A 56310-nucleotide genomic window follows, 5' to 3' on the forward strand; every position below is an offset into this window, starting at 1 on the left:
CGGGTCGGCGCTGGCGCCGACCCGAGCCTGACGTCGTCCCGCCACCTACGGGACGATCCGCGGTCAGGACATCAGGCGGTCAGGACGATGGGGTCACCCTCGGTGATCGCGACGGTGTGCTCGCTGTGGGCGCCGCGGGAGCCGTCCGCGCTGCGCAGGGTCCAGCCGTCGGGGTCGGTCCGGATCTCGTCGGTCGTGGCGAGGAACCACGGCTCGATGGCGATGACCAGGCCGGGACGAAGGGGGATGCCCCGTCCCGCGCGGCCGTCGTTGGCGACGTGCGGGTCGCCGTGCATCTCACGGCCCACGCCGTGCCCGCCGAAGTCGGTGTTGATCGAGTACCCCTCGGCGCGGGCGACCCCGGCGATGGCCGCGCTGATGTCACCGATCTTGTTCCCCGGGCGGGCGACCTCGATCGCGGCGGCGAGCGCGCGTTCGGTCGTGTCGATCAGCCGCAGGTCCTCCGGGTCGGGGGTGCCGACGACGAAGGAGCGGGCCGCGTCGCACACCCAGCCGTCGACCTTGACGGCGAAGTCGACGGACAGCAGGTCCCCGTCGCGCAGCCGGTAGTCGTGCGGCAGGCCGTGCAGGACCGCGTCGTTGACCGAGGTGCACAGCACCTTGCCGAAGGGGCTGGCCCCGAACGAGGGGTGGTAGTCGATGTAGCAGGAGGTGCCGCCGGCGTCGCGGATCATCTGGTGCGCGAGCGCATCCAGGTCGAGCAGGTTGGTGCCGACCTCGGCGACCTCGGTGAGCCGCTGCAGCACGTCGTGGACGAGCCGGCCGGCCGGGCGCATCTCCTCGACCTCCCGCGGGGTCTTCAGCTCGATCACGCCTGCTCCTGCCCGCTCGCCTGTGCGCTGGCGATCCGCTCGTGGTGGTGGATGACCTCGGCGATGACGAAGTTGAGGAACTTCTCCGCGAACACCGGGTCCAGCCCGGCGGTGTCGGCGAGGTCGCGCAGGCGGGCGATCTGCCGCTCCTCGCGGGCCGGGTCGGCCGGCGGCAGGTCGATGCGCGCCTTGAGCTCCCCGACGCTCTGGGTCGCCTTGAACCGCTCGGCGAGCAGGTGGATCAGGGCCGCGTCGATGTTGTCGATGGACTGGCGCAGCCGCAGCAGCTCGGGGTGTGTCTCGCTCACCCGGTCAAGGCTAGGTCACCGCCCGGGCCCGCCTCGATCCGATCTCACTTCTCGACGAAGCCCGCGGCGACCCCCTTCGCCATGCCGTCCTGCCGCACGACGGAGGTGACGGCGCCGGGCCGGCGCGTGGTCGAGGGTTGCTCGCGGAGCAGCTCCTCGAGCGTCGCGAGGGACGAAGGGGGTCCCTCGGCGACGACCTCGACCCTCCCGTCGTCCATGTTGCGGGCGTGGCCGACCAGCCCCAGCTCGAGGGCCCGCGAGCGGGTCCACCAGCGGAAACCCACCCCCTGGACCCGCCCCCGGACGAAGAAGGTCGCGCGCGCCGTGCTGCTCATGCCCGCGAAACTACCGGCCCCGACGGTGCGCCTCCCCCACCCCAGTCCCTCGAGTGCCTAGCGTCGACCTCGTGGGTCAGCCAACCGCCACCGCCGACGTCCCGGCCGCCGCGACGTCCGCGCCCGCCTCCCACCAGCCGGAGGTCACCGCCACCGGACGCCCCCGGCGCGGACACCTCGCGGGCCTCGACGGGCTGCGCGCCGTCGCGATCGTCTCCGTCGTCGTCTTCCACCTCGACCCCTCGTGGCTGCCGGGCGGGTTCCTCGGGGTCGACGTCTTCTTCGTCATCTCCGGATTCCTCATCACGACGCTGCTCGTGCAGGAGCGGCGCAGCACGGGCGGGGTCGACCTGCGCGGCTTCTGGACCCGCCGCGCCCGCCGGCTGCTGCCCGCCCTCGCCGTCGTCGTGCCCGCCTCGATCCTCATCGCCCGCACCGTCGAGGCCGACCTGCTCGTCGGCATCCGGCGCCAGGCCCTGGGGGCCCTGACCTTCTCGACCAACTGGCTCGAGATCGGGCAGGGCAGCAACTACTTCGCGGCGACCTCGCCCCAGCTGTTCATGAACTTCTGGAGTCTCGCGGTCGAGGAGCAGTTCTACCTCTTCTGGCCGCTCGTGATGATCGGCCTGCTCGCGCTGCACCGCCGCTTCGCGCTCACCGAGGGCGTGCTCGCCGTCCTCGTGCTCGGCGTGGGACTGGCCTCGGCGGTCGGCATGGCCCTGACCTACGACGCGAGCAACCCGACGCGCGCCTACTACGGCACCGACACCCACCTCTTCGGCCTGATGCTCGGCGCGGCCCTCGCGATCGTCTGGACCGGCCCCCTTCGCGCGTACACGACCTCGCGTCTGTGGTGCGCGCACCGTCGGTGGTTCGTCGGCGCTGCCCTCGCGACGATCGCAGCCCTCTTCGTCCTCGCCGGCGAGGAGCAGGCGTGGACCTTCGCCCTCGGCATCCCGCTCGTCTCGATCGCGACCGCGGTCCTGATGCTTGCAGCGGTCGAGCGCCCCGGCGCGCTGCGCTCCGTCCTCGAGCTGCCGCCGCTGGCGTGGATCGGGCAGCGCTCGTACGGCATCTACCTGTGGCACTGGCCGGTCATCCTCATCGTCGCCCAGGACATCCCGACGACGGCGGGCACCTCCGCCTTCGTCTGGACTCGCGTGTGGGCGGTCGTCGTCACGCTGGCGCTGGCCGACCTGTCGTTCCGTTTCGTCGAGACGCCCGTGCGCCGCCTCGGGTTCCGCGAGACCGGTCGTCGCATCCTGCGGGCCTTCGCCCTGCTGCGCTCGGTGCGCGCCCGTCGCATCGTCCTCGGCGGCGTCGTCGCCTCGGCCCTCGTCCTCGGCATTGTCATGGTCACCGCGCCGGACACGTCGACGACACAACGCACCATCGAGGACAACCAGGCCCGCGCCGCGGCCCCGCGCGAGACCGAGCCCGCCCCGACCTTCTCCGGCACCAAGAGCTTCACGATGCCGAAGGGGGACGAGATCGACGTCTTCGGCGACTCGATGGTCGTCGGCTCGGTCCCGGCGCTCGAGTACTACTTCCCCGGTATCCAGATCGATGCCCGGTCCAACCGGCGGTGGAGTGACGGCCTGACGGCCATCGAGTCGGCCGGCTCGTCGCTGCGTCGCGCGGTCGTCCTCGCCTTCGGCACCAACGCCGGCACCGACCCCGAGACCGTCGAAAAGATCCTCGACGAGATCGGCGAGGACCACATGGTCGTCATCGTCAACCTCCACGCCGACCGGCTCTCGCGCATCGACGGCGACAACGAGGCGCTGCGCGAGATCGCGGCGAAGCACCCCAATGTCGCCCTCGCCGACTGGGACGGCGCCGTCACCGGTGAGGACCTGCAGGCCGACGGCATCCACCCCTCGCTCGGCGGCGCGCACACCTACGCCGCGACGATCCGTCAGGCCCTGGCCGACCTCTCCGAGAAGCACACCGGCAAGCCGGTCGAGCTCAAGGAGCTCCCCCGCCCCTGACCCGACGGTCGACAGACGCGCATTTCCCCGGGCAGATGCGCGGGTTCGCGCCCGTGAGCGCGCATTTCCCCGGGCAGATGCGCGGCGACGGACTTCTGGACGAAGGGGTCAGCGCGGCAGTCCGCGCGGGCGCACCTGGCAACGCGGGCAGGACGTCGAGCTGCGGTTCATGAACTGCTCCCGCCGCATCGTCGCCCCGCACCGCGGGCACGGGCGGCCCTCCTGCCCGTAGGCCGACAGCGACCGGTCGAAGTACCCCGAGGCGCCGTTGACGTTGACGTACAGCGCGTCGAAGCTCGTGCCGCCCTGCGCCAGTGCCTCGGCCATGACGTCCCGCGCGTGGTCGAGCAACCGACCGATGGCCGGCTTGGTCAGGGTCGACGCGAGCCGCTCACCGTGGATGCCGGCCCGCCACAGCGCCTCGTCGGCGTAGATGTTGCCGATGCCGGAGACGACGGTCTGGTTGAGCAGCACCCGCTTGATGCCGCTGCGGCGTCGCTTGATGTCGAGCACCGCTGCCGCGTGGTCGTACTCGGGGTCGAAGGGGTCGCGCCCGATGTGCGCGACGCTCTCCGGCACCCCGTCGACGAGGTCGGCCAGGGCGAAGCCGCCGAAGGTGCGCTGGTCGACGAAGCGCAGCTCGCTCCCTTCGTCGGTGAACCGCACCCGGCCGTGCGTGTGCTTGGCCACGGGATCGGCCGGGTCCGTGACGAGCATCTGGCCGCTCATGCCGAGGTGGACGATCAGGCCCTCGTCGGGGACGGCGTCGGGTCCGCCGGCAAGGGCGAGCCACAGGTACTTGCCGCGGCGGTGGGCGCCGGTCACGGTCCGCCCGGAGAGTCGGTCCTCGAGGTCGCGGGGACCGGGCACGTGGCGGCGGGCGACCCGCTCGCCGGTCAGCGTGACGGCGGCGATCGTCCGACCGCTCACGTGGTCAGCGAGACCACGGCGGACGACCTCGACCTCGGGCAGCTCAGGCACGGGTCACGTCAGGAGGCCGCCTGGTCGGCGGTGAGGGTCCGGTAGGCGTCGGCAGCGGCCTCCTGCTCGGCCACCTTCTTGGTGCGCCCGGTGCCTCGACCGCGCACGATCTCGCCGATCAGTGCCTCAGCGGAGAAGGTCTTGTCGTGGTCCGGTCCCTCGTCGCTCGTGCGGTAGTGCACCGAGCCGAGGCCTTGGGCGGCAGCGACCTCCTGCAGCGAGGTCTTCCAGTCCAGGGCGGCGCCGAGGCGGGCCGAGCTCTCCATGAGCGGTCCGATGAGGGAGTGCACGAGCACGCTCGCCGCCTCGAGCCCCTGCGGCTTGGGCGTGGAGAGGTAGACCGCCCCGATGACCGCCTCGACGGTGTCGGCGAGGATCGAGCTCTTGTCACGCCCGCCGGTGGTCTCCTCGCCGCGTCCGAGCGCGACGAAGTCGCCCAGGCCGATGGTGCGGGCGACGTCGGCGAGGGCGCGCATGTTGACCACGGCAGCACGCAGCTTCGCCAGCTCACCCTCACTGAGGTCGGGGTGCGTGGCATGCAGGTGGTCGGTGACGACGAGGCCGAGCACCGAGTCCCCGAGGAACTCGAGGCGCTCGTTGTGCGGCAGTCCGCCGTGCTCGTACGAGTACGAGCGGTGTGTCAGGGCACGCGTGAGCAGCGGCTCGTCGACGGGCTCTCCGGTGACCTCGGTGAGGTACCGGGCGAGCTCCTCGACGGGCCGCTGCTGCGATGAGGTCCTGTCGCTCATTGCGACAGGAGACTCAGGCCTGGTGCTCGGTGCGGTCCGCGGTCGCGTAGTAGCGACCCTTGTAGGTACCGCAGGACGGGCAGGCCTGGTGGGCCGGCGCCGGGGCCTTGCACTGCGGGCAGGTCGACAGCGCCGTGGGCGTCGCCTTCCAGTTCGCGCGGCGGCTACGGGTGTTGGAGCGCGACATCTTCCGCTTCGGGACAGCCACGTCAGTTCCTCTTCTCTTCGTTGTCCTCGGTCCCCGCGTCGGAGGCGAGAGGCGCCAGCGCCTCGAGTGCCGCCCATCGCGGGTCAATCTGCTCGTGGTGGTGCTCCGGGTCGTCCGCGAGCCTGGCTCCGCACTCGGAGCACAGGCCGGGGCAGTCGTCCCGGCACACCGGTTGGAACGGGAGGTTCGGCAGCACCGCGTCCCTGAGCACCGGCTCGAGGTCGATCCGGTCGTCCTCGATCTGGTGCTCGTCCTGCTCGTCGGCCTCAGCGTCCACCTCGCGGTGGTGCTTCGCCCGATCGGGCCAGACGAACAGCTCCTGGAAACGCGTGTCGACCGGCAGGTCGAGATCGTCCAGGCACCGCACGCAGGCGCCGACCGCCGTGGCAGAGACCGTCCCCGTCACCAGCACACCCTCGTGCACGGACTCCATCCGCACCTGCAGGCCCATGCTCTGGCCCTGCGGGACGGACAGCACCTCCGTGCCGAAGTCGGCCGGTGCCTCGGCCTGGAGGTCCACCTCGTGCATCGACCCGGGTCGGCGGCCCACGTCCTTGGCATCAAGCACCAAGGTCGAGGCGGGGGCGTTGCGGTCCATGGCTCCAGTCTCCGAAAGAACGGTCCACGACACGACGACGTAGACCGACGCACCAGACTACCGGCGATCCCCCCTTCGTCCCAAACCGGCGAAGGGGGCCGGCTCAGGACCGCGGCAACCGCTCCAGCAGGGCGGTCCGGACGGCCTTGGGGACGAGACCGGTGATGTCGCCGCCGAAGCGGGCGACCTCCTTGACCAGCGAGCTCGAGATGTGCTCGTGGCGCGGGTCGCCGGGCAGGAAGATCGTCTCGACCCGGGTCAGGTGCCGGTTCATCAGCGCCATCGGCCACTCGTAGGAGAAGTCGGTCTCGCTGCGCAGCCCCTTGATCATCACCTGGGCGTCGAGGTCGGCGCACACGTCGACGACGAGCCGGTTGGCGAAGGCCTCCACGCGCACGTTGCCGAGGTCGGCGACCTCGTCACGGATGAGCGACACCCGCTCCTCGGCGGTGAAGGTGCCCTGCTTGGCGGGGTTGTGCAGGATGGCGACGACCACCTCGTCGAAGAGGGCAGCGGCCCGACGGAAGACGTCGAGGTGCCCCACGGTGACGGGGTCGTAGGAGCCGGGAGCGACGACACGGGTCATGCGATCACCCTGCCACGCTCACTCCGGCTGGTCGTCGTTGGGCAGCAACCCGTCGTCGTACGCCTGCTGGACGATCTGCTCGACCCGCTCGATCGAGCCGGCGCCTTCCTCGAGCAGCGCGTTGCGCTTGGCGAGCCACCGCTCCCCCAGCTGCCGCCGCAGGTCCTCCGCGGCGTCCTCGCGGGCGGGGTTGAGGATGCTCAGCTCCTCCTCGCCGATGTGGTGGTTGAGCACCTCGGCGACGGCCTCGAGGGCGTCCTCGAACTTCTGCGTGTCGGTGCCCTTGGCCTGCAGCAGGTGCAGCAGCGCCTCGTTGGTCGCCGCGTGCTCCTCCTCGCCGTGCTCCTCCTCCTCGCCGTCGATGACCTTCTTCGACTTGAGCCGGGGGTAGACGATCTCCTCCTCTGCCTCGCTGTGCGCGACGAGCAGGTCGGAGAAGGCGACCCGGGCCGACTCGCGGTCGGCGCTCTCGTCGCGCATCGCGCGCATGAGGTCCTCGAGGAGGCGGTGGTCGTCGGTGATCAGGTCGACGATGTCACCGGAGGTGGGCGCAGGGATCTCGTAGTCGCTCATGGCCCATGTCTACCCGCTGCGCAGCGCGCCGAACAGACTGCCGTCGCAGGCTCAGATCTGGTAGTCGGGCGCCACGCGGGTGGCGAACCACAGCACCGTCTCGCCGTAGGTGCGCGAGTCCTCGGCAACGATCCCGTCGGGCCACGTCGGCTCGGGCGAGCGCGCGGAGCGCTCGATGACGATGACCGGCTCGGGCGTGAGCCACTGGTGGGCCAGCAGCATCTCGAGGACCTCGGTGATCGACTCCTCGGTGACGTCGTAGGGCGGGTCGGCCAGCACGAGGTCGTAGCGCAGGGAGGCGGGCCGGTTGAGCGCCTGCTCGACCGAGCAGGACTGCAGCCGCGCACCGGCGACGCCGAGGTCGGAGATGTTGGCGCGGATCGTCGCGGACGCGCCGCGGTCGGACTCGACGAGCAGCACGCTCGCGGCCCCGCGACTCGCGGCCTCGAGACCGAGGGCACCGGACCCGGCGTAGAGGTCCATGACGTGGGCGCCGTCGATGACGTCGCGCGACTCGAGCGCGGAGAACAGTGCCTCGCGCACGCGGTCGGTCGTGGGCCGGGTGCCGTCGCCCGTGGGCGTGCGCAGTCGCCGTCCGCCGGCCTCGCCGCTGATGATCCTCGTCACGCGTTACATGATGCGCCATCCGGGCGGTCGCGACGCAACCGGGACACGTCGGTCCCGGCCAGCGGCACCTCGACGACGGCACCACGGGGGCGAAGGGGGCGTCAGCCCTTCTCGAGGTAGGCGGCCTGCTCCGCGTCGAGCCAGTCGTCGATCGTGGCCCGCAGGTCGGGGTGCTCGGTGAGCTCGGGGTCGTCGGCCAGGAGGGCCTGGGCGTCCTCGCGGGCGTCCTCGATGAGCCGCTCGTCGCGCAGCACCGACAGGTGCTGCAGCTGACTGCGCACGCCGTGCTGCGCGGTGCCCAGGACGTCGCCCTCGCGGCGCTGCTGGAGGTCCAGGCGCGCCAGGTCGAAGCCGTCGGTGGAGCCGGCCACGGCCGTCAGCCGCTCGGCCGCGGTCTCGCTCTCGGTGGCCGTCATGAGCAGGCAGACCCCCGGGTCGCTGCCCCGCCCGACGCGGCCGCGCAGCTGGTGCAGCTGCGAGACGCCGAAGCGGTCGGCGTCGAGGATGACCATCGTCGAGGCGTTGGGCACGTCGACCCCGACCTCGATGACCGTGGTGGAGACGAGGACGTCGATCTCGCCGGCGTGGAACCGCGCCATCACCGCGTCCTTGTCCTCCGGTGCCATCCGCCCGTGGAGGACCTCGATGGTCAGGCCGTGCAGCGCGGGGTGCTCCCGCAGGGTGACCACGACCTCCTCGACGGCCGAGAGTGGCCGCTCGGGTCGCTCGTCCTCGAGGCGCTCACCGTCGTCCTGCTCGTCGTCGGTCGGGCCGTCCTCGGCCACGAGGTCGACGCCGTCGAGGTCGTCGTCGTCACCGCCGATGCGCGGGCAGACGACATAGGCCTGCCGGCCGGCGCTCACCTCCTCGGCGACCCGCTGCCACGTGCGGTCGACCCAGCCCGGTCGCTGCACCGGCACGATGTGCGTCGTGATCGGCTGCCGCCCACGCGGCAGCTCGCGCAGGGTCGAGGTCTCCATGTCGCCGAAGACGGTCATCGCGACCGTGCGCGGGATCGGCGTGGCCGTCATGACGAGCAGGTGCGGTGGCGTGGTGCCCTTGGCGCGCAGGGCATCGCGCTGCTCGACGCCGAACCGGTGCTGCTCGTCGACGACGACGAGGGCCAGGTCGGCGAAGCTGACCCGGTCCTCGAGCAGCGCGTGGGTGCCGATGACGATGCCGGCGTCACCGGAGGCGATCTCGAGCATCGCCGCCTTGCGTCGGGCGGTCGACATCGACCCGGTGAGCAGCGCGACGCGGGTGGCGTGCTCGTCGCCACCGAGCATGCCCCCTTCGGCCAGGTCACCGAGCATGGAGCGGATCGACGCGGCGTGCTGGCCCGCGAGCACCTCGGTCGGCGCGAGCAGCACCGCCTGCCCGCCCGCGTCGACGGCGGCGAGCATCGCCCGCAGCGCCACGATCGTCTTGCCGGAGCCGACCTCACCCTGGAGCAGGCGGTGCATCGGCGTGGGGCGCGCCATCTCGTCGAGGATCTCGCGCGAGACCTGCTGCTGACCGGCGGTCAACTCGAAGGGCAGGCGCTCGTCGAAGGCGGCGAGCAGACCGCCCTCACGCGGAGTACGTCCCTGCGTCACGACGGCCGCGGCCGCGAGGCGTCGCTGGCCGAGGATGCACTGCAGCACGAGCGCCTCCTCGTAGCGCAGCCGCTGCCGACCGGCGTGCACCTCGCGCTGGTCGCGGGGCGCGTGGATGGCGCGAAGGGCGGCGCCCCGGTCGAGCAGGCCCCGCCGGGTGCGCACGGCCGGGGGCACGACGTCGGCGACCTCGTCGAGCTGGCCGAGGACGAGGCGCACGCAGCGGGTGATCGTCCACGGGTGGACTCCCGGCACGTGCCGGTAGATCGGGATGAGGCCGGTGTGGTCGGCGTCGCCGAGCTCGCCGAGTGCCGCGGCCTCCTCGAGCGTCGCGTAGCCGGGGTGCGCCAGCTGGCGGTTGCCGCGGAACTCCGAGACGGTCCCGGCGAAGAGGAACTCGCGCCCCGCCACGAGCTTGTGCTCATGGCCCCGCGCGTCGAAGAAGGTCACCCGCATCCGCGAGCGACCGTCGGTGATGACGACCTCGAGCATCCGCCCGCGGCGCTTGGCCATGGTGCGGGTGCTGGCCGTCTCGACCCGGGCGACCGCGACGAGGAAGTCGCCGACGCGGGGGTTGCCCAGGTCGGCCTCTGCGGTGCGGTAGCGGCGCGGCCAGAAGTCGAGCAGGTCGCCGACGGTCTCGATGCCGCGGTGCTTGGCGAGCTTGCTCGCCGCCTGCCCACCGAGCAGACCCTTGAGCCGGGTGGACTCCCCTGCCACTACTCGGCCCCGACGAGCAGCATGTAGTGCGGCTGGCCGCCGTCGACGATCTCGACCTCGATGCCGGCGCGGCGGGAGCCGATCCAGTCGGTGATCGCCTCGACGAGGCCGTCGGGGACCCCTTCGCCGGAGACGAGGGTGACCAGCTCGGTGCCGGTCGTGACGATGCCGTCGAGCACCTCGCGGGTGACCTGCTCGGCGTCGGAGCCGACGATCGTGATGTCACCGCTCACGACGCCCAGCACGTCGCCGACCTCACACAGCCCACCACTGGTCAGGCCGGCCTTGACCGCCACCGTCACGGCGCCGTGGCGGGTCGCCGCGGCCGAGCGGGTCATCGTCATCACATTGTGCTGGGTGGTCTCGCCGGGCTCGAAGACGGCGAGCGCGGCGAGCCCCTGGACGGCCGTGGCCGAGGGGATGACGTGGACGGTCTGGCCCTCCTGCTCGGCGGCGCGGGCCGCCGCGTCGGCGGCCATCCGAGTGTCACGGTCGTTGGGCAGGAGGATGACCTCCTCGGTGCCCGCGGCGCGGACGGCGGCGACGATCTCCCCGGCGGAGGCGCGGTGCCCCGGACCGGAGGACACCGTCGTCGCGCCCGCCTCCTCCAGGAGCGCGGCGATGCCCGGCCCGGCCGCGCAGGCGACGATCGAGACCCCGACGCGCGGGCGGGCGACCACCGTCTCGAGCAGGGTCACGGCGACCCGCTGCGGCGCGGCGTGGGCGAGGCCGGCCTCGAGGGCGGCGCCGATGTCGTCGGTGTGCACGTGCACGTGGCAGACGTCCTCGGCGGTGGAGACGACGACGCTGTCGCCGATCTCGTCGAGGCGCTGCCGCAGGGCGGCCACGCCCCCTTCGTCCACGTCGTGCAGCAGGTACATGACCTCGTAGGCCGGCCCCTCGTGCACCTGGGGCGACCCCTGCTCGGCCTGCGCCCGCGACCAGTCCGCGCGGCGCTCGAGCGAGGTGTTGAGGGTGAACTCGTCGACGGCGAACTGGGAGGGCAGTCCCAGCTCGTGCACGACCTGGTCGAGTGCCTCGACGAAGAGCAGGTACCCCGCGCCTCCGGCGTCGACGACACCCGCGTCGGCGAGGACCCGCAGCTGCTCGGGCGTGCGGGTGAGCGCGGTCCGCGCGGCGTCGACGGCGGCCCGGGTCAGGTCGCCGAGACAACCGCCCTCGGCGCGCACGGCGGCCATCCGCTCGGCCGTGGCGTCGGCGACGCTGAGGATCGTGCCCTCCTGCGGCCGCACGACGCTCTCGCGGGCGCGCCGCGCGCCCTGCTGCACGGCCCGGACCACCGCGTCGGCGTCGACCGCCTCGAGCCCATCCGCGGAGACGACCTCGCTGACGCCGCGGATCATCTGGCTGAGGATGACCCCGGAGTTGCCGCGAGCCGACATCAGTGCCGCCCTGGACAGGGCGGCCGCCTCGACCGGGAGGGGCACGAGGCCGAAGACGCCCAGCCGCTCATGCTCGGTGCGTGCGGTGTCGAGGGCCTGGTCGAGCGTGAGGTACATGTTGGTGCCCGTGTCGCCGTCGGGGACGGGGTAGACGTTGAGCGCGTCGATCTCGGCCCGTCGCGCGGCCAGGGCCGCCCGCGTGACGACCACCCACCGACGGACCGACTCTGCGTCGAGGACCTCCAGCACGCGGTCAGGTTAGTGGACCGCGGCGACACCGCGGGCCCCGCGACCGCGACGAGACGGGCGAAGGGGGCCTCCCCGGCACCGTTTTGGCCCCCGGCACCGACCTCCGCTACTCTGTACCGGTTGCCCGGTGACGTGTCCCCCCCCTTCGGCGGACCGCCCGAGCACATCACTCACGTTACTGACGAACACAGGAGAAACCCGTGGCTGCCAACTGCGACGTCTGCGGCAAGGGACCGTCCTTCGGACACTCCATCTCGCACTCGCACCGCCGCACCAAGCGTCGCTGGAACCCGAACATCCAGCGCGTTCGGGCCAAGGTGGGCGACGCCGGGGTGACCCCGAAGCGTCTCAATGTCTGCACTTCGTGCCTCAAGGCCGGCAAGGTCAAGCGCTGACCCGAGCCTGACGAAGACGCCGCCGCTCCCCGATGGGGACGGCGGCTTTTTCGTGCGCCCGGACCGCGCAGGCGCCCGGGCGGATGCGCGCCCACCCGCGCAGGCCCCGGGCGGATGCGCGCGAAGGGGGTCAGCCGGCGAAGTGGTCCCAGCCGGTGACCTCCGGGACCTGCCCGTCGACGAGCACCGCCGGCTCACCGGCGACGCACTCCCCGAGCACCTGCCACCCCTGCGGCACCGCCCCGGGTGCGAAGGTCGCCGCGAGCGAGTGCTCCTCACCGCCCGAGAGCACCTGGCGCAGTGCGTCCGCGGCGCCCAGCGCCTCGGTGAGGGGCCCGGCTGCCTGCTGCGCGAGGGCGCTGCCCGACAGCTCGATCCGCAGGCCGCTGGCCCGGGCCACCCGGCCCAGGTCACGCACGAGGCCATCCGAGACATCGATCATCGACGTCGCGCCGGCATCCGCCGCGCGCGGACCCTCCTCCCACGGTGGCCGCCCGGCCGTGCGGTGCACGCGGCACAGCTCGTCGACGGCGCGCTCCCCCGGGCCCGCCTCCCCGTCGAGGTGGGTGCGGCCACGTCCGGCGAGCAACAGCTGCAGCCCACCCCCGGAGCGACCGAGGTGACCGCGCACGGCGACCAGGTCCCCGGGCCGAGCACCGTCCCGGCGCACCGGAGGCCGGCCGCCGAGGTCACCGGTCGCGGTGATGGCGACGACGACCGTGCCCTCCTCCGCCGACGACAGGTCGCCGCCGAGGACGGGCGCGCCGGCGTCCTGCGCCGCAGCAGCGATGCCGGCGGCCAGGTCGAGCACCCACTCGAGCTCCGTGTGCGGGTCGGCGGCGAGCGCGACGAGCAGGCCCGTCGGCACGGCCCCCATGGCGGCGACGTCGGCCACATTCTGCGCCACGACCTTGCGGCCGACCTCGTGGCCGGAGGACCACTCGTCGAGCCAGTCGCGGCCGCGCACCATCGAGTCGGTCGTGAGGACCACCCCGCCCGAGGGCGCCGCGAGGACGGCGGCGTCGTCGCCCGGGCCGAGGAGGACGGGGGCGGCCCCCTTCGTCCCCGCGAAGAGCGGGAAGAGGTGCCCGAGCACCTCCCCCTCGGGCAGGTCGGACAGGCGTCGGGGGGCCATCGGTCACGCTCCAGTCGGACGAAGGGGGGTCAGGACGGCACGGTAGCCTCCCGGCCGTGAGTTCGTCCGCCGGCCGTCACGGCCTCCTGTCCGCCGTCGCCCTGCTGCTGGGCACCGTGGCCGCCGGCGTGGTGGGTGTCCTGGTCCTGGTCGACGGACCGACCGAGGTGGCCATGCCGCCCGCCGCGGACCACCCGTCGTGCACCGCCGCGGCCGAGCACTGGCCGGACGAGCTGCAGGGCCTGGCGCCCCGCGAGACCGAGCCGAGCCACCCCTCGATCCGCGCCTGGGGCGACCCCGCGGTCGTCGCCCGGTGCGGGATGCCCGCGATGCCGCCGACGGAGGACCAGTGCGTCGTCGTCGACGAGATCGGGTGGGTCGCCGAGGACCTCGGTGGCGCGACCCGGCTGACGAGCTTCGGGCGCGACCCGGCGATCGAGGTCATCGTGCCGGGTGAGCAGGGGCCGGGGCCGCTGCTGCTGCCCGCCTTCTCCGACGCGGTCGAGCAGCTGCCGACCAACGACTACACGTGCAGCTGAGCGCGCATCTCCCGGGGAGATGCGCGCTCGTGCTCAGCGCAGGCCCACGGGCCGCTCGAGCGCGAGCTGGATCAGCTCGTCGACGAGCTCGGGGTAGGTGACCCCGCTCGCCTCCCACATCCGCGGGTACATCGACGACGGGGTGAACCCGGGCATCGTGTTGATCTCGTTGATGACCACGGCGCCGCCGTCGGTGACGAAGCAGTCGACCCGCGCCAGCCCCTCGCAGGAGAGCGACTCGAAGGCCGCGGCGGCCAGGCGCCGCACCTCGTCGCTCACCGCCTGCGGGAGGTCGGCCGGGCAGGAGAGGACGACGGAGGACTCGTCGAGGTACTTCGCCTCGAAGTCGTAGAAGTCGTGGCCGTGCCCCTCCTCGACGACGATCTCGCCGGGCATCGAGGTGCGCGGCGCATCGAGGCCACGCCCCTGCAGGACGGCGCACTCGATCTCGCGGCCGACGATGCCGGACTCGACGACGACCTTGAGGTCGTGCTCGCGCGCGGCCTCGATCGCGGCCTCGAGGCCCTCGGGGGTGTCGACCTTGGACACGCCCATCGACGACCCGGCCCGGCAGGGCTTGACGAAGACGGGGAAGGTCAGCGCGTTGACCGCGTCCATCGCCGCGGCCCGGTCGCGGCGCCACTGGGCGTCGGTGATGACGGTGTAGGGCCCGACGGGCAGGCCGGCGCCGGCGAAGACGACCTTCATGTAGTGCTTGTCCATGCCCGCCGCGGACGCGAGCACCCCGGAGCCGACGTAGCGGATGTCGGTGAGCTCGAGCATGCCCTGCAGGGTGCCGTCCTCGCCGTAGGGACCGTGGAGCAGCGGGAAGACGACGTCGACCTCACCGAGGGCCTCGAGCGCCTGCCCGGGACGGTGCACCGTGAGGGAGGACTCGCCGACCCTCGTGGGCAGGATCACCTCGGTGCCGGTGTCGGTGACCTCGGGCGTGCGCTCCGGGGTCAGGGCGAGCGCGTCGGGGTCGTCGGCGGCGAGCACCCAGGCTCCCTGCTGCGTGATGCCGACCGGCACGACGTCGTAGGCGTCCCGGTCGATCGCCCGCAGCACGCCGGCTGCGGTGGCGCACGAGACGGCGTGCTCGGAGGACCGGCCGCCGAAGACGACGGCGACGCGGGGCTTGCGGCTGGGACGGCTGCTCATCGGGGAGAGACTAACGTCTAGCCTCGGCGGCATGGAGCAGCACGAGCACGACGCGCAGGCCGACCTGTCCCCCCGCACCAAGGTCGTGGCCCTCGGCCGACCGGAGCGCTCCCCCGGCGCCTCGCTCAACCCGCCGGTGACCTTCACCTCCACCTACATCCAGGACGGACCGGTCAACTACGCCCGCGTCGACAACCCGACGTGGACCCCCTTCGAGGAGGCCGTCGGCGAGCTCGAAGGGGGCGCAGCGCTCCTCTTCTCGTCCGGCATGGCCGCGGTGCACGCGGCGCTGGCCCTCGTGCCCACCGGCGGCACCGTCGTCGCCCCGGCGGCCGCGTACAACGGCGTCGTCGTCTCCCTGACGGAGGCGCAGGCCGACGGCCGGGTCACCGTGCGCTGGGTCGACGTCACCGACGCCGACGCCGTGTGCGAGGCCCTGCCCGGCGCCGACCTGCTGTGGCTGGAGTCGCCGTCCAACCCGCTGCTCGAGGTCGCCGACATCGCCGGCCTGACCACCGCGGCCCACGAGGCCGGCGCGCTGGTCGTCGTCGACAACACCTTCGCGACGCCGCTGCTCCAGCGGCCCCTCGAGGACGGCGTCGACGTCGTCGTGCACTCGGCGACGAAGTACCTGTCCGGGCACTCCGACGTCATCCTCGGCCTCGTCGTGACGTGCGACGACGAGCTGCGCGCGCGGCTGGCCCGCCACCGCACCCTCGCCGGCGCGATCGCCGGACCGATGGAGGCCTGGCTCGCCCTGCGCGGGCTGCGCACGCTCTCCCTTCGCCTGGAGCGCGCGTGCGCCAACGCCGCCGACCTCGCGGGGCGTCTGGCCGACCACCCGCGGATCGCCCGCGTGCGCTACCCCGGATGGGGGGCGATCGTCTCGATCGAGGTGGACGGCGACGGCGACGGGAGCGCCGCCGCGGAGGCGCTGACGGCCGGCACCCGGATCTGGTCGGCGTCGACGAGCCTCGGCGGGGTCGAGTCGCAGCTCGAGCGCCGCCGGCGCCAGCCGGGTGAGCCCGAGGCCGTGCCGGTCAACCTCGTGCGCCTGTCGGTCGGGGTCGAGGACGTCGACGACCTGTGGGCCGACCTGCGACAGGCGCTCGACGCGCTGGAGTGACTACTCCGTCTCGCGCTTGCGCGCGCGGGAGAGCAGCACCTGCACCATGTCCTTGGGCGAGACGCCCTCGTGCACGACACGGGCCACCTGCTCGGTGATCGGCACGTCGACGCCGTGCGCGCGGGCGAGGTCGAGGATCGAGGCGCAGGACTTCACGCCCTCGGCAGTCTGCTTGGTCTGCTCGGTGACCTCAGCGACGGACATGCCCTCGCCGAGCCGGACGCCGAAGGAGTGGTTGCGCGACAACGGCGACATGCACGTGGCGATGAGGTCGCCGACGCCGGCGAGGCCGGCCATCGTGCGCGGGTCGGCGCCGAGGGCCGTCGCCAGGCGCGTCGTCTCGGCCAGCCCACGGGTGATGATCGTCGCCTTGGTGTTGTCGCCGAAGCCCAGGCCCGCCGCCATGCCGACGGCGAGCGCGATGACGTTCTTCACCGCGCCACCCAGCTCGGCGCCGACGACGTCGGGCGAGGTGTAGGGGCGGAAGAACGAGGTCGAGCAGGCGGCCGCGACCCGGTTCGCCGCCTCCACGTCGGGGCAGGCCACGACGCTGGCCGCCGGCTGCTGCTGGACGATCTCGCGGGCGAGGTTCGGCCCGCTGACGACGCCGATGCGCTCGACGGGCACCCCGGCCGCCTCGTGGATGACCTCGCTCATCCGCTTGGTCGTGCCGAGCTCGATGCCCTTCATCAGGGAGACCACGAGCGGCCCGTCGGCGATGAGGTGGCCCCAGTCGGCGAGGTTGGCACGCAGGGACTGCGAGGGCACCGAGAGGATGACGATGTCGGCACCGTCCGTCACCTCGGCCGGGTCGGTGGACGCGGTGATCCCGGCAGGGAGGCGCACTCCCGGCAGGTAGTCCTCGTTGACCCCCGAGTTGATCTGGTCGACGAGCTCCTGGCGGCGGCCCCACACCCGCACGTCGTTGCCGCCGTGGGCGAGGATCGTGCTGAAGGCGGTGCCCCAGCTGCCGGCTCCGAACACTGCGATGTGGCTCATCGGTCATCTCCTGGTCCGTAGTTGCCCGTGACCCGCAGTCCGTGGGCCTTCGGGTCGAATCGTGTTGCGGGAGCGCGCTGCCCGCGCAGCTCCTCGAGCTCTTGGGTGATGGCGGCCATGATGCGGTCCGTCGCTGTGGCGACCAGCGGACCGGTGATCGACCGACCCTGCAGGTCGGCGAGGTCGACCGGTGGGCCGAAGCGGATCCGCATCGTCGTGCGCCGTCGCGAGAGGCGGGGGCGCTTGGCGTAGCGGGGCAGCAGGTCCTGCGGCCCCCACTGGGCGATGGGGATGACGGGGGCTCCGGAGAGCAGGGCCAGCCGCGCGGCGCCGGTCTTGCCGCGCATGGGCCACAGGTCCGGGTCGCGGGTCAGGGACCCCTCCGGGTAGACGACGACGCACTCCCCCGCCTCGAGCGCCCGCACGGCGTGGCCCAGGGCGTCACTGGCGCGCGCGGTCTCCCGGTCGACGCGCACCTGCTTGGCGTGGCGCAGCACCCACCCGACGACCGGGGTGTCGAAGAGCGTGCTCTTGGCGAGGAAGACCGGGCTGATGCCGCGGTTGTACAGCACGTGCGCCCAGGGGAAGGGGTCGATGTGCGACACGTGGTTGGGGGTGACGATGAAGCCACCGGCGTCGGGCACGTGCTCCAGGCCGGTGACCTCGTAGCGGGAGGTCGCCCACATGCCCGCACGCAGGAGACCGGCTGCCACCCGGTAGATCACCGGGGTGTGCGTGCGGTGGACGACCATGTCACCTCTCTGCGTTCGACCGGCCGGCAAGCCAGCCACCTCCGTGGGCCGACTTCACCTTAGGCCACGGATACCCTCGGTCCTGTGCAAGCGACCGTCTTCTCCCACGACCCTGACACGACCACCGTCGTCACCGACGACGGTCGACGCCTGCACGTTGCTCCGGAGGTCTTCGCCGCCAGCGCGTTGCGCTTCGTGCGCCCAGGTCAGCGGGTGAGCATCACCGTCGAGGGTACGAGGGTGACGCGGCTGTGGATCGTCGGCATCGGCGACGGCGAGACGATCCGCTGACGACGGCGGAGAGCCGACGACCGTGTCGGTCGCCGGCCCTCGTCACACCCCTCAGCTGCCGCTGGAGGTGGCCTTCTTCGCCGTGGTCTTCTTGGCCGCGCTCTTCGCCGGGGTGGCCTTCTTCGCCGACGACGTCTTCTTCGTCGTCGTCGCCTTCTTGGCCGGGGTCGACTTCTTCGCCGTCGAGGTCTTCTTGACCGGGGTGGCCTTCTTCGTCGACGTCTTCTTCGCCGTCGTCGTCGCCTTCTTGGCTGGGGTCGACTTCTTGGCCGTGGAGGTCTTCTTCGCCGGCGTCGCCTTCTTGGCCGACGACGTCTTCTTGGCCGACGAGGTCTTCTTGGCCGGGGAGGCCTTCTTGGCCGACGACGAGGCCGCCTTCTTCGGCTTGCGTCCGGGGATGGCGCTCTCGGCGATCCCCAGGGCCGTGCCCGCGGCGGAGGTGACGCTGCCGGCAGCGGCACGGGCGGCAGCGGGAGCGGCCTTGGGCAGCGAGCGGGGGTCGGCGACGTAGCCCTTGAAGCTCGTCCCGGCCTTGAAGCGCGGAACGGACGTCTTCTTGATCTTGACGACCTCACCCGTGCGCGGGTTGCGGCCGGTGCGGGCGGCGCGGGCCGCCTTTTCGAAGGTGCCGAATCCGGTGATGGCGACGCGGCCGCCCTTGGCGACCTCGCGCACGATCGTGTCGAGCACGACCTCCAGCGCTTCCTGGGCGGCCTTGCGGCTGCCCAACCTCTCCTCGAGAGCCTTGACGAGTTCTGCCTTGTTCACGGTCACTCCCCGTAGCTGTACGGTCCGGTGATCCCCCGGCGAGGAAGGCCGAGCCGTGCACCCGACCTGTACTGACGGTAGGGCGGCTGGGTGCCCGGGTGTGAGATTTGGCCCTGCACATTTTCTTGCGCCGCAACCGGGTTCGTGTGCCCGCGACGGGGTACACCGCTCGGGTCCGCACCAACTCCTCTGCGTCACAACGGGTTTCGTTGCGACAGCCGCTCCCCGACCACCGCACGACGAAGGGGGCGCCGCGGCGCCCCCTTCGTCCTCACCTCGGCGACACGCCGGGGTGCCGCATCGTCACGACGGCTGCGTCACCGGCTTGAAGCTCGGGCGCTGCGCCTCGAAGTCGGTGACGTCCTGCTCGTGGCGCATCGTCAGACCGATGTCGTCCAGGCCCTCGAGCAGGCGCCAGCGCGTGTAGTCGTCGACGTGGAAGGTGCACGTGATGTCGCCGGCGACGATCGTCTTGGCGGTCAGGTCGACGGTGATCTCACCGCCGGGGGTGTTCTCCAGGTACTTCCACAGCAGCTCGACGTCGTCCTGCGCGACCTGAGCGGCGAGCAGTCCCTGCTTGCCGGAGTTGCCGCGGAAGATGTCGGCGAAGCGCGAGGAGATGACGACGCGGAAGCCGTAGTCCTTGAGCGCCCAGACGGCGTGCTCGCGGGAGGACCCGGTGCCGAAGTCGGGACCGACGACGAGCACGGAGCCGTCGCGGTACGCAGGCTGGTTGAGCACGAAGGTCTCGTCGTTGCGCCAGGCCGCGAAGAGGCCGTCCTCGAAGCCGGTGCGCGAGACCCGCTTGAGGTAGACGGCGGGGATGATCTGGTCGGTGTCGACATTGCTGCGGCGCAGCGGGACACCGGTGCCGGTGTGGGTGGTGAAGGCTTCCATGACTGCTCCTCAGACCGTCTCGAGGGTGGCGGCGGCGGTGGCGGGCTCGAGGTCCGCGGGGCTCGACAGCGTGCCGCGCACCGCGGTGGCGGCGGCGACGAGCGGGCTGACGAGGTGGGTGCGACCGCCCTTGCCCTGGCGGCCCTCGAAGTTGCGGTTGCTCGTCGACGCGGAGCGCTCGCCCGGGGCGAGGGTGTCGGGGTTCATGCCCAGGCACATCGAGCAGCCGGGCAGGCGCCACTCGGCGCCGGCCTCGGTGAAGACCCGGTCCAGGCCCTCGGCCTCGGCCTGCAGGCGCACGCGGGCGGAGCCGGGCACGACGAGCATGCGCACGGACTCGGCGACGTGGCGCCCCTTGATGACCTCGGCGGCGGCGCGCAGGTCCTCGATGCGCCCGTTGGTGCACGAGCCGACGAAGACGGTGTCGACGGCGACCTCGCGCAGCGGGGTGCCGGCGGTCAGGCCCATGTACTCCAGTGCCTTGGCGGCGGCGACGCGGTCGGTCTCGTCGGCCATCGCCTCGGGGTCGGGCACGGCCTCGCCGAGCGGCGAGCCCTGGCCGGGGTTGGTGCCCCACGTGACGAAGGGAGTGAGCGTCGAGGCGTCGATGGTGACCTCGGCGTCGAAGACGGCGTCGTCGTCGGTGCGCAGCGTGCGCCAGTGCTCGACGGCGGCGTCCCAGTCGGCGCCGGTCGGGGCGTGGTCGCGACCCTTGAGGTACTCGAAGGTGACGTCGTCGGGGGCGATCATCCCGGCGCGGGCGCCGGCCTCGATCGACATGTTGCACACCGTCATGCGCGCCTCCATGGACAGCGCCTCGATGGCCTCACCGCGGTACTCCAGGACGTAGCCCTGGCCACCGCCGGTCCCGATCCTGGCGATGACCGCGAGGATGATGTCCTTGGCCGTCACGCCCGGCTGCAGCTGCCCGGTGACGTTGATGGCCATCGTCTTGAAGGGGTTGAGCGAGAGGGTCTGCGTGGCGAGCACGTGTTCGACCTCGCTCGTGCCGATGCCGAAGGCGAGTGCGCCGAACGCGCCGTGGGTGCTCGTGTGGCTGTCGCCGCAGACGACGGTCATGCCCGGCTGGGTCAGCCCGAGCTGCGGGCCGACGACGTGGACGATGCCCTGCTCGGCGTCACCCATCGGGTAGAGGCGCACGCCGAACTCGGCGCAGTTGTCGCGCAGCGTCTCGACCTGGACCTTGCTCACCGGGTCGGTGATCGGGCCGGGCGTCGTCGGGACGTTGTGGTCCTCGGTCGCGAGGGTCAGGTCGGGTCGGCGCACCTGCCGACCGGCCAGGCGCAGCCCCTCGAAGGCCTGCGGGCTCGTCACCTCGTGAAGGAGGTGCAGGTCGATGTAGAGCAGGTCGGGCTCCCCGTCGACGTGTCGGACGACGTGCTCTGCCCAGACCTTCTCGGCCAGCGTTCCAGCCATGTCTCTCTTCCCATCCATGCGTGGTGCCACGGTGAGGGCACGGTGTGTCACCCATGACATTTGCACGTCGCGGGCGGACCGGATCTTGCGTCTCACGACATGAGATGTCAGTATCAGTCCATGGACAACGGTAGTGGAGTGGGCGTCCTGGACAAGGCCGCCATCGTGCTCGGGGCCCTCGAGGCGGGCCCGTCGACCCTCGCGCAGCTCGTCGGTGCGACCGGCCTGGCCCGGCCGACGGCGCACCGGCTCGCCGTCGCGCTCGAGCACCATCGGCTCGTCGCCCGCGACATGCAGGGCCGCTTCGTGCTCGGCCCGCGCCTGGGTGAGCTGGCCGCCTCCGCCGGTGAGGACAAGCTGCTCGTCGCGGCCGGCCCCGTGCTCGGCGCCCTGCGCGACCACACCAACGAGTCCGCCCAGCTCTTCCGCCGCCAGGGCGAGCATCGCGTGTGCGTCTCGGCGGCCGAGCGGCCCGTCGGTCTGCGCGACTCGATCCCGGTCGGCGCGACTCTGTCGATGCACGCCGGCTCCGCCGCGCAGGTGCTGCTCGCCTGGGAGGAGCCGGACCGGCTGCACCGTGGCCTGCAGGAGGCCGCCTTCACCGCGACGATGCTCTCCGGGGTGCGCCGCCGCGGCTGGGCGCAGAGCGTCGGCGAGCGCGAGGCCGGCGTCGCCTCCGTGTCGGCACCGGTCCGCTCCCCCAGCGGTCGGGTCATCGCGGCCGTGTCGATCTCGGGCCCGATCGAGCGCCTGTCCCGCCAGCCCGGTCGCCTCCACGCCGCGACCGTCATCGCCGGCGCCAACAAGCTGACCGAGGTCCTGGAGAAGCACGCCAAGGCAGCCGAGGCCGCGGACCGCGACACGGAGTGAGTCGGGCTTGCTTCCCGCTCCCGGCCCGGAGGGGCAGCGCGCTGCCGATGTCCTTCGTCGTCGTGTGGTCATGTCGTCGTGCTCAACATCGGCTTGATGCTGCGCCACCCCTCCCGCCCGTCCGCTGTACTCGGGTCGAGCGGACAACGCTGCGCGGGCGGACACGACGAAGGCCCCCGCTCGGATGAGCGGGGGCCTTCGACCGATGTAGCCCCGACGGGATTCGAACCCGCGCTACCGCCTTGAGAGGGCGGCGTGCTAGGCCACTACACAACGGGGCCATATGTGCTTCCCGACCGGCTGACCGGCTGGGCAACGGAGAGAACCTTAACCCGAAAGGGGTCACTCTCCGAAATCGAGCGGCGAACCGCTCTCAGCGCTGGGGTACCAGGACTCGAACCTAGAACAACTGAACCAGAATCAGCCGTGTTGCCAATTACACCATACCCCAAGGGGGTATCACTGACCCTTCGGAGCGAACTCCGCGCGGCCCGTGAACCGAGAGACGATGCTACCCGTCAACCTCCGTCACCCCAAATCGTCACTCAGGCGAGCGACTCCCGCAGCGAGCGCAGGCGCGCGAGGGTCGAGGGCTGGCCGAGGATCTCCATCGACTCGAAGAGCGGCGGGCTGATCCGCGCCCCCGAGACCGCGGTGCGCAGCGGGCCGAAGGCGAATCGTGGCTTGATGCCCATGCCCTCGACGATCGCCTCGCGCAGAGTCGCCTCGATCTGCTCGGCCTTCCACTCGTTGCCGCTGCGGGCCTCCTCCGAGAGGACCCCCGCGGGCACGTGCAGCCCCTCGAGCGCCGTGATCGCCGCGTCGAGCACCTGGCCCGCGTCGTCCTTCAGCCCGGCGCGCGCGTCCTCGTCGATGACGAGGTCGGCGTCGGCGGTGTAGAACGGCCGCACCAGCGCGGAGGCCTCGGTGAGCAGCGCCATCCGGGTCTGGATGAGCTCGGCGACCGACTTCAGCCGGGCCAGCTCCCCCAGCGACGGGTTGTCGCCGAGCACGCCGTCGGCCTGCAGGTACGGCAGCAGGCGCGAGGTGAAGTCACCCAGCTCGAGGTCGCGGATCCACGCACCGTTGAGCCACTCGAGCTTCTTGAGGTCGAAGATCGGGCCGACGGTGTTGACCTTGCTCCAGGCGAAGTCGCGGGAGAACTCCTCGAAGGTGAACTTCTCGACGTCCTGGCCGTCCTCCCCCTTCGCCGGCGGGTAGGCCAACAGGCCGAGGAAGTTGACGACGGCCTCGGGCAGGTAGCCCTGCTCCTGGAACCACGTGAGGCGCGCCTCCGGGTTCTTGCGCTTGGAGATCTTCGACTTGTTCTGGTTGCGCAGCAACGGCATGTGCGCGAACTTCGGCGGCTCCAGCCCGAGCCACTGGTAGAGCAGGACGTGCTTGGGCGTGGAGGAGATCCACTCCTCGCCGCGCACGACGTGGGTGATGCCCATCTCGTGGTCGTCGACGACGACGGCCATGTGGTAGGTCGGGAAGCCGTCGGCCTTGAGGATCACCTGGTCGTCGGGACGGGGCGCCGAGACCGTCCCGCGGATGATGTCCTCGAAGGTCGTCGGCGCGTCCTCGGGGATGAGCATGCGCACGACGGGGGTCTCGTTGAAGCCCTCGAGCTGCGCGCGCTCCTCCCGGGTCTTGCCGACGCACATGCGGTCGTAGCCCGTGGGCAGCTTGAGCTTCTGCTGCTTCTCGCGCATCGCGGTCAGGCGCTCGGTGGAGCACCAGCAGTGGTAGGCGTGGCCGTCCTCGATGAGCTTGTCGACGTAGGGACGGTAGGTCTCGAGCCGCTCGCTCTGCCGGTACGGCGCGTAGGGGCCGCCGACGTCCGGGCCCTCGTCCCAGCGCAGGTCGAGCCACCCGAGGGTGTCGTAGAGCTGCTGCTCGCTCGTCTCGTTGAACCGGGCCCGGTCGGTGTCCTCGATGCGCAGCACGAACTGGCCGCCCTGCTGCCGCGCGAAGGCGAGGTTGAACAGGGCCATGTAGGCCGTGCCGACGTGCGGGTCACCGGTCGGCGACGGTGCGACGCGCAGGCGGGGGGCGGAGGGCTTCGAGGGTGCAGAGGAGTCGCTCATGATGGGCCGATCGTATCGCCGTCGATACCGTCGGCGACCGGACGGGACGAAGGGGGCGTCCCCCTTCGTCAGTCCGCGCGAGGTGCGTACATGATCACGGCGACCCCGACGAGGCAGATGAGTGCGCCCGCGGTGTCCCACCGGTCCGGGCGGAAGCCGTCGACGGCCATCCCCCACAGCAGCGACCCGGCGACGAAGACGCCGCCGTACGCGGCGAGGATCCGACCGAAGCTCGCGTCGGGCTGCAGCGTCGCGACCGCCCCGTAGAGGCCGAGCGCCACGACTCCGGCCCCGATCCACAGCCAGCCGCGGTGCTCACGGATGCCCTGCCAGACCAGCCATGCCCCGCCGATCTCGAGCAACGCCGCGAGGACGAAGAGCGGGACCGACCGGGCGACGTCCACGTCAGGACCCGGTCACTCGGAGGCGACGAAGGGGTTGGACAGGGTGCCGATCGCGTCGATGTCGATCTCGACCCGCTGCCCGGGGTCGACGAGGCCGACACCCGCCGGGGTGCCGGTGAGGATGACGTCGCCGGGCAGGAGGGTGAAGGACTTCGACGCGTGGCTGATCAGGGCCGCGACCCCGTGGACCATGTCGGAGCTGTGGCCGTCCTGGGCCACCTCGCCGTCGAGGCGGGTGACGATCGAGACGTCCTGCGGGTCGAGGTCGGTCTCGATCCACGGGCCGAGCGGGCAGAAGGTGTCCATGCCCTTGGCGCGGGCCCACTGGCCGTCGCCGCGCTGCAGGTCGCGAGCCGTGACGTCGTTGGCGATCGTGTAGCCGAAGATGACCTTCTTGGCCTCCTCGGGCTCGATGTCCTTGCACATCCGGCCGATGATCACCGCGAGCTCGCCCTCGAAGCTGACCTTGGACGTCAGCGCCGTCGGGATGACGACCGGGTCGCCGGGGCCGACGACGGCCGTGTTGGGCACGAGGAACATCATCGGCTCGGCCGGGACCTCGTTGCCCATCTCGGCGGCGTGGTCGGCGTAGTTGCGCCCGATGCCGATGATCTTGCTCCGCGGGATGACCGGCGCGAGCAGTCGCACCTCGTCGACCGTCGTCGTCCGACCGGTCAGCTCGATCCGCTGGTAGAGCGGGTCGCCGGTCACCTCGGCGATCTTCTTGCCGTCTGCGTCGACGAGCCCGTAGACGGGGTCGTCACCTTCGGTGTATCTCGCGATGCGCACGGCACCACCCTAGTGACCATCTAGCCTTGCCCCGATGACGACCCTGACCCGTGACGAGTGGCGTGCTCGTGCGCGGGCCCACGAAGCGGCGGTCGACGAGCTGACGGCCGCCCACCGTGAGCGGCGGGCACGCGGCGAGCGCCACGCGGTCGAGGACTTCCTCTTCGAGTACTACGCCCACCGCCCGTCGCACCTGCGCCGCTGGCACCCGGGACCCGACATGACCCTGCTCGACGCCGCCGACGTCTACACCGGGCGCTCCGGCTACACGGTGGACTCGGACGGCAGCGTCCGCCTCGACGTGGACGACTTCGTCGGGCGAAGGGGGCGGACCGTCACCTTTGTGAGGGACCTGCTCACGGCGACCCTGTCGCGGCCGGGCACCCACGACTGCTTCGGCCTGCACGAATGGGCGATGGTCTACCGCCTCCAGCCCGGCGGGCAGCGGCACGAGCAGCTCCCCCTTCGCCTGGGGCAGGAGGCGACGGACGCGGTCGTCGACGGGCACCGGATCCGGTGCAGCCACTTCGACGCCTATCGCTTCTTCACTCCAGAGGCAGTGGGGCGCAACACCCTTCGCCCGACCCGTGATGACCAGGTCGACCACGAGCAGCCCGCCTGCCTGCACGCGGGCATGGACACCTACAAGTGGGCTTTCAAGCTCGCGCCGGCGGTGCCGTCGGAGGTGACGCTCGATGCCTTCCGACACGCGCTGCGGGTGCGGCGCCTGGACATGCAGGCCTCGCCCTACGACGTGTCGGGGCTCGGGCTGGACCCGGTCGCCATCGAGACGGCGGAGGGCAAGGCCGAGTACGTCGCCCGCCAGCGCGAGCTCATGGTGACGTCCAACTCCCTTCGTCGTCGTTTGCTCGAGGTCTGCGACGACCTGCATTCCTACATGACAGTGGCCAAGACCAGGCACACCCAGTCCAACGCAGAATTTGGTCAGGGGTGAGTGCGGAAACATTTGCTGCTCCCAACTTTTCAGCAAAGACCACGGCCCCTGCCTAGAATCACCCAATAAATCGAGACAAAGGATCACTGCGTGCAGATCGAGATTCGAGACTTCAACGGTTCCGCTGAATACTTCGGAACTACTGGACACCAACGCTGGGCCGAAATCGCTGATGTACTGGACAACCTCACACCGCAACTTCAGGCGAGCGACCAAGCTGGCAAGATTGGCAGACCGATCTTCGACCCGAAGGGAACCAACGCGCGTCTGACAGTTGCCGCAGACGCAGCGGGCTGGCGCAAGGCTCCAGTACCTGGAGATCTGCGCCCTTTCGGGAAGGACTGGGACGCAGGCAAAGGCGCAGTCCTAGCCGAGTGGCAGTTCAGCAACTACCCCTTCTTATGGAACAACATCATTCGCAGCGAGGCGATTTTCCAGTCGAAAGCAGTCGTCGCACCCTTGACGGCTCCAGCAGAAGCGCTCATCATCGTCACGAAATCAGGGTCATTCCCGGCCTCGAATAGCACACTCTACTTCGAGCAAGCAAATGCACAAATTGATACTGTCACAACTCTCGGAGTCTTCGAGATCCCCATTCGCCTCGTCGGACTTATGGTCCCAAAAACTTCGCCAATGGAGGCAGCCTGGAACGTGTACGCGGGGCGATACGCACGCGAGGCACAAACAACAATCAGGCAGTTTGACATCACTTGGATGAAATCCACCCAATACGGCAACCAAGCCGCGGCGATTCACCCCCGGTAAAGTTGGTTCACATTCTGCAACTCGAATCGCGAAGGTTTACGGCAGCCAGCCAAACCAACCTGCGCACCACCAAATCTGTTGGATACGACTTTGCGATCCCAGGCAGAGTCAAGCAACGCTAAACCGTCTCGTCATCGAATAGCGATGGCGTCGCGTTGGCGCGGAAGCGCCCTAAGTCAGGCCGACCATCTCCGAGCCCCCGGATACGATCCCCGAAGGCCGCTTCCTCAATGGCGAGACGTTCCTCCAACTGGGCAAGGTGATGCTCTTCACTGAATCGCTTTGCCTTTGCGCGCCCAGAGGCAACTCTGGCCGTTTGCACGTCAAATCGGTAGTCAGCTGGGTCGCCCCCAGTCCTCTGGCAATAGTCCCGAAGAGTCTTAAGGTTCGGAAAAACCCCTTGGGCGTCTGGCTCGCCAGAGAGTCGACGGAGGGCAACCGCATGGTATCCGGCGTCCAGTTCCGCGCCGATGTAATGGCGTTCATTGTCCCGCGCAACGACTGCCACCGTGCCAGTGCCCATGTACGGATCCATGACCACATCTCCAGGCTCCGTCGAGCACAGCACAATTCGAGAGATTAAATCCTCTGGGAACTGCGCTGGATGGACCGTCTGCTCCTCGTGATTGTGCTTTACATTCTGAAAGATCCAGATATCGCCAGGGTTCTTGCCAAGAGGGTTGCAGGTCAACTCGCCCTTATTGTCACCCCGCCAAGACTTCTTATTCTGGTACTTTTGAGGAACACGGATCGGGTCAAGGAAAAACTTGTACTCATCCGACTTGGTAAACCAGAGCACGGTCTCGTGACGGGCAGAGAATTTATTCTTGCCGTGGAGTCCATGCTGCCGAATCCAGACGATACGGTTACGCGGGATAAGATCTAGTTCTTCAAGAATTGGAAAGAATCTTACGTCCAAGGGCACGAGAGATCCGTTGTTAGCATAAGCGCCCACTTGCCAGAATATCGATCCGGTCGACTTCAAGACTCTGGCACACTCACTCAGAACCTCGGCCTGCTCCTCGAGGTACACCTTGAGGGCCCGTCGGCTCTCATACTCCTTGCCAATGTTGTACGGTGGCGACGAAACTATTAGGTCTACCGACTCGTCCGGGATGCCTTTGAGCCATTCGAGGCAGTCCCCGTCATGGATGGAGTCCAAATCGAGATGACTTCTCGCCATAGCTCTCCGCGCCTTCCTTGTCGATCGCCGATGCGGATAACTCTACGACGAACGGCGATCGAAAGCATGTTCGACTCGCCCATCGTCGTCCATGACTCGACTCGGAAGTAGCAGACTGGCCAGTTGGGGAGCTCCACAGACCCCGGGCGATGTCATGCTGGAGGTGTGGACGCGCCGCTGGAGACCCAACCCCGACGCTTCTACGACGGCGGGCCGTCGGGAGGCGAGCCCGACCCGACCGCTCCCCCGCTCATCGTCCTCGAGCGCACCCTCGACATGCAGGTCGACGAGTTCCGCATGGCGCGGCGTCTGGGCTACCGCGACCGTGAGCTCGGGCAGCTGCTCGTGCCGGTCGACACGGCGACCTTCACCACCGACCTGACGTCGGTGCCGTCGATCTTCCTGTGGCTCGTCCCCCGCACGGGCCGGCACCTGCCCGCGGCGCTGCTGCACGACGGGCTCGTCAGCGGCTCCTACATCGCGGCGCCAGGGGTGGACATCGACCGAGAACGGGCGGACCTGGTCTTCCGCGCAGCCATGGCCGACACCGGCACCGGCCTCATCCGCCGGTGGCTCATGTGGACCGCGGTGACGCTCGGGACGATCTTCCAGGACCGTCGCACGCGTTGGTCACCCGCGGAGCTCTGGCGGCTGCGGATCACCGCCGTCGGCACCCTCCTCGTCACCGCGGTGGTGGGGGTGCTCGCCACCTTCGACCTCTTCGACATCGACGTCCCGCTCGTCGGCGGCGTCCCGTGGATGGGCGAGCAGGACTGGTGGATCGAGCTGCTCACCGGCGCCGCGGGCGCGATCGTCATCCCGCTGCTGCTCGGCCTGCTCTGGGGTCGATTCCGCGCCGCCGGCATGATCGCCAGCGTCGCCCTCGCCCTGCTCCTCCACGTCACGGCGGCCGTCGCCGCCCTGACCGCCGTCTACCAGCTGGCGGAGCGTCTCGTCTCACGTTCCTCGGAGTGACCGCGTGGTCCTCCCGACGAAGAAGGATCGGCGCTGGGCCGAAGTCCTTCGTTGTCGCGTCGTCACCTCATCGTTCTCGACTTCGGCTTGATTCGCGCCGACCCTCCTCCGTCGTCCGGGTGTGCGGGCGGCTCCCGTGACCGCTGTCCTTGGTGGCCACCAGGAGTCCGAGGTGGAGCTCGAGGCGGTCGCGGCCGCGGGAGAGGTCGAGGCCGGTGAGTGACTCGACGCGGCGCAGGCGGGCGTAGATGCTCTGGCGGTGCAGGCCGAGCCGGTCGGAGGTGGCGGCCATCGAGCCGGCCTCGTCGAGGTAGATCTGGGCGGTCTCGACGAGCTCCGGTGCGGCAGCGAGCAGCTCGGCGACGGCGGGCGTGCGCACGGCCTCGAGCAGCTCGTCACCGGCCGCGGTGCCGAGCAGCCGCTCGATGCCGAGCGAGGCCCACGGGTGGACGCGGGCGGCGACGGGCGGGACCTCGCCGCCGGCGGGCGTGGGCCTGACGACGCGAAGGGCGGCGCGCGCCTCCCGCAGAGAGCTCGCCACGACGGGGAGGGCGACGAGCCGTCCGACGCCGGCGACGACGTGGGCGTCCGTGACCTTGGCCAGGACGCGAAGGGCGGACTCGGCCGCGTCGTGCACCTCGGGGTCGTCGTCGGCCGGCACGACGAGGACGAGGTCACCCGACCGCTCGGCGACCCCGATGCGGCGCGGCAGCCCTCCGGGGCCGTGGACCTCCTCGGCGCGCAGCCGCACGCCAGGGGCCGCGCCGAGGACGACGACGGCCGCGTGGGTCGCGGGATCGACGGCGAGCTCGTCGGCGAGCTCGCGCGCCGGTCCGGCACCGCCGCCCGCAGCCGCGTCGAGCAGGTCGAGCACGAGTCGTTCGGTCTCGTGGCGTCGCGAGGCCAGCCGTGCGAGGTGGGCGCCCGCCCGGTCGGCGAGGACGGCCGCTGCCCGGATCCGCTCGGGCGTCAGGCCCTCGGGCGGCTCGACTGCCCAGAGGTAGCCGTGGACGACGCCGTGCCACCGGGCCGGCAGGCACAGGCGCGCCGCGGTCCCCCGCTCCGGGTCGGCTGGCACGTGCACCGGCCCGGTCGCCCGCGCGATGCCGAAGCTCTCGAACCACTCCCGCGTGCGCGGGTGCGCACCCCGGGACATGACGGTCTCGACGCGCACGCTGTCGGCGTCCTCGGCGTGGGCGGCGAAGGCGAGCAGCCGGAAGCGCCGGTCCTCGAGGGTCACCGGGGCGAGGAGGATCGCGGATGCCTCGTCGACGAGGTCCTGCACGTCAGCCACCGGACAAATGTATGCGGTGGTCCACGATCGGTCGTGCGCTCGTCAGTCGCCCCGGTCCGTCCGGTCCGAGAGCTCGTTGTGCCGACGGGCCGCGCGGTCACCGAGGACGCTCAGGGCGTCGACCACCTTCGACCCCAGCTCGGCACGGGCACGAGCACCGACCACGTGGGGTGTCTCGCGCGACATCGACGGCCCGGTCCGCGCACCTCGGGGCAGGGCTCGGGCCACCAGTCCGAGGAGGCGTGAGGTCGCCCCGGGGGCCACGCCGTGCACGCGGCGACCCACCCAGGTCAGTGGCGTGAGCTCGACCTGCGCACGTCCCGCCAGCACGGCATCGACGATGCGTCGGGCCGCTCGCGGCCCCGAGACCGACAGCCCGGGCAGCGAGGCTCCCGGGGCGAACCACGCGTAGTCCCGCGGGGCGTCCCCGACGAACTGCGCGTTGACGTGACCGCCCGTGCGCATCAACCCCGGGATGATCGTCGTCGACGTGACACCCGTGTCGGCCAACTCGGAGCGCAGCCCCTCGGTCAGGGCTGCTGCGCCGAACTTCGCGACCGAGTACGGCAGCAGGTGCGGCACGGACACGACTCCGCCGACGGAGCTGACGACGCCGATCCGCCCCGAGCCTGCGGCGAGCATCGTCGGCAGGGCCGCGAGGCAGAGGTGCACCGGACCCATGAGCATCGTCTCGACCGCGGCCCGGAAGTGCCCCAGGGTCGTCGACTCCACGGGGCCGACCTGGATGATCCCGGCGACGTGGATCGCGACGTCGATCCGCCCTTCGTCCCGGCCGACCTGCTCGACCCAGGCCTCGACCGCGGGCGCGTCGGTCACGTCGCAGACGTCCCCGACGAAGGACCCGGCGACCGGCCCGGAGGTCGGGCCGACCAGCCCGTCCTCGATCAGGCGCGCTGCCCGGTCGAGCTCGGCGCGGTCGCGGGCACACCCGCGGACCCGGTAGCCCCGTGCGGCCAGCTCGGCGCTGACCAGCAGACCGAGGCCCCGGGAGGCACCGGCAACGACTGCGCAGGGGCCGTCGCGGCCCGCCTGTGTCCGTGCAATGTGCGTCGTCATGCCGATGCCGTACCCCCGCGCCCACCGCGGCATGCCACGTGGGACGACACTAGACATCTGTATGTCGATATCCGGACCGATTCGGACACCTGTCCGTGGCGCGGGCCACGTCGCACGCCTACCGTCGACAGCATGACGACCATCACGAGCACCGACCCGGCCACCGCAGCGTTCGCCCCCTTCGTCGAGGACGCGATCGCCCTCGCCGAGCGCTGGTCCGCGTCCGCGGAGGCCGGCGAGACCAAGCGTGAGGCGCAGACGACCGGCCAGCTCGCCGCGCTGCTGTCCGACCACGCCGGGCTCGACCTCGCGGTGTTCTTCGTCGACCGGGTCGCCCGCCCCGAGGACAACCGGGTGGCGGCCAAGGCGCTCAACCGGATCACGGCGTCGGACTCGGCCTCCTTCCTCGGTGGGCTCGACCGCGCCCTCCTCGGCCTCGGCGCACGCGCCGCCCGGATCGCCCCGCAGGTCGTCGTGCCCGCCGCCCGCGCGCGGATGAAGCAGATGGTCGGCCACCTCATCGTCGACGCCCGCGACCCCCGGCTCGGCAAGCACCTCGCCGCTGCGCGCGAGGACGGGTTCCGCCTCAACATCAACCTGCTCGGCGAGGCCGTGCTCGGCGAGGGCGAGGCCGCCTCGCGCACCGAGCGCACCCGGGAGATCCTCGCCCGCGACGACGTCGACTACGCCTCGATCAAGGTCTCCTCGCTCGTCAGCCAGATCAGCACCTGGGACACCGACGGCACCGTCGAGCGCTGCCTCGACCGCCTGCGCCCCCTCTACGAGACGGCCAAGGCGTCCACGCCCCACGCCTTCGTCAACCTCGACATGGAGGAGTACCGCGACCTCGAGATGACGATGGAGGTCTTCATGGCCCTGTTGTCCGAGCCGCAGTTCCACGACCTCGAGGCCGGCATCGTCCTGCAGGCCTACCTGCCCGACGCGCTGCCCGCCCTCGAGCGGCTCATCGAGTTCGCGACCGCCCGACGTGACGCCGGCGGCGCCCCGATCAAGGTGCGCCTGGTCAAGGGCGCCAACCTCGCCATGGAGCGCGTCGAGGCCGTCATGCACGGCTGGGAGCAGGCGCCCTACTCGACGAAGGCCGACGTCGACGCCAACTACCTGCGCTGCATCGAGCGGGCGCTGCGTCCCGAGCTCGCCGGTGCCCTGCGTCTGGGTGTCGCCTCGCACAACCTCTACGACGTGGCCGCCGCCCACCTGCTCGCGCAGCACCGCGGGGTGCAGTCCGCCCTGGACGTCGAGATGCTCCAGGGCATGTCGCCGGCGCAGGCCCGCGCCGTGCGCGACGAGGTCGGCACGGTCATCCTCTACACGCCCGTGGTCGCCCCCAAGGACTTCGACGCCGCGGTCTCCTACCTCGTGCGCCGGCTCGAGGAGACGGCCTCGCCGGAGAACTACATCCACGCCTCGTTCTCCGACGACCCCAGCGCCATGCCCGAGCAGGAGGCCCGCTTCCGGGCCAGCGTCGAGGCAATCGGGTCGACCCCCGTCGGGCCGCGTCGCTCCGCGGAGCGGGCGCCCATCGGCGACGTCTTCGACAACACCCCCGACTCCGACCCGGCCCTGCCCGCCCACCGCGAGTGGGCCGCCCGCGCGGTCACGGCTGGTCGACCCGAGCCGACCTCCCCGCACCTGGGCAGCACCGGCGCGGTCGACGAGGTCGTCGCCACCGCCCGGGACGCCCACGTGGCCTGGGCCGCGAGGCCGGCTGCTGAGCGAGCAGACCTGCTGCGCAAGGCTGCTCGCGAGATCGACTCCCGCCGCGAGGAGCTGCTCGCCATCATGGCGGGTGAGGCCGGCAAGACCGTCGCCGAGGCCGACCCCGAGATCTCCGAGGCCGTCGACTTCGCCCGCTACTACGCCGACCGCGCCCTCGAGCTGGAGGACGGGCCGATGACCGACGGGGCGGGATTCACCCCCTTCGCCCTGACGCTCGTCACCCCGCCGTGGAACTTCCCCGTCGCCATCCCGATCGGTGGCGTCCTCGCGGCCCTGGCCGCCGGCTCGTCCGTCATCATCAAGCCGGCCCCGCAGACCCCGGTCTGCGTCGAGGCGACCGTCGCAGCGCTCCACGACGCCGGCATCCCGCGCGACGTGCTCCAGGTCGTGCGCACCGACGAGGACGAAGTCGGTCAGCACCTCGTCGCCCACGCGGACGTCGACGCCGTCGTGCTGACGGGCGCGAGCGAGACCGCGCGCCTCTTCGCGGGGTGGCGGGCCGACCGCGAGCACGGCGCCCGCGTCCTCGGTGAGACCTCGGGCAAGAACGCCCTGGTCATCACCCCCTCCGCCGACATCGACCTCGCCGTCGCGGACCTCGTGCAGTCGGCCTTCGGCCACGCGGGCCAGAAGTGCTCGGCCGCCTCGCTCGGCATCCTCGTCGGCTCGATCGGGACCTCCGAGCGATTCCGCCGGCAGCTCGTCGACGCGGTCGAGTCGATCGCCGTCGGCTGGCCGAGCGACCTCGGCACCCGCATGGGGCCGGTCATCGAGGCTCCGAGCGGCAAGCTGCTGCGTGCCCTCACCACCCTCGAGCCCGGCGAGACCTGGCTCGTGGAGCCGAAGCAGCTCGACGAGACCGGTCGCCTGTGGTCGCCGGGCGTCAAGGACGGAGTGCGTCCCGGCTCCTTCTTCCACCTCACCGAGGTCTTCGGCCCCGTGCTCGGCCTGATGCGTGCCGACTCCCTCGACGAGGCGATCGAGCTGCAGGACGCGACGGACTTCGGCCTGACGGGTGGTCTGCACAGCCTCGACGAGGACGAGATCGCGCGCTGGACCGACACGGTCTCGGTCGGCAATGCCTACGTCAACCGGCACATCACCGGCGCGATCGTGCGCCGCCAGTCCTTCGGTGGGTGGAAGGCCAGCTCGATCGGCCCCGGCGCCAAGGCGGGTGGCCCCAACTACGTGGCCCAGCTCGGCACGTGGTCGGCGACCGGCCTGCCGACGAAGGGGGCGCCCGTCACCTCCGCCGTCCGCTCCACCGTCGACGCCCAGCTCGCCGGGCTCGGCGAGCGGGTCTCCGCAGACGAGCGGGCCTGGCTCGACGCGGCGCTGGCGAGCGACGCGGCCGCGTGGGCCGACGAGTTCGGCGTGGAGCACGACGAGAGCGCCCTGGTCGTCGAGACCAATGCCTTCCGCTACCGCCCGCACCCGCAGGTGCTCGTGCGCGCTGCCGCGGGCACGCGGGTCGTCGAGGTCGTGCGCCTGGTCGCCGCCGCGACCCTCACCGGCGCCCACGTGACGATCTCCGCCGACCCGGCCGTGGAGCTGCCCGCCAGCCTGGGGCACGTGCAGGTCGTCGCCGAGGACGACGCCGCTGCGCTCGCCCGGGCGCAGCACGCCCGCGACGTGCGGGTGCGCGCGATCGGTGACGTGCCCGCCGCGCTCGTCGACGGACTCGTCGCCGCCGGCGTCGACGACATCACCGGCGAGGTCCTGGCCACGGGACGCCGGGAGGTCCTCCCCTTCGTCCGGGAGCAGGCGGTGAGCACGACCCGGCACCGGTTCGGCCACGTGGCCGGCTGACGGAGACCTCGCCGACGCGCGGGTGGATGCCGACCCGCCGACGAATGACCCGCGCGTATACCTCCAGCCGGCGGCCTCAGCCGACCAGCGACGGCTGATGGTAGATTTATGCCATGAGGACAACCATCGATGGAGCGGGCAGGATCGTCGTCCCGAAGTCTCTGCGCGACGCGATGCGGTTCGAGGCCGGCCAGCAGATCGACATCGTCTTCACCGATGGTCGGTTGGAGATCGAGGTCGCACCGACGGCAGCACGCGTGGTCGCGGACGATGCAGGTGTGCGTCTCGTTCCCGACGAGCCGCTGCCGCCCCTCACTGATGACGAGGTCCGCGACGCCCTCGAGCAGACCCGCCGGTGAGCCGATCCGACCAGCACACTTGCGACACCAGCGTGCTCGTGCCGGCACTGGCCTCGTGGCATGAACACCACGAGGTGGCCGGGGCCGCCATGGCGCGCTGCACGGCCCTGCCGGGGCATGTGCTCCTCGAGACCCTCAGCGTCCTCACCCGACTGCCCGCTCCCCACCGGCTCGACGGTCCGGTGGTGCTCGAGGCCTTGGAGCAGCTCGACCTGCCGGTCATCACACTCTCACCCGACGGACACCTCGAGGCGCTTCGCCGACTCACCGCCCGAGGCCTGCGTGGCGGAACGGTCTACGACGGTCTCGTCGCGTCCACGGCCAAAGAGCATGACCATGCGCTCCTCACCCGCGATCGCAGGGCACGACAGACCTATGAGGCCGTCGGCGTGCGGCTCGCCCCGATCTCGTCCTGACTCCACAGGCCGCCCTTCGCGGGTGGACGCCGACCCGCCGACGAATCACCCGCGCGCATACCTCCACCCGGCGGCCTCAGCGCACCGGCACCCTTGCCCGCATCAGGCCGTAGGTGATGCCGTCGACGAGCGCCTCCCACGAGGCCTCGACGATGTTGGGCGCGACGCCGACGGTCGTCCACGAGGTCTGGCCGTCGCTGTGCTCGATGAGCACCCGCGTCGTCGCGTCGGTGCCGTGGGCGGCGTCGAGGATGCGCACCTTGTAGTCGATGAGCTCGATCCGCTCCAGCTCCGGGTAGACGACCGACAGCGCCTGGCGCAGGCCCTGGTCGAGCGCGTTGACCGGACCGTTGCCCTCCCCCGTCGCGACGAGCCGCTGCCCGCCGGCGACGGCCTTGACCGTCGCCTCGGAGAGGGCGTCGACCCCGCCGCGGGCGTCGATCATGATCCGCCAGGACTCGACCTGCGCGTACTCCGGCGCGGCCTCCTCGAGCTCACGCCGCAGCAGCAGCTCGAAGCTCGCGTCGGCCGCGTCGAAGGTGTACCCGCGCTGCTCCATCTCCTTGACCTTCGCCAGCACCCGCGTGAGGGCGGCGTCGTCACCGGCGAGGTCGACGCCGAACTCGCGGCTCTTGAGCTCCACGGTCGCGCGCCCGGCCATGTCCGAGACGAGCATGCGCATGTCGTTGCCGACGTCCTTGGGCTCGATGTGCTGGTAGAGGTCGGGGTCGACCTTGATCGCGCTCGCGTGCAGTCCGGCCTTGTGCGCGAAGGCCCCCGAGCCGACGTACGGCTGGCGGGAGAAGTGCGGGAAGTTGGTCACCTCGCTCACCGCGTGCGCGATGCGGGTGGCGTCCTGCAGCCGGTGCGGCTCGACGAGGTCCATGCCGAGCTTGAGCTGGAGGTTGGCGACGACGGTGATCAGGTCGGCGTTGCCGGTGCGCTCGCCGTAGGCGTTGACCGTGCCCTGCACGTGGTCGGCCCCGGCCTCGACGGCGGCCATCGTGTTGGCGACGGCACAGCCGGTGTCGTTGTGGCAGTGGATGCCCAGCCGCGCCCCGGTGGCCTCGATGACGTCGGCGACGGCCGCGCTGACCTGGCCCGGGAGCATGCCGCCGTTGGTGTCGCACAGGGCGACGACCTCGGCGCCGGCCTCGTGGGCGGCGCGCACGCAGGCCAGCGCGTAGTCGCGGTCGAGGTGGTAGCCGTCGAAGAAGTGCTCGCCGTCGACCATGACCGCGCGCCCCTGTGCGCGCAGGTGCGAGACGGTGTCGGTGATCATCGCGAGGTTCTCCTCGCGGGTCGTGCGCAGGGCTCGCTCGACGTGCCCGGGGTGCATCTTGGCCACGAGGGTGATGACCGGCGCCTGCGAGTCGAGCAGCGCCTGCACCTGCGGGTCGGTCGCCGCGGACCCACCGGCGCGACGCGTGGCGCCGAAGGCCGCGAGCGTCGCCGTGTGCAGCTGCAGCTCGGTACGCGCCCGGGCGAAGAACTCGGTGTCGTTGGGGTTGGCCCCGGGCCATCCCCCTTCGATGTGGGTGACGCCGAGGTCGTCGAGGTGACGGGCGATCGTCAGCTTGTCCACGACCGAGAGGTTGATGCCCTCCTGCTGGGCACCGTCGCGCATCGTCGTGTCGTAGACGTGGAAGCCGGTCATCGTGGTCACTCCGGGATGGGGACGAAGGGAGGCGCTCGCCTCCCGCGGTGAGTGTGACACCTGCTCGTCGCGCCCGTCCGTGGCTGGGGTGTGCTCCGGACCCGATTGCTGTTGTCGCTGCCTGCTCGACAAAAGCAAAAGACCCCCCGGGTGTGGGAGGTCCGCGCGACGAGCAGGTGGCTCGTCGCGCCTAGATAATGAGCTGGGTCGCGGTGGCGACTCGGGTCGTCATCTGAAGCATCACCCGGTCACCATGGCACCACCGGCGCACACGCGGCACCGGGCGTCCGGATCGTGGGATCCGGCGGTTCACCCGATGAGACCCTCGAGGACCTGCGCGACGCCGTCCTCGTCGTTGGCCGGCGCGCGGTCGGTCGCGGCCGCGAGCACCTCCGGGTGGGCATTGGCCACGGCGAAGGAGCGGCCCGCCCAGGTGAGCATCGGCAGGTCGTTGGGCATGTCCCCGAAGGCCCACACCTGGCTCGCGTCGATGCCCAACTCGGCGCACCAGCCGGCCAGCGCGGCCGCCTTGGTCACGCCCGCCGCGGAGATCTCCGCCAGGCCGCCCGCCCCGGAGAAGGCGACGATCGCCCGGTCCCCCACCACTTCGGTGACGACCTCGATGAACTGCTCGTCGGTCAGGTGCGGGTTGCGGGCGAGCAGCTTGCCGACGGACGCGTCGGTGAGCAGCTCGATCGCCGAGGTCGTCACGAGGTCCTCGGGGTGGTCATGGATCGCGGCGAACATGCTCTCCGCCGCGAGGCCGGTGTGCCGCTCGGCGGCGAAGCCGGTGCCGGGCAGCTGCTCGCGCAGGTCGCGGACGATCTCGGTGACGACGTCGCGCGGGATCGAGCGCACGCCGAAGATCCGCCGCTCGGCGACGTCGTAGCGGAAGGCGCCGTTGCCGCAGATCGCCACGCCGCGGGCCCCGACGACGTGCGCGAGCTCGTCGAGCCAGCGCGGCGGGCGGGCGGTGACCAGGACCGTCTCGAGGCCCGCGTCCGCGACGGCTCGAAGGGCGTCGACCGAGCGCTGCGAGACGGTCCCGTCCGTGCGCAGGAGGGTGCCGTCGAGATCGGTGGCGATGAGTCGCGGGTCCACGGCACCAGTGTCCGCGACGGGTCGTGGCTCAGACGAGACGGGTCATCCAGCCACGCGTGTCGGCGGCGCGGCCGTACTGGATGTCGAGCAGCGCCTGGCGGATCGACCGGGTGACCTCTCCGCCCCCTTCGCCCGCGGTGGACGCGGCCGAGCCGCCGGCCCAGCGCAGCTCGCCGACGGGCGTGACGACCGCGGCGGTGCCGCAGGCGAAGACCTCGGTGATCTCGCCGGAGGCGACGCCGTCCTTCCACTCGTCGATCTCGATGCGCGACTCCTCGGGCGTCAGACCGAGGTCGGGAGCGATCTCGAGGATGGAGGCGCGGGTGACGCCCTCGAGGATCGAGCCGGTGAGCGCGGGCGTGCGCAGGCGACCGTCCTTGGTGACGAAGAAGAGGTTCATCCCGCCGAGCTCTTCGATGTAGGTGTGCGTCGAGGAGTCGAGGAAGACGACCTGGTCGCAGCCCTGGGCGATGCCCTCCAGCTGCCCGGCGAGCGAGGAGGCGTAGTTGCCGCCGCACTTGGCCGCTCCCGTGCCCCCGTCACCGGCGCGGGCGAAGTCGGTGCTCAGCCACAGGTTGACCGGCTTGAGGCCACCGGGGAAGTACGCGCCGGCCGGGCTGGCGATGACCGAGAAGGTCACCTCGTTGGCCGGGCGCACCCCGAGGAAGGCCTCGGACGCGAACATGAAGGGCCGCAGGTAGAGGCTCTCCTCCTTGGTGCTGAAGGCCGGGACCCACGGCTCGTCGGCCTCGACGAGCGCGGTGATCGACCGGATGAAGTCCTCCTCCGGCAGCACCGGCAGCGCGAGCCGCTCGCAGCTGCGCGCCATGCGCGCGGCATTGCGGTCGGGGCGGAAGGTCCAGACCGAGCCGTCCTCGTGGCGGTAGGCCTTCATCCCCTCGAAGACCTCCTGCGCGTAGTGCAGGACGGCCGCGGCCGGGCTGACCTGGAGGGGCCCGAAGGGGCGCACCTCACCGGTGTGCCAGCCCTCCCCCTTCGTCCACGTCGCGGTGACCATGTGGTCGGTGAAGTGGGAGCCGAACCCGGGGTCGGCGAGGATCGCGGCGCGGTCCGTGTCGGACGCCGCGGTCTCGCTGCGGGTGGTCGTGAAGGTCAGCTCAGCGGTCATCGGTGACACGTCTCCTCGGGGGTCTGGTGTGTTGCAGGTTACCCCCCGGCAGGGAGGTGTCAGAGCCGGCCGGCCACGGCGTCACCGATCTGGCTGGTCGACCGCTCACCCGCGCGCTCGGCGAGGTCGGCGGCGACGGCCGCCTCGACGCGCTGGGCGTCCTCGGACAGACCGAGGTGGTCCAGGAGCATCGCGGCGGAGAGGATGGCGGCGGTCGGGTCGGCCTTGCCCTGGCCGGCGATGTCGGGGGCGGAGCCGTGGACCGGCTCGAACATGCTCGGCGCCTCGCGCGTCGGGTTGATGTTGCCGCTCGCGGCCAGCCCGATGCCACCGGCGACGGCCGCGGCGATGTCGGTGATGATGTCGCCGAAGAGGTTGTCGGTGACGATGACGTCGAAGCGCGCCGGGTCGGTCGCGAGGAAGATCGTCGCCGCGTCGACGTGCTGGTAAGCGGTCTCGACGTCGGGGAACTCCGCGCCGACCTCTTCGACGGTGCGGCGCCAGAGGTGGCCGGCGTGGGTGAGCACGTTGTGCTTGTGGACGAGCGTCAGGTGCCGGCGCGGGCGGGCCTGGGCGCGGGCGAAGGCGTCACGCACGACCCGCTCGATGCCGAAGCGGGTGTTGACGCTGACCTCGGTCGCGACCTCGTGCGGGGTGCCGACGCGCAGCGCGCCGCCGTTGCCGACGTAGGGACCTTCGGTGCCCTCGCGGACGACGACGAAGTCGAGCCCCTTGTCGGTCACCTCGGTCGACAGCGGGCTCGTGACGCCCGGGTAGAGCTTGGCCGGGCGCAGATTGACGTAGTGGTCGAGCGCAAAGCGAAGGGGGAGCAGCACGCCCCGCTCGAGGACGCCGGAGGGGACGCTCGGGTCGCCGATGGCGCCGAGCAGGATGCCGTCGTGTCCGCGCAGCTCCTCGACGACGGAGTCCGGCAGGGTCTCGCCGGTGCGGTGCCAGCGCGCGGCACCTAAGTCGTACTCGGTCGTGCGGATGTCGACACCGCTGGCACCGAGGACCTTCAGGCCCTCCGCGACCACCTCGGGGCCGATCCCGTCGCCCCCGATGACGGCGATGTCGAAGCTGGTCTGCGCGTCGTTCATGGGCGCCACCCTAGGTCGCCGTCCCGACATGTGAACCCCGCGTCCCGACATTCGGACGCGTCAACGGGGTGGGCTCAGTCGACCTTGCGCGCGGCGCCCTTGTCGGCGGACTGGGCGAACTTCGCGAAGATATTCAGCGCGGGCGTGACGTGGCGGTCACGCGGGGCGGCGGGGGCCCACCCCTTCGCGTCCTGCTCGGTGCGGCGCCGGGCGAGCTCCTCGTCGTCGACGAGCAGGTTGACCCGACGACCGGGGATGTCGAACTCGATGACGTCGCCGTCCCGGACCAGGCCGATCGCGCCGCCGGAGGCGGCCTCCGGGGAGACGTGCCCGATCGACAGTCCAGAGGAACCGCCGGAGAAGCGGCCGTCGGTGATCAGGGCGCACTTCGGGCCCAGACCGGTGCCCTTGAGGTAGGAGGTCGGGTAGAGCATCTCCTGCATGCCGGGGCCGCCCTTGGGGCCCTCGTAGCGGATGACGACGACCTCGCCCTCCTGCACCTGCTTGGAAAGGATCATCTCGACGGCCGCATCCTGGGACTCGGCGACGCGGGCCGGCCCGGAGAAGTTCCACTGGTGCTCGGGCACGCCGGCGGTCTTGACGATGCACCCGTCCGGGGCGAGGTTGCCGGTGAGGACGGCCAGGCCCCCTTCGCTCGTGTAGGCGTGCTCGACGGAGCGGATGCACCCGTCCTCGCCATCGGTGTCGAGGCTCGACCACCGGTTGGTGGAGGAGAAGGCCTGCGTCGTGCGCACCCCACCGGGGGCAGCGTGGAAGAGCTCGGTCGCCTTGCCCGTCGCCAGCCCGGAGCGGATGTCCCAGTCCGAGAGCCACGACTCGAGGTCGGGGCTGTGCACCGAGCGCACGCTCGTGTCGAGCATCCCACCGCGGTGCAGCTCGCCGAGGATCGCGGGGATGCCGCCGGCGCGGTGCACGTCCTCCATGTAGTAGTCGCCGCTGTTGGGGGCCACCTTGACCAGGCACGGGGTGACCCGCGAGAGCGCGTCGATGTCGTGCTGGTCGAAGTCGACGCCGGCCTCCTGCGCGGCCGCGAGCAGGTGGAGGATCGTGTTGGTCGAGCCGCCCATGGCGATGTCCAGGCGCATGGCATTGGCGAAGGCGGGCTTCGTCGCGATCGAGCGCGGCAGCACCGACGCGTCGTCGTTGTCGTAGTAGTCGCGGCACAGGTCGACCACGAGGCGGCCGGCGTCGAGGAAGAGGTCCCGGCGGGCGCTCGCAGTCGCCAGCGTCGAGCCGTTGCCGGGGAGGGAGAGGCCAAGGGCCTCGGTCAGGCAGTTCATCGAGTTGGCGGTGAACATGCCCGAGCAGGACCCGCAGGTCGGGCAGGCGGACTGCTCGATCGCGGTGATCTCGTCGTCGGAGACGTTCTCGTCGACGGCCTTGACCATCGCGTCGACGAGGTCGAGCCGGGTGAAGGTCTCGCCGTCGTCGCCGATGATCGCCTTGCCGGCCTCCATCGGGCCGCCGGAGACGAAGACGGTGGGGATGTTCAGCCGCAGCGCGGCCAGGAGCATGCCGGGCGTGATCTTGTCGCAGTTGGAGATGCACACCAGGGCGTCGGCGCAGTGCGCGTTGACCATGTACTCGATCGAGTCGGCGATGACCTCACGGCTCGGCAGCGAGTAGAGCATGCCGTCGTGGCCCATCGCGATGCCGTCGTCGACGGCGATGGTGTTGAACTCCTTGCCGACTCCCCCGGCCTCCTCGACGGCGCCGGCGACGAGCTGGCCCATGTCCTTGAGGTGGACGTGCCCGGGGACGAACTGGGTGAAGGAGTTGGCGATCGCGACGATCGGCTTGCCGAAGTCACCCTCTCCCATGCCCGTCGCACGCCAGAGCGCGCGGGCACCGGCCATGTTGCGTCCGTGGGTCGTGGTGCGGGATCGAAGCTGCGGCATGACACCACGGTAGTTCGCCGTTCCGGGGACTGATACCGCGTCTCAGTCCCCGGCCGGTCCGCTCACCCCGTGGACTGGTCGTCACCGTGGGGACGTACGACGCGGCCGCCCCCGGATCGGGGGCGGCCGCGTCGATGTGCGTGGGTGCGGGTCAGTCCCGGCTGCCCTGCTCGCGGCGGTCCAGGCTCTCCTGGAGCGCGCGGCGGGCCTCGGTGGTGGCCTCGTCGGTCATGACGACTCCTCGTGCGTGCGTGGTGGATCAGGTGCGGGCACGACATGGGTGGGAGTGCCGAAGGGGACGGGGCCGGGTGGGCGCCGACCGCACGACGGTACGCCGCTCGGGACGCGCGACGGAACGCCCTGTCCAGTCCGTGGACCGGGTCTCGAGGCTCGGGCGCGGGCGCCCTCACACCTCGACCAACGTTGGGAGCCCCCCACCCCCACGCTGGCTGAGGAGCGAGGAACGAGCCTCGAAGCCACAGGTCTCGAGGCTCGGGCGCGAACGCCCTCGCACCTCGACCAGCGTCCGTTGTCCCTCGACCAACGTCAGGTGTCTCGTCGTACGGTGGAGGGGATGCATCCCGCCGACTACCCGTGGACCGTGCCCGCCGTGACCGGCGTGGTGTGGCCGGACGGGATCGAGGTCGGGGACCTCCCTTCGCCCGACGCACTGGCCGCCCGCACGCCGGTCGTCGCCGTCGGGTCCAATGCCTCCCCCGCCGTCCTCGTCGCGAAGCTCGGCGACCTCCTCGCCACCGGACTGCCCGTCGCGCCGGCGGTGGTCACCGACCTGACGGTGGGGCACTTCGCGCAGGTGGCGGCGCGCGGTTTCGTCGCGGCCGCGCCCGCACGCTCCCCCGGTGCACGCCGCGAGCTGTCGGTCGGCTGGTTCGACGACGCGCAGCTCGCGGCGCTCGATCTGACCGAGCCCAACTACCGCCGCGAGGTCCTCACCTCCGCGTGCACGTGGGCCGGGGGCGAGGTGGTCGGGGCACAGGTCTACGTCTCCTCACACGGTCTGCTGGCGGACGAAGGGGAGGTCCTCCCCCTTCGTCCCCAGGCCGAGGTGCTCGCCTGGCTGGGCCGGCGTCTGCCGGACCTGGCCCACGAGCTCACCCACGACCGCCTCGTCGACCTCGACGTGCGCGAGCGCGTGCGCCTGGCGCTCATCGAGAGGGGCCTGGTCACCCACCCCTGGTGAACCAGAAATTCGGAGGCGCGTGTCGGTGGGTGGACATAGCCTTGACAGGCCATGACCCAGACCCTCGAGCGGACCGCAGTACCGCCTCCCACGACCACCCGACCGACTCCCCCGGAGCGCACCGTCAACTGGCGACGCATGCGCTCGCCTGCCGCGGGCGCCGCGCTCGCGTGCTCGGCCGTCGCCGCGGTGCTGCTCACCCTCGGCACGGTCGTCGTCGGTCGGCTCGCGGAGGACCCGACCACCCGACTCGTCCAGCTGCTCGCCCTGCTCCTCATCGGCGGCGCGGTCATCGACAACGTCGGCAAGGTCATCTGGGTCGGCCTGTCCGACCGCGCCGAGGGCGTGCTGCGCGACGACCTGCTCGACGCCGCCCTCGCCCAGCCCGTCGCGACGCTCTCCGAGCAGGCCGCCGGCGAGATCCTCGACCGGGTCGACGACGACACCCACGAGGTCGGCAACCTCATGCGGTGGCAGGTGTGGATGTTCGCGCGCACCTCCTTCTCCGTGCTGCCGATGTGGATCGTCGCGGGCATCACGTGGTGGCCCGCGTGGCTGCTCTTCCCGCTGCTCGGCGGGGTCACGGCCGTCGCCGTCCGTCCCCTCCTGGGCGAGATCTCCCGGCGCAAGGTCATCGAGGAGATGGCCTGGACCGACCACGCCAGCGCCCTCGAGGAGGGCATCGCCGGTCGCGACGACCTGCGCACCAGCCTGGGTCAGGCCCACATGCTCCAGCGCCTCGCGACGCTCACCGCGCGGGTGCACGCGCGCTTCGCCGACGTCGTCGTCCTCGAGAGCCGGCTGGCCCGCCGGGCCGGCCTGCTGCTGCACTCCCTGCTCGCCGGCATCGGCGTCGCGGGGATCGCGCTGGCCGTCGGTGGCGCGCTGTCCGTGGGTGAGCTCGTCACGCTCTTCATCGTCACGTCGACCTTCGTCGGACTCGTCGGCCAGCTCTCCCACCAGCTGCCCGACCTGCAGGCCGGTCTGGGCGCCGTGATCCGGTTGCGCCAGATGCTCGCGGTCGAGCCGGAGCCGCAGGGGGGCGCCCCCGTCCCCGCCGGCGCCGAGCTGTCCGTCGAGGTCCGCGGGCTCGACTTCTCCTACAGCGAGGGCAGCTTCGCGCTGCGCGACGTGACCTTCGCCTGCCCGGCCGGCGAGACCGTCGCCCTCGTCGGGCGGACCGGGTCGGGCAAGTCGACCCTGGCGTCCTTCGTCTCCCGGGCGGTCGAGCCGCCCCGGGGCAGCGTCTTCGTCGGCGGGGTCGACGTGCGCGACATCGACCTCGAGCAGCTGCGCACCGACGTCGGCGTCGTCACGCAGCGCACCGAGATCATCGCCGGCTCGCTCGCCGACAACATCACCCTCTTCGACGACACCCCGCGCGAGGACGTCGTCGCAGCCGTCACCGAGCTCGGCCTGGCCGACTGGGTCGACGGGCTGCCCGACGGGCTCGACACCCTCCTCGGGCCCGGGGGCACGACCCTCTCGGCCGGTGAGGAGCAGCTCGTCGCCTTCGCCCGCCTGCTCGTGCGCGACGTGCGGGTCGTCGTCCTCGACGAGGCGACCGCCCGCATGGACCCGCTCACCGAGCGCCGGGTCGTCTCGGCCTCGGACCGCCTGCTCGTCGGCCGCACCGGCATCCTCATCGCCCACCGGCTCAACACCATCGAGCGCGCGCCGCACGTCGTGGTCCTCGACCACGGGCGGGTCATCCAGCAGGGTCGGCGCATCGACCTGGCGCGCGAGCCCGGCCCCTTCCGCAGCCTGCTGCTCGACAGCCGGGCCGAGTCCGACACCGACGTGCCGTCCGCGGAGGGGCACGTCGACCACGCGGACCTCGACCCGGTCGGCGGGCGTCGCCGCACGACGACGCCTCCCGAGGTGCCAGAGGTCGGCGACGGGCCGTCGCTCGGGCGCGGCATCGCCCACGCCCTGTCGGTCAAGCCGCAGTGGGGCATCGCCGGTGCCCTCTGCTTCCTCGCCATGTCCCTGCTCGGGGCCCAGGGGGCGATCACGGGTCTCGTCTGGGGCCGCGCGATCGAGGACCTGCAGGCCGGGCGCACGCCCACGCTGCTCGGTCTCGCCCTCGTCGCGTGCCTGCTCGTCGTCCCCTTCCTCACGTCGCAGGCCTTCTTCCGCTACCCGCGGTGGTGGATCGAGGTCATGCTGCGCACCCGCTTCGCCGTGCTCGTGGGTCAGACCCGCGCCGAGCGGCTGCCGCGCACGCCCCCGGGCGAGGTCGTGGCCCGCTCGATGGACGCCGACCGCTACGCGCGGTACGCGGACCGGTGGGTCGACTTCATCAACGGCCTCGTCATCGCCGCGCTCACCGCGGTGCTCGCGGGCACCTGGGTCGCCGGCGCGGTCCTGCTGACCGTGATGGTCAGCTCGGCGCTGGCCGCGAGCCTGGGACGGCCCGTGGCAGGTCGGTCGGCGGCCGCGGCCTCCCTCGCCCGCGCGCGCTTCGGCCGTGCCGTCGTCTCGGCGCTCGAGGCGGTCCGCACGGTCAAGCTGGCGGCGGCGACTCCCTTCGTCCGACGTCACCTGCGTCAGGTCGACGGTGGCCGCGTCGAGGCGGCGGTCAAGGAGCACCGCGTCCAGGCCGTGCTCGACGCCGTCCCGCTCGTCATGGTCCAGTGCGGCGTCGTCGCGACGTGGTGGATCCACGTCGCGGGCGGCTGGGGCCTGGGCACGGCGATCCTCGTCTCCGGGGCAGTCGCGGGCTTCGACTGGTTCGGTCGCGTCGCGAGCATGGTCGTCACCGAGGCGCCGGGCACCCGGGCCTGGCAGGTCGAGACCGCGCGCTTCGCCGGTGGGGTCGACCTGATGGACCTGCCCGAGGGCGTGGACCTCGTCGAGGGCGTCTCGCCGGCGCCCGTCGCCGGTGAGCGCGAGCCCCTGCGCCGCCTCGAGCTGCGCGACGTCACCGTCGTCCACGACGACGGCACGATCGGGGCCAGCGACATCGACCTGACCGTCGACGCCGGTGAGCTCGTGCTGCTCGTCGGGCAGGTCGGCTCGGGCAAGTCGAGCCTGCTCGCCTCGCTCGCCGGTCTCGTCGACCACCGCGGCGAGGTGCTGTGGAACGGCACTGCCGTCACCGACCCGCAGCGGGTGCTGCGGCCCGGACGAGTAGCGCACGTCGCGCAGGTGCCGCGGGTGCTGTCGGGGACCTTCGTCGACAACGTGCGGCTCGGGCACGAGCGTCCGCTCGACGCCCCCATCGGGTTGGCGCGGATGAGCGAGGACGTCTCTGCCGCAGGCGGGCCCGACTCGCTCGTCGGCCACCGCGGGGTGCGCCTGTCCGGCGGCCAGGTGCAGCGACTGGCGTTGGCCCGTGCGCTGGCGACCGAGGCCGAGCTGCTGCTCGCCGACGACGTCTCCTCCGCCCTCGACGCCACGACCGAGATCGACCTGTGGCGCGGCCTGCGCGAGCGAGGCGCGACCGTCATCGGCGCGACCTCCAAGCGCGCGGCGCTCGAGCAGGCGGACCGGGTCGTCGTCCTCGACGGTGGCCGCGCGGTCGCCACCGGCACCTGGGCGCAGCTCTCCCCCGCCTGGGGGCACCTCGCCGGCTGAGGGCACTCGCCCCCTCCCCCCTCCCCCCGCGATTGGAGGTAACCGCGCTGACGAATCACCTGCGCGTATACCTCCAATGGCGGGCCCCTGCGGTCGAGCCGGCGGGCATGACGAAGGGGGCGTCCCCGGCTGGTGAGCCGGGTGACGCCCCTTCGGGGACCCGCGCGGGGTGGCCGCGGCGGGTGGTCCTGTGAGCAGCGGGCTCGCTGGCGCTCGCTGCGATGCTCGCGCTCTCGTCAGCGAGCAGCCGACCCCTCGGTGTAGTCGTCGTCGCCCGACTGCCAGGCGAAGTGCGCACGCAGCGTCTTGCCGGTGGCCTCGATCGGGTGACCGGCCTCCTCCTCGCGCAGCTTCTGGAACTCGGCGGCGCCGTTGTCCTGGTCGTCGATGAAGCGCTTGGCGAAGGAGCCGTCCTGGATGTCGGCGAGGATGCCCTTCATCGACTCCTTGACCTTGGCGTCGACGACGCGCGGGCCGGAGACGTAGTCGCCGTATTCGGCGGTGTCGGAGATCGACCAGCGCTGCTTGGCGATGCCGCCCTCCCACATGAGGTCGACGATGAGCTTGAGCTCGTGCAGCACCTCGAAGTAGGCGATCTCCGGCTGGTAGCCCGCCTCGGTGAGGGTCTCGAAGCCCGCCTGCACGAGGTGCGACATGCCACCGCAGAGGACGGCCTGCTCGCCGAAGAGGTCGGTCTCGGTCTCCTCGGTGAAGGTCGTCTTGATGACGCCGGCGCGGGTGCCACCGATGCCCTTGGCGTACGAAGCCGCGATGTCCCAGGCCTTGCCCGAGGCGTCCTGCTCGACGGCGATGATGTCCGGGATGCCGCGGCCGTCGACGAACTCACGACGCACCGTGTGGCCGGGCGCCTTGGGCGCGACGAGGATGACGTCGACGCCCTCGGGGGCCTGGATGTAGCCGTAGCGCACGTTGAACCCGTGGCCGAAGACGAGGACGTCACCGTCCTTGAGCTCCGGGGCGATGTCGTCGGCGTAGACGTGGCGCTGCACCTGGTCGGGCGCGAGGATGACGATGACGTCGGCCTCGGCGGCGGCCTCGCGCGGGGTGAGCACCTTCAGGCCCTCGGCCTCGGCCTTGGCGCGGCTCTTGGAGCCCTCCTTGAGGCCGACGCGCACGTCGACGCCGCTGTCGCGCAGGTTGAGCGAGTGGGCGTGGCCCTGCGAGCCATAGCCGATGACGGCGACCTTGCGGCCCTGGATGATGGACAGGTCGGCGTCGTCGTCGTAGATCAGTTCGGCGGCCATGTGGCTCTTCTCCTTGTGGTGTCGGTACTGCGGTCGAGGTCTGGCGTCATCGTCTCGCGTCGGGCGGGGCGATGACCGGGTGGATCAGTGTCTGGAACGGTCGGTGATCGAGCGGGGTCCGCGGCCGATGGCGACGACGCCCGACTGGACGAGCTCCTTGACGCCGTACGGCTCGAGGATGTCGAGCATCGAGTTCAGCTTGTCGGCATTGCCGACGGCCTGCAGGACGATCGCGTCGGCGGTGGCGTCGACGATCTTGGCCTTGAACATCTGCGCGGTCTCGAGGATGCCGCTGCGGCTCGTCGCGTCGGCCCGCACCTTGACGAGCACGACCTGGCTGTTCACCGAGGCGAGCGGGTCGAGCTCGACGACCTTGAGCACCTCGACGAGCTTGTTCAGCTGCTTGGTCACCTGCTCCAGGGGCAGCAGGTCGACGTCGACGACGACGGTCATCCGGGAGACCTCGGGGTGCTCCGTGGGCCCGACGGCGAGCGAGTCGATGTTGAATCCCCTGCGGGAGAACAGCGCCGAGATCCGGGCGAGGACGCCGGGCTTGTTCTCCACGAGGACGGACAGGGTGTGCTTGGTGCTCATGCGTGGGTGCTCCCTCACTGGCCGTCGTGGTCGGCGTCGGTGTCCTGCTCGACCGCCTCGGACTCCTCGCGGTCCCACACGGGCGCGGCGTCACGGGCGGTCTGGATGGCGTCATTGCTCACGCCGGCGGGGACCATCGGCCACACCATGGCGTCGCGCTCGACGACGAAGTCGATGACGACCGGGCGGTCGTTGATCGCCATCGCCTGCTCGATCGTCGCGTCGAGGTCCTCGGGCCGCTCGCAGCGCAGGCCGACGCAGCCGTACGCCTCGGCGAGCTTGACGAAGTCGGGGATGCGGTTGCCGACCGACGTGTGCAGGTCGGTGTTGGAGTAGCGCTCGTTGTAGAACAGCGACTGCCACTGGCGCACCATGCCCAGGCTCGAGTTGTTGATGACCGCGACCTTGATCGGGATGTCGTTGATGACGCAGGTCGCGAGCTCCTGGTTGGTCATCTGGAAGCAGCCGTCGCCGTCGATCGCCCACACGACCCGGTCGGGCTCACCGACCTTGGCCCCCATGGCGGCAGGCACCGAGTAGCCCATGGTGCCGGCACCACCGGAGTTGAGCCACGAGTTGGGACGCTCGTAGCCGATGAACTGCGCGGCCCACATCTGGTGCTGACCGACGCCCGCGGCGTAGACGGCCTCGGGACCGGCGATCGCGCCGATGCGCTCGATGACGTGCTGCGGCATGAGGGCGCCCTCGTGCGCCGGGGTGTAACCGACGGGGTACTCCTGCGCCCACCCCTTCGTCGTGGTGACCCACCCGCGGTAGGTGTCGGGAGTGACCTGCCCGGCCTCTCCCTCCCCCGTCTCGATCGCCGCGATGAGCTCGCTGATGATCGCCTTGGCGTCACCGACGATCGGCACGTCGGCGACGCGGTTCTTCGAGATCTCCGCGGGGTCGATGTCGGCGTGGATGACCCGCGCGTCCGGGGCGAAGGACGAGAGCTGCCCCGTCACCCGGTCGTCGAAGCGCGCGCCGACCGCGATGATCAGGTCGCTGCGCTGCAGGCCGGTGACGGCTGCGACCGACCCGTGCATGCCCGGCATGCCCAGGTGGAGGGGGTGCCCGTCGGGGAAGGCGCCCCGGGCCATCAGGGTGGTGATGACCGGGATGCCCGTCAGCTCCGCCAGCCGGCGCAGCTCGGCGTGCGCGCCGGCGCGGATCACGCCACCGCCGACGTAGAGGACCGGCTGGCGGCTGGCGGCCATGAGGCGCACGGCCTCACGGATCTGCTTGGCGTGCGGGCGCGTCACCGGGTGGTAACCCGGCAGGTTGATCTGCGGCGGCCACGTGAAGGTGGTCGTGGCCTGCAGCGCGTCCTTGGCGATGTCGACGAGGACGGGGCCGGGTCGGCCGGTGCTCGCGATGTGGAAGGCCTCGGCGATGACCCGCGGGATGTCCGCGGCGTCGGTCACGAGGTAGTTGTGCTTGGTGATCGGCATCGTGATGCCGCGGATGTCCGCCTCCTGGAAGGCGTCGGTGCCGATGGCCGCGGACGCGACCTGCCCGGTGATCGCGACCATGGGCACGGAGTCCATGTGGGCGTCGGCGATGGCCGTGACGAGGTTGGTGGCACCGGGCCCGGAGGTGGCCATGCACACGCCGACCCGGCCGGTGGCCGATGCGTACCCCTCGGCCGCGTGGCCGGCGCCCTGCTCGTGGCGCACGAGGATGTGGCGGACCTTGGTCGAGTCCATCAGCGGGTCGTAGGCCGGCAGGATCGCGCCACCCGGGATGCCGAAGACGACATCGGCACCGACGTGCTCCAGGGCGAGGATCAGGCTCTTGGCGCCGGTCACCTGCTCCGGGGTCGCTCTGCTGGCCTCGGTCCGGCGCGCCATCGCGGCCGGGCTCGGGGTGCTGCTGCTCGTGTCAGTCACCGTGTGTCCTTCGGTTCGGCGTGCCATCTGCTGGTCCTCCCTGATCCTCTCCCGGCATGAAAAAGCCCCTCAGTCCGGGTGCGGACATGAAGGGCGCGCGCTACGTCGGCGACGGGTCGTCGCTCAGGCAGCGCGCCGGGGAAGTACGAGGAGGAGGGCCATGCCCGTACTCTCTCCCGCCGCCCGCCCCGTGTCAACGCTTGAGACAGCAGCATCCACGATGCGGACATGGACGAAGGGTGTGGCCCCGGACCGGAGGAGTCGCGAAGGGGGTGCGCCGGAATTCGCGTGACAGGCACCGCCCGCGGCGGGAGGCTGCCTCCATGACGAGCCGAGACGCGCCCCCCTTCGTCCTGCCGGCCGGCGTCGACCTCACAGTCCGCCCGCTCGAGCCCGCCGACGCCCCGGCGGTCGTCGCGCTGGCCCGCGCCGACGAGGCCGAGTCCCTCCCCGAGCCGTTCACCGAGCTCGTCGACGTCGAGCGCACGTGGCGCCAGCCCTCGACCGACCTCGCCACCCGGTCCGTCGCCCTGCTCGACGGAGACGATCTCGTCGCCTACGCGCTCGTCGGGCAGCGCGGTCACCTCGACGCCGTCGTCCCGCAGGCGTGGCGCGGTCGTGGGATCGGGCGCGCACTCCTCGACCACGCCATGTCCATCGCTCGCGCCCACGACGACGACGAGGTGTCGCAGACGGTGCCCGTGGGCAGCGCGGCACAGCGCTTCCTCGAGGCGGCGGGCGCCCGCCCGACCTACGACGCGTGGATCCTCGAGCTGCCCCACGGCCGCACCGTGGCCGACCAGTCCCTCCCCGACGGGTTCGCCCTCGGCGAGGGCCGCCCGGACGAGATGCTCACCGTGCACCGCGTCATCGAGGACGCCTTCAACGAGTGGCCGGGGCGCCGTCCGACGAGCTTCGCGGACTGGTCCGCCGACTTCCTCGAGGGCGACGAGGCCGCGCCCTGGCGCTGCCGGGTCGTGCGCGACCGCGCGGGTGAGGTCGTCGGCGCGGCGATGGTCATCGGGAGCGAGGACGGGATGCTCTGGGTCGACCAGCTCGCCGTGGCCGCCCGTCACCGCGGGCTCGGCCTGGCCCGCGCCCTGCTCGCGGACTCCTTCGCCGAGGGCCGCCGACGCGGCCTGCAGCGGGCCGGCCTGTCGACCGACTCGCGCACCGGCGCGCTGGGGCTCTACGAGCACGTCGGCATGGAGATGACGGCGACCTTCCGCCACTACGTCCTGGCGGTGTGACGCAGGTCCTGTCACGCGGACCGCCCGGCCGGTGTCTTCATGGTGAACGGCCCGACGACGGGCCGACCGACGAAGGGAACCACCGTGCCCAGCTCCTTCCGCATCCCCCGCGCCGACCTGACCTCCTCCCCCTTCGGCCGGCTCGTCGCGGGCCTCAGCCGACGGCTCTACGGCGAGGTGCCCGACAACGCCCACGTCCTCTTTCACAACCGCAAGGTCCTCATGACGACCTTCGGCCACGAGCGCCGGATCGCGACGTGGGACGCTCTCGACCCCCACCTCAAGATCTACGCGGTCATGGCCTCGGCGGCGACGATCGGGTGCTCGTGGTGCCTCGACTTCGGCTACTGGACCGCCCACGAGGACGGGCTCGACCTCGACAAGGTGCGCGAGGTGCCGCGCTGGCGCGAGTCGGACGTCTTCACCGACCTCGAGCGGGACGTCATGGAGTACGCCGAGGCGATGACCGCGACCCCGCCGACCGTGACCGACGAGCTGTCCACGCGACTGCGCGAGCGGCTGGGCACCTCGGCCCTCGTCGAGCTGACGATGATGGTGGCGGTGGAGAACGAGCGCTCCCGCTTCAACGCCGCCGCCGGCCTGTCGAGCCAAGGGTTCTCCGAGGTGTGCGAGCTCCCCCTCGCCGGGCGCGACGCGGGCGTGGGACGGTGAGTGCGTGAGCACCATCGGGAGCGGCGACGACGCCGCCACGTCGGCGTGGGTCGCCCACCGCAACCTGCTCTACACCGTCGCCTACGAGATGCTCGGCTCCGCAGCGGACGCCGAGGACGTGCTCCAAGAGGTGTGGCTGCGCTGGTCGCGGGTCACCGACGACGTCCACGACCCGCGCGCCTACCTCGTGCGGGTCACGACCCGGCAGGCGCTGAACCACCTGCGCAGCAGCAGCCGTCGGCGCGAGGAGTACGTCGGGCCGTGGCTGCCCGAGCCGCTGCTCACCACCCGCGACGTGGCCGAGGACGTCGAGCTCGCCGACAGCGTCTCGACCGCGATGCTGCTCGTGCTCGAGACGCTCGCGCCGGTGGAACGCGCCGTCTTCGTGCTCCGCGAGGTCTTCGACCTGCCCTACGACGAGATCGCCGCTGCGGTCGACAAGACGCCCGAGGCTGTCCGGCAGGTCGCCCACCGGGCCCGCCGGCACGTCACGGCCCGCAGGCCACGGCAGACGGTCACCGCGGACGAGCGGGCGGCGGTGATGGAGCGGTTCCTCGCGGCGGTCGCCGGCGGCGACCTCCAGTCACTCGTCGACGTGCTCGCCCCCGACGTCGTGCTGCTCACCGACGGCGGCGGGGTCAAGCAGGCCGCCCTCAAGCCGATCATCGGGGTGGACAAGGTGCTGCGCTTCCTCCAAGGCGTCTACGTGGCGGCCACCTCGGCACAGGCCGTGGAGGTCAACGGGGCGCCCGCCCTTCGCCTGGAGATCGACGGCGAGCTCGAAGCCGTCGCGACGTTCACCGTCGTCGACGGGCAGGTCGCCGCCGCCTACGTCGTGCGCAACCCGCACAAGCTGACGTCGCTCACGACGCCCGCCGCGCTCACCCGCTGACGGGAGCCGGCCTCGGGGCGCGCAGCTCGTCGAGCACGGCCGCCCCGTAGGCCAGGTCCTGCCAGTGCCCGGAGAAGCGCAGCACCGCGGCCGCCCCCGGGGGGAACCCGTTGCTCAGCTGCTCGTGGGCCTCGTCGTCGCCCTCGCCGTCGGCGAGCAGGCTGACGGCCGTCGGCAGGCCGGGAGCATGCCCGACGACGAGCAGCACGTTGGCGTCGTCGGTCGACTCACGGATGACGGCCAGGACGTCGTCGGCGTCCGCGTTGTACAGGCGGTGCTCGATCTGCACCTCCGCCTCCGGGCATCCGGCTGCTGCGACCTCCTGCATCGTCTCGCGGGTACGCAGCGCCGGCGAGCACATGACCTCGTCACAGCCGAGCCCGTGCTCGCGCAGCCAGCGCCCCACCTCCTGCGCCTGCTCCCGACCGAGCTCGGTGAGTGGTCGTTCGCGGTCGTCCTGACCGGCACCGCCCGGCTCGGGCTCGGCGTGCCGCAGCAGGATCAGGGTCCGGTCCTCTGCTGACGTCGTCATGATCCGAGTGTGGCCCCGGACACACTCCGGCGCCACCCCTCGGTAGCCTCGGTGCATGACGCCGCACGCTGTGGTCGGGTCACTCCTCGGCATGTCCGCGGCGGTGCTCCTCGCGGCCTGCAGCGGGGGGTCCGGCGGCGGTGACGCGCCGTCGTCCGTGGGCGGCAGCGCCACCCCGTCCACGTCGTCGTCGTCCGGGACGACAGCGTCGCCCGACTCCGGCCCACCGGAGGTCACCGAGGTCGCCCGCGACCTCGACGTGCCGTGGGACATCGCCTTCGTCCCCGACGGCGACGCGCTCGTCACCCTGCGCGACCGCGGCACGATCGTGCGGATCGCGGACGGTCGGGTGAGCGAGGTCGGCACCGTCCCCGGCGTGGCGGCCGATGGCGAAGGGGGCCTGCTCGGCCTCGCGGTCTCCCCCGACTTCGCGCAGGACGAGACGATCTTCGTCTACGCCACGACCGACGAGGACAACCGCGTCCTGCGGATGACGTTGGGGGACAACGGCCTCGGCTCACCGGAGCCGGTCCTCACCGGCATCCCGAACGCCGGCATCCACAACGGCGGCCGGATCGCCTTCGGCCCCGACGGTCACCTCTACGTCGCGACCGGCGACGCCGGCGAGACCTCCTCGTCACAGCGCGCCGACAGCCTCGGCGGCAAGATCCTGCGGATCACGCCTGACGGCGAGCCGGCACCGGGCAACCCCGAGGCGGACTCCCCCGTGTGGAGCTCGGGCCACCGCAACGTGCAGGGTCTCGCCTGGGGCGAGGACGGGACGATGTGGGCCAGCGAATTCGGCCAGTCGACGTGGGACGAGCTCAACCGGATCACGCCCGGCAGCGACTACGGGTGGCCCCAGGTCGAGGGCGTCGGCGGACGGTCCGAGTTCGTCGACCCGGTCGCGACGTGGTCGACCGCCGAGGCGTCGCCGAGCGGCATCGCGGTCGCCGACGACGGCTCGGTCGTCATGGCGGCGCTGCGTGGAGAGAGCCTGTGGCGCGTGCCCGTCACGGGCGAGGGAGAGGGCACGCAGGTCGGCACGCCGCAGCGGCTGCTCGAGGGTGAGCACGGGCGGCTGCGCGACGTCGCGCTCGCTCCCGACGGGAGCCTGTGGGTGCTGACCAACAACACCTTCCGCGGAGAGCCGCGCGAGGGTGACGACCGTGTCCTGCGCATCACGCTGCGGTGACCGGGCGGGCCCGGTGTCGCGGCCCTAGGATCCGGGCACATGGGACGTGCAGGGGTGGCCGGGGTCGGACTCGTCGCGGTCGGAGTGGCCGGGATCGTGGTGGCCGTGGTCGCCGACCTGGGGCGATGGCCCTACTACGGCGGCGCTGCCGCGGTCGCCGTCGGACTGGGTCTGCTGCTCGCCCGCGTCCTGCGTCGCCGCACGCTCCTCGTCCCCGCGGTGACCGCCGTGGCGGTCCTCGTCGGTGGCGGTGCATGGCTCGGGCTCAACGGGATCCCCGAGGACCACGCTGCGTGGCCGGAACGGGCCGAGGGGTACGACATCACCGGCGATGCCGGGCGACTGGGCGACGC

The 56310-nt window shown here is 71.6% G+C and carries 53 protein-coding genes and 2 tRNA genes (1 of these 55 only partly in view); 19 read left to right on the forward strand and 36 right to left on the reverse strand.

What is annotated here, in order from left to right:
* Window positions 1-71 precede the first annotated feature (71 nt).
* From map to JAN01S_RS01250, 3 genes are read right to left on the reverse strand one after another with little or no spacing between them, the layout of a single operon-like run.
* Window positions 72-833, reverse strand: coding sequence for a type I methionyl aminopeptidase (map, locus tag JAN01S_RS01240; RefSeq protein WP_068312454.1), 762 nt, complete (start codon window positions 831-833; stop codon window positions 72-74).
* Window positions 830-1141 carry a chorismate mutase gene (locus JAN01S_RS01245; protein ID WP_068312457.1) on the reverse strand — a complete coding sequence of 104 codons (312 nt, stop codon included), beginning with the start codon at window positions 1139-1141 and terminating at the stop codon, window positions 830-832. The genes map and JAN01S_RS01245 overlap by 4 nt, the downstream gene beginning before the upstream one ends.
* Window positions 1142-1185: 44 nt before the next feature.
* Complete coding sequence (locus JAN01S_RS01250) at window positions 1186-1476, reverse strand: acylphosphatase (protein WP_068312460.1); 291 nt, start codon at window positions 1474-1476, stop codon at window positions 1186-1188.
* Between the two features lie 71 nt (window positions 1477-1547).
* On the opposite strand from JAN01S_RS01250, the gene JAN01S_RS01255 reads away from it, so the two are divergent.
* Entirely contained in the window at window positions 1548-3467 is a 1920-nt protein-coding gene (locus JAN01S_RS01255; protein WP_068312464.1) for an acyltransferase family protein, read from the forward strand.
* 108 nt (window positions 3468-3575) lie between these two features.
* On the opposite strand, the gene mutM is transcribed toward JAN01S_RS01255, so the two are convergent.
* From mutM to JAN01S_RS01300, 9 genes are all read right to left on the reverse strand, one after another.
* Window positions 3576-4448 (reverse strand): bifunctional DNA-formamidopyrimidine glycosylase/DNA-(apurinic or apyrimidinic site) lyase, encoded by an 873-nt coding sequence (gene mutM, locus JAN01S_RS01260; RefSeq protein ID WP_068312468.1) that lies wholly within the window; start codon window positions 4446-4448, stop codon window positions 3576-3578.
* An 8-nt stretch (window positions 4449-4456) separates the two neighbouring features.
* On the reverse strand, window positions 4457-5197 hold the full coding sequence (gene rnc, locus JAN01S_RS01265; protein ID WP_068312471.1) for a ribonuclease III: 741 nt from the start codon (window positions 5195-5197) through the stop codon (window positions 4457-4459).
* 13 nt (window positions 5198-5210) lie between these two features.
* Window positions 5211-5405, reverse strand: a complete 195-nt coding sequence (gene rpmF, locus JAN01S_RS01270; protein ID WP_068312474.1) for a 50S ribosomal protein L32 — start codon at window positions 5403-5405, stop codon at window positions 5211-5213.
* Window position 5406: 1 nt separating this feature from the next.
* Window positions 5407-6003 (reverse strand): YceD family protein, encoded by a 597-nt coding sequence (locus JAN01S_RS01275; protein ID WP_068312477.1) that lies wholly within the window; start codon window positions 6001-6003, stop codon window positions 5407-5409.
* A gap of 103 nt (window positions 6004-6106) precedes the next feature.
* Window positions 6107-6589, reverse strand: coding sequence for a pantetheine-phosphate adenylyltransferase (coaD, locus tag JAN01S_RS01280; protein WP_068312480.1), 483 nt, complete (start codon window positions 6587-6589; stop codon window positions 6107-6109).
* 18 nt (window positions 6590-6607) lie between these two features.
* Window positions 6608-7162: a hemerythrin domain-containing protein gene (locus JAN01S_RS01285; RefSeq protein WP_068312483.1), complete on the reverse strand. Its 555-nt coding sequence runs from the start codon at window positions 7160-7162 to the stop codon at window positions 6608-6610.
* Window positions 7163-7213: 51 nt separating this feature from the next.
* The gene (gene rsmD, locus JAN01S_RS01290) at window positions 7214-7789 is read right to left on the reverse strand and encodes a 16S rRNA (guanine(966)-N(2))-methyltransferase RsmD (protein WP_068312485.1); all 576 of its coding nucleotides are present in this window, start codon (window positions 7787-7789) and stop codon (window positions 7214-7216) included.
* Window positions 7790-7890: 101 nt separating this feature from the next.
* On the reverse strand, window positions 7891-10104 hold the full coding sequence (locus tag JAN01S_RS01295; protein WP_068312488.1) for an ATP-dependent DNA helicase RecG: 2214 nt from the start codon (window positions 10102-10104) through the stop codon (window positions 7891-7893).
* The gene (locus JAN01S_RS01300) at window positions 10104-11756 is read right to left on the reverse strand and encodes a DAK2 domain-containing protein (protein WP_068312491.1); all 1653 of its coding nucleotides are present in this window, start codon (window positions 11754-11756) and stop codon (window positions 10104-10106) included. Before JAN01S_RS01300 ends, JAN01S_RS01295 begins: the two co-directional genes overlap by 1 nt.
* Before the next feature lie 200 nt (window positions 11757-11956).
* Here JAN01S_RS01300 and rpmB point away from each other — a divergent pair, with 200 nt between their 5' ends.
* Window positions 11957-12151 carry a 50S ribosomal protein L28 gene (rpmB, locus tag JAN01S_RS01305; protein ID WP_007927862.1) on the forward strand — a complete coding sequence of 65 codons (195 nt, stop codon included), beginning with the start codon at window positions 11957-11959 and terminating at the stop codon, window positions 12149-12151.
* A gap of 130 nt (window positions 12152-12281) precedes the next feature.
* Here rpmB and thiL read toward each other — a convergent pair whose 3' ends face one another.
* Window positions 12282-13286 carry a thiamine-phosphate kinase gene (thiL, locus tag JAN01S_RS01310; protein WP_068312494.1) on the reverse strand — a complete coding sequence of 335 codons (1005 nt, stop codon included), beginning with the start codon at window positions 13284-13286 and terminating at the stop codon, window positions 12282-12284.
* A gap of 56 nt (window positions 13287-13342) precedes the next feature.
* On the opposite strand from thiL, the gene JAN01S_RS01315 reads away from it, so the two are divergent.
* Window positions 13343-13825 carry a DUF3515 family protein gene (locus JAN01S_RS01315; protein WP_244884704.1) on the forward strand — a complete coding sequence of 161 codons (483 nt, stop codon included), beginning with the start codon at window positions 13343-13345 and terminating at the stop codon, window positions 13823-13825.
* A gap of 33 nt (window positions 13826-13858) precedes the next feature.
* Here JAN01S_RS01315 and JAN01S_RS01320 read toward each other — a convergent pair whose 3' ends face one another.
* Window positions 13859-14986 (reverse strand): D-alanine--D-alanine ligase family protein, encoded by a 1128-nt coding sequence (locus JAN01S_RS01320; RefSeq protein ID WP_068312496.1) that lies wholly within the window; start codon window positions 14984-14986, stop codon window positions 13859-13861.
* A gap of 31 nt (window positions 14987-15017) precedes the next feature.
* On the opposite strand from JAN01S_RS01320, the gene JAN01S_RS01325 reads away from it, so the two are divergent.
* Window positions 15018-16112 (forward strand): trans-sulfuration enzyme family protein, encoded by a 1095-nt coding sequence (locus tag JAN01S_RS01325; protein WP_068312498.1) that lies wholly within the window; start codon window positions 15018-15020, stop codon window positions 16110-16112.
* Here JAN01S_RS01325 and JAN01S_RS01330 read toward each other — a convergent pair whose 3' ends face one another.
* Together JAN01S_RS01330 and JAN01S_RS01335 are read right to left on the reverse strand one after the other, a co-directional pair.
* Complete coding sequence (locus tag JAN01S_RS01330; protein WP_068312500.1) at window positions 16113-17111, reverse strand: NAD(P)H-dependent glycerol-3-phosphate dehydrogenase; 999 nt, start codon at window positions 17109-17111, stop codon at window positions 16113-16115.
* Window positions 17108-17863: a lysophospholipid acyltransferase family protein gene (locus tag JAN01S_RS01335; RefSeq protein WP_068312504.1), complete on the reverse strand. Its 756-nt coding sequence runs from the start codon at window positions 17861-17863 to the stop codon at window positions 17108-17110. Before JAN01S_RS01335 ends, JAN01S_RS01330 begins: the two co-directional genes overlap by 4 nt.
* An 84-nt stretch (window positions 17864-17947) precedes the next feature.
* On the opposite strand from JAN01S_RS01335, the gene JAN01S_RS01340 reads away from it, so the two are divergent.
* Entirely contained in the window at window positions 17948-18154 is a 207-nt protein-coding gene (locus tag JAN01S_RS01340; RefSeq protein ID WP_068312507.1) for a hypothetical protein, read from the forward strand.
* Window positions 18155-18205: 51 nt separating this feature from the next.
* Here JAN01S_RS01340 and JAN01S_RS01345 read toward each other — a convergent pair whose 3' ends face one another.
* The 3 genes from JAN01S_RS01345 to leuC all read right to left on the reverse strand — a co-directional run bounded on the left by JAN01S_RS01345 (window position 18206) and on the right by leuC (window position 21256).
* On the reverse strand, window positions 18206-18922 hold the full coding sequence (locus JAN01S_RS01345; protein ID WP_068312510.1) for an HU family DNA-binding protein: 717 nt from the start codon (window positions 18920-18922) through the stop codon (window positions 18206-18208).
* A 303-nt stretch (window positions 18923-19225) separates the two neighbouring features.
* Entirely contained in the window at window positions 19226-19819 is a 594-nt protein-coding gene (gene leuD / locus JAN01S_RS01350; RefSeq protein ID WP_068312513.1) for a 3-isopropylmalate dehydratase small subunit, read from the reverse strand.
* A gap of 9 nt (window positions 19820-19828) precedes the next feature.
* On the reverse strand, window positions 19829-21256 hold the full coding sequence (gene leuC, locus JAN01S_RS01355) for a 3-isopropylmalate dehydratase large subunit (protein WP_068312516.1): 1428 nt from the start codon (window positions 21254-21256) through the stop codon (window positions 19829-19831).
* Between the two features lie 120 nt (window positions 21257-21376).
* On the opposite strand from leuC, the gene JAN01S_RS01360 reads away from it, so the two are divergent.
* The gene (locus tag JAN01S_RS01360; protein WP_068312519.1) at window positions 21377-22126 is read left to right on the forward strand and encodes an IclR family transcriptional regulator; all 750 of its coding nucleotides are present in this window, start codon (window positions 21377-21379) and stop codon (window positions 22124-22126) included.
* Between the two features lie 208 nt (window positions 22127-22334).
* On the opposite strand, the gene JAN01S_RS01365 is transcribed toward JAN01S_RS01360, so the two are convergent.
* The 5 genes from JAN01S_RS01365 to JAN01S_RS01385 all read right to left on the reverse strand — a co-directional run bounded on the left by JAN01S_RS01365 (window position 22335) and on the right by JAN01S_RS01385 (window position 25409).
* A tRNA-Glu gene (locus JAN01S_RS01365) sits at window positions 22335-22407 on the reverse strand.
* Between the two features lie 98 nt (window positions 22408-22505).
* Window positions 22506-22577, reverse strand: a tRNA-Gln gene (locus tag JAN01S_RS01370).
* Window positions 22578-22671: 94 nt separating this feature from the next.
* Window positions 22672-24216, reverse strand: a complete 1545-nt coding sequence (gltX, locus tag JAN01S_RS01375) for a glutamate--tRNA ligase (RefSeq protein ID WP_068312522.1) — start codon at window positions 24214-24216, stop codon at window positions 22672-22674.
* 68 nt (window positions 24217-24284) lie between these two features.
* Window positions 24285-24620: a YnfA family protein gene (locus JAN01S_RS01380; protein WP_068312525.1), complete on the reverse strand. Its 336-nt coding sequence runs from the start codon at window positions 24618-24620 to the stop codon at window positions 24285-24287.
* 12 nt (window positions 24621-24632) lie between these two features.
* Entirely contained in the window at window positions 24633-25409 is a 777-nt protein-coding gene (locus JAN01S_RS01385) for a fumarylacetoacetate hydrolase family protein (RefSeq protein WP_068312528.1), read from the reverse strand.
* Between the two features lie 34 nt (window positions 25410-25443).
* Here JAN01S_RS01385 and JAN01S_RS01390 point away from each other — a divergent pair, with 34 nt between their 5' ends.
* Entirely contained in the window at window positions 25444-26364 is a 921-nt protein-coding gene (locus JAN01S_RS01390) for a 3-methyladenine DNA glycosylase (protein ID WP_068312531.1), read from the forward strand.
* 90 nt (window positions 26365-26454) lie between these two features.
* Entirely contained in the window at window positions 26455-27129 is a 675-nt protein-coding gene (locus JAN01S_RS16785) for a BglII/BstYI family type II restriction endonuclease (protein ID WP_157075547.1), read from the forward strand.
* Between the two features lie 118 nt (window positions 27130-27247).
* Here JAN01S_RS16785 and JAN01S_RS16465 read toward each other — a convergent pair whose 3' ends face one another.
* Window positions 27248-28291, reverse strand: coding sequence for a DNA-methyltransferase (locus JAN01S_RS16465; protein ID WP_217999983.1), 1044 nt, complete (start codon window positions 28289-28291; stop codon window positions 27248-27250).
* 186 nt (window positions 28292-28477) lie between these two features.
* On the opposite strand from JAN01S_RS16465, the gene JAN01S_RS01395 reads away from it, so the two are divergent.
* Entirely contained in the window at window positions 28478-29287 is an 810-nt protein-coding gene (locus JAN01S_RS01395) for a DUF1353 domain-containing protein (RefSeq protein ID WP_068312534.1), read from the forward strand.
* A gap of 67 nt (window positions 29288-29354) precedes the next feature.
* Here JAN01S_RS01395 and JAN01S_RS01400 read toward each other — a convergent pair whose 3' ends face one another.
* Together JAN01S_RS01400 and JAN01S_RS01405 are read right to left on the reverse strand one after the other, a co-directional pair.
* Window positions 29355-30581, reverse strand: coding sequence for a PucR family transcriptional regulator (locus JAN01S_RS01400; RefSeq protein ID WP_068312537.1), 1227 nt, complete (start codon window positions 30579-30581; stop codon window positions 29355-29357).
* Window positions 30582-30623: 42 nt separating this feature from the next.
* Window positions 30624-31658, reverse strand: a complete 1035-nt coding sequence (locus JAN01S_RS01405; RefSeq protein WP_068312693.1) for an SDR family NAD(P)-dependent oxidoreductase — start codon at window positions 31656-31658, stop codon at window positions 30624-30626.
* A gap of 132 nt (window positions 31659-31790) precedes the next feature.
* Between JAN01S_RS01405 and JAN01S_RS01410 the strand changes: the two genes are divergently transcribed.
* The 3 genes from JAN01S_RS01410 (at window position 31791) to JAN01S_RS01420 (ending at window position 35982) form a co-directional block, all read left to right on the forward strand.
* Window positions 31791-35207, forward strand: a complete 3417-nt coding sequence (locus JAN01S_RS01410; protein ID WP_068312540.1) for a proline dehydrogenase family protein — start codon at window positions 31791-31793, stop codon at window positions 35205-35207.
* A gap of 113 nt (window positions 35208-35320) precedes the next feature.
* Window positions 35321-35566, forward strand: coding sequence for an AbrB/MazE/SpoVT family DNA-binding domain-containing protein (locus JAN01S_RS01415; RefSeq protein ID WP_084359907.1), 246 nt, complete (start codon window positions 35321-35323; stop codon window positions 35564-35566).
* Window positions 35563-35982, forward strand: a complete 420-nt coding sequence (locus JAN01S_RS01420; RefSeq protein ID WP_068312548.1) for a type II toxin-antitoxin system VapC family toxin — start codon at window positions 35563-35565, stop codon at window positions 35980-35982. The genes JAN01S_RS01415 and JAN01S_RS01420 overlap by 4 nt, the downstream gene beginning before the upstream one ends.
* 76 nt (window positions 35983-36058) lie before the next feature.
* Here JAN01S_RS01420 and cimA read toward each other — a convergent pair whose 3' ends face one another.
* The 5 genes from cimA to ilvD all read right to left on the reverse strand — a co-directional run bounded on the left by cimA (window position 36059) and on the right by ilvD (window position 42888).
* Window positions 36059-37639 carry a citramalate synthase gene (gene cimA, locus JAN01S_RS01425; protein ID WP_068312696.1) on the reverse strand — a complete coding sequence of 527 codons (1581 nt, stop codon included), beginning with the start codon at window positions 37637-37639 and terminating at the stop codon, window positions 36059-36061.
* Between the two features lie 309 nt (window positions 37640-37948).
* Window positions 37949-38740 (reverse strand): HAD family hydrolase, encoded by a 792-nt coding sequence (locus JAN01S_RS01430; RefSeq protein WP_068312552.1) that lies wholly within the window; start codon window positions 38738-38740, stop codon window positions 37949-37951.
* Window positions 38741-38768: 28 nt separating this feature from the next.
* The gene (locus JAN01S_RS01435) at window positions 38769-39869 is read right to left on the reverse strand and encodes a branched-chain amino acid aminotransferase (RefSeq protein WP_068312555.1); all 1101 of its coding nucleotides are present in this window, start codon (window positions 39867-39869) and stop codon (window positions 38769-38771) included.
* A 59-nt stretch (window positions 39870-39928) separates the two neighbouring features.
* Entirely contained in the window at window positions 39929-40969 is a 1041-nt protein-coding gene (locus tag JAN01S_RS01440; protein WP_068312559.1) for a 3-isopropylmalate dehydrogenase, read from the reverse strand.
* A gap of 74 nt (window positions 40970-41043) precedes the next feature.
* Window positions 41044-42888 (reverse strand): dihydroxy-acid dehydratase, encoded by a 1845-nt coding sequence (gene ilvD / locus JAN01S_RS01445; RefSeq protein WP_084359909.1) that lies wholly within the window; start codon window positions 42886-42888, stop codon window positions 41044-41046.
* A gap of 574 nt (window positions 42889-43462) precedes the next feature.
* Here ilvD and JAN01S_RS01450 point away from each other — a divergent pair.
* Window positions 43463-44089, forward strand: coding sequence for a hypothetical protein (locus JAN01S_RS01450; RefSeq protein WP_068312565.1), 627 nt, complete (start codon window positions 43463-43465; stop codon window positions 44087-44089).
* Between the two features lie 51 nt (window positions 44090-44140).
* A complete protein-coding gene (locus JAN01S_RS01455) occupies window positions 44141-47668 on the forward strand; it encodes an ATP-binding cassette domain-containing protein (protein WP_068312568.1) in 3528 nt (1175 codons plus the stop codon).
* 236 nt (window positions 47669-47904) lie between these two features.
* Here the strand turns inward: JAN01S_RS01455 and ilvC are convergent, their stop codons facing one another.
* The 3 genes from ilvC to JAN01S_RS01470 all read right to left on the reverse strand — a co-directional run bounded on the left by ilvC (window position 47905) and on the right by JAN01S_RS01470 (window position 51377).
* Window positions 47905-48933 (reverse strand): ketol-acid reductoisomerase, encoded by a 1029-nt coding sequence (gene ilvC, locus JAN01S_RS01460; RefSeq protein ID WP_068312571.1) that lies wholly within the window; start codon window positions 48931-48933, stop codon window positions 47905-47907.
* An 84-nt stretch (window positions 48934-49017) separates the two neighbouring features.
* Window positions 49018-49527, reverse strand: a complete 510-nt coding sequence (gene ilvN, locus JAN01S_RS01465) for an acetolactate synthase small subunit (protein ID WP_068312574.1) — start codon at window positions 49525-49527, stop codon at window positions 49018-49020.
* Between the two features lie 14 nt (window positions 49528-49541).
* Window positions 49542-51377, reverse strand: coding sequence for an acetolactate synthase large subunit (locus JAN01S_RS01470; RefSeq protein ID WP_068312698.1), 1836 nt, complete (start codon window positions 51375-51377; stop codon window positions 49542-49544).
* 362 nt (window positions 51378-51739) lie between these two features.
* Here JAN01S_RS01470 and JAN01S_RS01475 point away from each other — a divergent pair, with 362 nt between their 5' ends.
* The 3 genes from JAN01S_RS01475 to JAN01S_RS01485 are packed head-to-tail and all read left to right on the forward strand — an operon-like array spanning window position 51740 to window position 54230.
* On the forward strand, window positions 51740-52666 hold the full coding sequence (locus tag JAN01S_RS01475; RefSeq protein ID WP_068312577.1) for a GNAT family N-acetyltransferase: 927 nt from the start codon (window positions 51740-51742) through the stop codon (window positions 52664-52666).
* Between the two features lie 39 nt (window positions 52667-52705).
* Window positions 52706-53338 carry a carboxymuconolactone decarboxylase family protein gene (locus tag JAN01S_RS01480; protein WP_217999984.1) on the forward strand — a complete coding sequence of 211 codons (633 nt, stop codon included), beginning with the start codon at window positions 52706-52708 and terminating at the stop codon, window positions 53336-53338.
* A 4-nt stretch (window positions 53339-53342) separates the two neighbouring features.
* Window positions 53343-54230, forward strand: a complete 888-nt coding sequence (locus tag JAN01S_RS01485; RefSeq protein ID WP_169797146.1) for an RNA polymerase sigma-70 factor — start codon at window positions 53343-53345, stop codon at window positions 54228-54230.
* Here the strand turns inward: JAN01S_RS01485 and JAN01S_RS01490 are convergent.
* Window positions 54220-54762 carry a SixA phosphatase family protein gene (locus JAN01S_RS01490; RefSeq protein ID WP_068312580.1) on the reverse strand — a complete coding sequence of 181 codons (543 nt, stop codon included), beginning with the start codon at window positions 54760-54762 and terminating at the stop codon, window positions 54220-54222. The genes JAN01S_RS01485 and JAN01S_RS01490 overlap by 11 nt on opposite strands.
* A gap of 55 nt (window positions 54763-54817) precedes the next feature.
* Here JAN01S_RS01490 and JAN01S_RS01495 point away from each other — a divergent pair, with 55 nt between their 5' ends.
* The gene (locus JAN01S_RS01495) at window positions 54818-55957 is read left to right on the forward strand and encodes a PQQ-dependent sugar dehydrogenase (RefSeq protein ID WP_068312584.1); all 1140 of its coding nucleotides are present in this window, start codon (window positions 54818-54820) and stop codon (window positions 55955-55957) included.
* Between the two features lie 39 nt (window positions 55958-55996).
* Window positions 55997-56310 carry the beginning of an outer membrane protein assembly factor BamB family protein gene (locus tag JAN01S_RS01500; RefSeq protein ID WP_157075548.1) on the forward strand. Its footprint extends 1051 nt past the window's final position, so the window shows 314 of its 1365 coding nt (coding positions 1-314); it begins with the start codon at window positions 55997-55999; the stop codon falls past the right edge of the window.

It is taken from the genome of Janibacter anophelis NBRC 107843, assembly GCF_001570945.1.
Lineage (GTDB): Bacteria > Actinomycetota > Actinomycetes > Actinomycetales > Dermatophilaceae > Janibacter > Janibacter anophelis.

What these genes read in the sequence shown, in the direction of transcription:
- JAN01S_RS01250 (WP_068312460.1), bottom strand. Translation starts at nt 1,476, where the DNA reads ATGAGCAGCACGGCGCGCGCGACCTTCTTCGTCCGGGGGCGGGTCCAG.
- rnc (WP_068312471.1), bottom strand. Translation starts at nt 5,197, where the DNA reads ATGAGCGACAGGACCTCATCGCAGCAGCGGCCCGTCGAGGAGCTCGCC.
- JAN01S_RS01275 (WP_068312477.1), bottom strand. Translation starts at nt 6,003, where the DNA reads ATGGACCGCAACGCCCCCGCCTCGACCTTGGTGCTTGATGCCAAGGAC.
- coaD (WP_068312480.1), bottom strand. Translation starts at nt 6,589, where the DNA reads ATGACCCGTGTCGTCGCTCCCGGCTCCTACGACCCCGTCACCGTGGGG.
- JAN01S_RS01285 (WP_068312483.1), bottom strand. Translation starts at nt 7,162, where the DNA reads ATGAGCGACTACGAGATCCCTGCGCCCACCTCCGGTGACATCGTCGAC.
- thiL (WP_068312494.1), bottom strand. Translation starts at nt 13,286, where the DNA reads ATGGCCCCCCGACGCCTGTCCGACCTGCCCGAGGGGGAGGTGCTCGGG.
- JAN01S_RS01320 (WP_068312496.1), bottom strand. Translation starts at nt 14,986, where the DNA reads ATGAGCAGCCGTCCCAGCCGCAAGCCCCGCGTCGCCGTCGTCTTCGGC.
- JAN01S_RS01325 (WP_068312498.1), top strand. Translation starts at nt 15,018, where the DNA reads ATGGAGCAGCACGAGCACGACGCGCAGGCCGACCTGTCCCCCCGCACC.
- JAN01S_RS01330 (WP_068312500.1), bottom strand. Translation starts at nt 17,111, where the DNA reads ATGAGCCACATCGCAGTGTTCGGAGCCGGCAGCTGGGGCACCGCCTTC.
- JAN01S_RS01335 (WP_068312504.1), bottom strand. Translation starts at nt 17,863, where the DNA reads ATGGTCGTCCACCGCACGCACACCCCGGTGATCTACCGGGTGGCAGCC.
- leuD (WP_068312513.1), bottom strand. Translation starts at nt 19,819, where the DNA reads ATGGAAGCCTTCACCACCCACACCGGCACCGGTGTCCCGCTGCGCCGC.
- leuC (WP_068312516.1), bottom strand. Translation starts at nt 21,256, where the DNA reads ATGGCTGGAACGCTGGCCGAGAAGGTCTGGGCAGAGCACGTCGTCCGA.
- JAN01S_RS01360 (WP_068312519.1), top strand. Translation starts at nt 21,377, where the DNA reads ATGGACAACGGTAGTGGAGTGGGCGTCCTGGACAAGGCCGCCATCGTG.
- gltX (WP_068312522.1), bottom strand. Translation starts at nt 24,216, where the DNA reads ATGAGCGACTCCTCTGCACCCTCGAAGCCCTCCGCCCCCCGCCTGCGC.
- JAN01S_RS01390 (WP_068312531.1), top strand. Translation starts at nt 25,444, where the DNA reads ATGACGACCCTGACCCGTGACGAGTGGCGTGCTCGTGCGCGGGCCCAC.
- JAN01S_RS01405 (WP_068312693.1), bottom strand. Translation starts at nt 31,658, where the DNA reads ATGACGACGCACATTGCACGGACACAGGCGGGCCGCGACGGCCCCTGC.
- JAN01S_RS01410 (WP_068312540.1), top strand. Translation starts at nt 31,791, where the DNA reads ATGACGACCATCACGAGCACCGACCCGGCCACCGCAGCGTTCGCCCCC.
- JAN01S_RS01415 (WP_084359907.1), top strand. Translation starts at nt 35,321, where the DNA reads ATGAGGACAACCATCGATGGAGCGGGCAGGATCGTCGTCCCGAAGTCT.
- cimA (WP_068312696.1), bottom strand. Translation starts at nt 37,639, where the DNA reads ATGACCGGCTTCCACGTCTACGACACGACGATGCGCGACGGTGCCCAG.
- JAN01S_RS01435 (WP_068312555.1), bottom strand. Translation starts at nt 39,869, where the DNA reads ATGACCGCTGAGCTGACCTTCACGACCACCCGCAGCGAGACCGCGGCG.
- JAN01S_RS01440 (WP_068312559.1), bottom strand. Translation starts at nt 40,969, where the DNA reads ATGAACGACGCGCAGACCAGCTTCGACATCGCCGTCATCGGGGGCGAC.
- ilvD (WP_084359909.1), bottom strand. Translation starts at nt 42,888, where the DNA reads ATGCCGCAGCTTCGATCCCGCACCACGACCCACGGACGCAACATGGCC.
- JAN01S_RS01450 (WP_068312565.1), top strand. Translation starts at nt 43,463, where the DNA reads ATGCATCCCGCCGACTACCCGTGGACCGTGCCCGCCGTGACCGGCGTG.
- JAN01S_RS01455 (WP_068312568.1), top strand. Translation starts at nt 44,141, where the DNA reads ATGACCCAGACCCTCGAGCGGACCGCAGTACCGCCTCCCACGACCACC.
- ilvC (WP_068312571.1), bottom strand. Translation starts at nt 48,933, where the DNA reads ATGGCCGCCGAACTGATCTACGACGACGACGCCGACCTGTCCATCATC.
- ilvN (WP_068312574.1), bottom strand. Translation starts at nt 49,527, where the DNA reads ATGAGCACCAAGCACACCCTGTCCGTCCTCGTGGAGAACAAGCCCGGC.
- JAN01S_RS01470 (WP_068312698.1), bottom strand. Translation starts at nt 51,377, where the DNA reads ATGGCGCGCCGGACCGAGGCCAGCAGAGCGACCCCGGAGCAGGTGACC.
- JAN01S_RS01475 (WP_068312577.1), top strand. Translation starts at nt 51,740, where the DNA reads ATGACGAGCCGAGACGCGCCCCCCTTCGTCCTGCCGGCCGGCGTCGAC.
- JAN01S_RS01480 (WP_217999984.1), top strand. Translation starts at nt 52,706, where the DNA reads ATGGTGAACGGCCCGACGACGGGCCGACCGACGAAGGGAACCACCGTG.
- JAN01S_RS01490 (WP_068312580.1), bottom strand. Translation starts at nt 54,762, where the DNA reads ATGACGACGTCAGCAGAGGACCGGACCCTGATCCTGCTGCGGCACGCC.
- JAN01S_RS01495 (WP_068312584.1), top strand. Translation starts at nt 54,818, where the DNA reads ATGACGCCGCACGCTGTGGTCGGGTCACTCCTCGGCATGTCCGCGGCG.